Origin of the sequence: Pseudonocardia sp. Ae717_Ps2, assembly GCF_001932475.1 — a bacterium.
Classification (GTDB): Bacteria; Actinomycetota; Actinomycetes; order Mycobacteriales; family Pseudonocardiaceae; genus Pseudonocardia.
Window position 1 is genome coordinate 4366576 of record NZ_MCIS01000001.1, and the last position, 56278, is coordinate 4422853.

Sequence of the window (56278 nt, forward strand, 5' to 3'; positions counted from 1 at the left end):
TAGACCACCTCGTTCCTGTTGTGCAGCTGGTCCAGGAAGATGTACTTCTGCAGATCCGTCTCGTACGCCGTCAGTTGGGAATAGCAGCGAGCGGCCTGCTGATCCAGGGTCTCGACAGCCGAAGGAAGCCTGCCGACAAGGCCGAGACGAACCCGCTCCGCAGGCGTGAACGCGGTACCCCGATCCTTGAGTGGATCGATCAAAGAAATGGGAGTGGACGACATGCAGTCTCCATTGGTGTGTGAACCGAGTGAGATGCCGGTGCGCAGAGAATCCGACACCACCGTGTCCCTCACGGTGTCGGCATGCGAGGCGAGATGGATGGATCCACTCCAGACACCGCCCTGGAAGCCCTGGGTGGCATCTGAGTACTGCCGACCCGAAGGAGAGGCAGGCTGTCGCCGCCCCGCAAACCACCACCACGACGAGGGGCAGGACGAGGAATCCGGGGAGGTGCGGGCCAACCCCTCACAGGGCCTCCTCATGATCGAACACGACGCTTACCTACCCAGAACGACCACCGACGACACCCGCTGACCGCCACCGCGCGGACGCGTCCCCGCTGCTCAGAGACACCGTCCTGCACTCCCCGGACCATCCAGGACTCCCGGCTCGGAACGTCGAGGCCGAAAGCGCCACGCGGATCGCCGCTGTTGTGCGCAGCGAGACTGCCACGAGACCATCCACGCATGACGGTCGCGCTCACTGCCGACCCTGGCTCGTCAGCCCTCGACGGCTGCATCATTGGATTGAAGCTGACAGGCGCCGTGCTGATGTTGGTCGGAGCGCCGACGGCCCCATTCTCCGCTCGTGCCGTCGTTCCCGGCTTGCCCTGCTACGTGCCCTGGGTCGGGTTATGCCTCGCTGTCGCGTGGTCTGCCGACGCAGTCGTCACTGCGCTCGGGGCGGGATCGCAGTGGTGGGATCTCATGGTCACGTTGGTCTACGTCATCGGCACCGTGCCACTCGTGCTCGTCGTCGTACGCGAGATCCGGCGACGGACCCCCGACAGCGGCTCCTGACCGTGTAGCCCGCGGGATCACCCGAAGAAGATCGACCATTGCGTTGATCGTGCGATCGTCAGAACCCATGCCCCATGCACAGCGGGTGTACCTCGACGAGGACCGCCTACCTGGCCGTCGTGACCTGCCATCTGTCCGCAGTGCCCGTCGGCATCACAACGACGAGCGGACCACCTGCGGCGGCGGCCTGGTCGGTGCTCAACGTGCGGCTGGCCGTCACGGTGAACACTCGCGTGCTTCCGTCGGACAAACGCAGCGTCAGTCGAGCGCCGGCCTCCTGGGCGGGGATGGCCTCGAGTGCAAGGCGCACGATCCACCGTCGTGACCCTGCCCATGACCCGGGTTCGGCCGGGAGTCCCGTTGCATCGACCGGGACAGCCGGTGTCGGCAACAGCGAGCCTGCGACGAGCAGCCCCTTCGCCTCGGTTACTGCCCGAGATGCCGGGGGCGCCGGTGATGGCGTGACTGGGGCTGTCGGACTCGGCGATGTCGACGACGGGGGTGACGGGGTCGTCGTCGGCGTCGGAGGCGGCGTCGGTGTAGGTGTGGGTGTGGGGCTGACCGGGGTTGGCCGGGGCGGCGGCGACGTGGGGTCCGGAGCACCCTCGGAGTGCGGTCCGCTGGTCGGAGCTCCCTCTGATCTCGGCTGTGGCATCGCGATGGCCGGGGTGGACGTCGTCGGTCGTGGTGTGACCGGTCCGGCTGAGCGGAGGCTGTCGGCCGCCGTCAGAGATTGCGGTGGCTGCGGCGCCCGCGGATCCGGAACCGCCGGCAGCGGCGGCGCCGGTGGCGCGGGGAACTCTGTGACGTCGGGGATGGTCGGGTCCGGGAGCTCCGGGACGGCAGGATCCGGCACAGCAGGCAGGGCGCCGCTGCCTGTCGCAGCGGGTCGGGTGGCTCCGATGTAGTCGTCGCCGTTGTAGCGGTACCAGGCGGTCTGTACGGGCTTGCCGAAGGTCGGTGCGTTCACCATCCGTCCGGAGCCGATGTACATGCCGACGTGGTGCACCTTCTTGTAGGTGCCGTAGAAGACCAGGTCGCCAGGCTGCAGCGGGGTGTTCTCCGGAACGCGGGGGCCGTGCCGGAACTGGGTGTGGGCGGTGCGCGGCAGATCCACGCCCGCCTTGTCATAGGCGAAGGTCGTCAATCCCGAGCAGTCGAAGCCGCGGTGCCCGTTCTCGGGGCCGTTGCCGCCCCACACATACGGCAGCCCGATCTGCTTCATCGCAACCTCGACCGCGATCCTCGCGCGCTGATCCGGCAGAGCGGTAGTGGCCGCCGCGGGCTCGACGCCGACCGTGACAGCAGCCGGTCCGGACTGCAGCACTGCCGCCGGGGGAGCCGCGACGACCCCGGACGTGGGGAGGGCAGATGAGGAAGCTGGTGCGGATGCTGTCGGCCCGCCTCCGTTCCCGGCACCAGCAGGAAGTGGAGCCAGCCCCGACCCGCTCAGCGAGGTGACGGACCACAGCACCAGCCCGACACAGACGGCCGTCGCGGAGATCCCGATGCCATCTGATCTCTCGGGGCGACGCCGAGGCCCCGGCCCCTGCCCCGTTCGCCCGCCGCCATCGGGGACGGCCACGGGTCCGGCCGCCAGGTGGACAGGTCGCGCCAGCTCGCGTCGCTCACCAGTGGCAGCACGTCGGATCGGTTCTGCTTGCAGAGTCAGTACATCGCAATGCGGGCAGAATTCACCCTGCCCATGGAGCCAGAAGAGCTCACAATCATGTTCCGTGCGTCGTGCCTCAGGCATAGATGTGCCGATCCAGAATGAAGAATTGTCAGGGGTTGCAATTCTGCCCGCATGGGCGCGCGAAGCGCAGCCGGAGCGGCCGCGCCTGCAGAACGATCACATAGACGCCCGAACGGTCCGGGCCCATGACTGTGGCGTGATACACCATGCCTTCTGTGTTATAAACGAGTATCGCGCGGGATTATGTGGTTCCGCACCGCATGAAGACATCCTACGATACCGAGCAGATGCGTCAAGAGGTTCCACGGACTGCAGTCGCACGCATAGTGCGCTCCGAAATTTACTGGATAGGGATCCCTTTTTAACGTGGTGGTCGTGAGATAAACGCCGGGCGACAAGCCCTGCTCGCTGTACTTCCAGCGGCGTTGTCGACGCCGTCGCAGGTGTGTAGCCAGCTCGGTGGTGCTCGGTCTGCCCCATGAGGGCGACCAGCTGATCCGGCCGTCAGGTGACCGCGGGCGGCCAGTCGCTCCCGCCCCGGCGGTCCCGGGCGGCGGTCGCGGCGGCGTAGAGCTGAATGTCACGCAGGCCGACGCCGACGCCGGCCCGGCGGAGGTGGTGCACCAGAGGTGTCACCTCGTCCGCCCACCAGCGCTCGGCGAGTGCCCGGCGGTCCGGCAGGGGCGCCCCGCGCAGGGTCTCGCGGAAGGCCCATGCCTCTGCCGCGTCGGCCAACCGCATCCAGTCGGCGGTGCGGTCGAGCCAGAGCTCGGTCCGGATCGGGTCGGGCAGCGGGATGCGGGTGAGGAACTCACGCTCGGCGGCCTTGCTGGGCAGGTGCATCGCGCGCAGGCAGGCCATCGCATAGGCCACGGTGCAGACCCACCGCACCCGGGCCGGGAGGGCGACGACACCGCGCGCACGGGCGACCGAGACACGGTGGTGCCCGTCGACGACGAAGTACATCTCCCCCAGCCGCATCAGCTCGACCCGCGGGACCATCTGGCCGGGCCGGGCCATCAGCTCGGCGACCGCATCCCATCGCGCACGCAACTGCGGGTTGCGGAGCTGGAACTCGGCGTCGAAGTCGTCGGCCCGCCCGACGGTGCCGACGATCCGTTCGACGCGGACGTCGTCGGGATACTCCATCATGTCGCCGTCGCGACCGAGAGCGCGCACGGCGTCGGCGTACGGAACCAGCCGGGCCTCCGCGGTGCCGGGCCGCGACGGAGGGAGCCGCAGCCGGTCGCGTACGGCGTCGAGGGGGTTCCGTGCCTTCATGTGTGCCGCCCGGGGCGAGGTCGACGGTGGACGTCACAGAAGAGTATTCCGGAGGTCGACATCGGGACGTGTGATCGTTCCGACGGGTGGATCGACCTCTTTCTCGGGGTGCCGCGGCGTCACAGCGCCCGACGCCGCTGACCCGCGCAACCCGGACTCAGGACAGCACGCGCAGCTGGAACGGGTAGTCGTAGGCCCGGTTGTTCGACGCCCGCACCGCGCCCTTGATGTGGCACCACGCGGAGACGACGAACAGCGCGATCATGAGGGGGATCGCCACGAGGATCCCCACCACGGTGAAGATCAGGATCCAGCTGACGATGAACAGCACCCAGAACGACAGGTTGAAGTTGAACGCCCCGGCTGCGGCCCGCCGCGCGAACGGGTCGTCCTTCTTGACCAGCCACACCAGCAGCGGGCCGACCAGGCTCAGCAGCCCGGCGCTCAGGATCGCGGCGATCGGCGCCGAGAGGTGGGCGAGGATCGCGGCGATCCGGCTGGATTCGGCGGGGTACGGCTGCGACATCGAGGTCCTTTCGGGTCCGGCCGGCTCGGTACCGGTGGGCCGACCACCCTGCCAGTCCTGGAGCCGGCCGGCCGGAACCGGGCGACACACCGGTGCCCGACCACCCGGACGGGTGCTCGGGACCCCGATCACGAGCCCGCCGCGCGGGCGGCGCGGACCGGGGCGCGTCGAGACACACACCACTAACAGTCAGCAATGACTGTTAGTGTGCGCCTGTCGACCGAGGAGGGACGTTCCGTGACGATCGCCGAGCAGGGACGGGGCACCGAGACCCAGGTGCCGCGCACGCAGGACCGCATGGCCCACGACGTCTGGCTGCCCGACGAGATCGTCGCGGTCCGCGCGACGGCCCGCGCCGCCGTCGAGAAGCGGCTCGCCCCGCACGCCCGCGACATCGGCACCCGTGAGGAGTCCGCCGACAGCTTCCCGTGGGAGGCGTTCCGCGGCCTCGCCGAGGAGGGCCTGTTCGAGGTGCCGTTCGGCGCCGACTTCGGCGCGGGGCTGGCGCACCCGATGCTCGCCACCTGCACGGTCACCGAGGAGATCGCCTACCACTCGAGCTCGATGGCGGGCGTCTACGACGGCCAGTGCATCCTCGTCCCGCAGACGCTCACCTACGCCTCCGACGAGCTGCGCGCCCGGCTGATCCCCGAGCTGACCAGCGGCCGCGCCGCGTTCTCCTTCGCCACGACCGAGCCGGAGACCAGCTCGGACCTCACCGCGGAGCGGATGCAGACCGTCGCCGAGCCGACCGCCGACGGCGACTACCTGCTCAACGGGCGCAAGCGCTGGATCACCAACAGCGTCGTCGCCGGCTGGGTGTCGGTGCTCGTGCGCGCCGGGGCGGGCAGCGACCGGGCCGCCATGTTCCTCGTCGACCTGTCCACCCCCGGGGTCCGGATCGGTGCCCCCGACCTGAAGATGGGCCACCGGGGCCAGATCACCGCCGACATCGTGTTCGACGACGTCCGGGTCCCCGCCGGGAACCTGCTCGGTCAGTGGGGTGCGGGGCTGGGTGTCGCCCTGTCCGCGCTCGTCCGGGGCCGGATCGGGATCGGCGCGGCGGGCGTCGGCGTCGCCCAGGCCGCACTGGACCTGGCCGTGCAGCGGCTGCGCACGCGGCAGGTCTTCGGCGGACCGCTCGGCGCGATGCAGCACTGGCAGTTCACGATGGCCCAGCGCGCGACCGAGATCGAGTGCGCCCGCACGCTCTACCAGAAGGCCGCGACCCTGCTCGACCGCGGCGACCGGTCGGCCGAGCCCGAGGCCGCCATGGCCAAGGCCTACGGCACCCGGCTGGCCAACGACCTCGTCCGCGAGGCGATCCAGATCCACGGCGCACTCGGCTTCGCCCGCCAGGTGTCGGAGTCCGGCGAGTCGGTCCGCCTGGAGGAGATGTACCGGGACGCGAAGATTCTGGAGATCTTCGAGGGCGCCAACGAGCTCCAGCAGTGGATCGTGGCCCGGCAGCTGATCGGGCGCGACGTCACCGGCTGACCCCGTCGTCGCACGCGGGCCGTGGCGGCCGGTCAGTCCACCGGCCGCCACGGACGCGGCGGCAGCATCGGCAGCCCGCTCGGCGCGCACTGCCCACCGCGCTCGCCGGCCAGCCGGAACACCAGCCAGCCCGACAGCGCCGCCAGCACCGACCCGGTGAGGATCCCGATCTTCGCCTCGGCGATGAGCAGCTCGTCGGTGAGCGCGAGCTCGGTGACGAACAGCGCCACGGTGAACCCGATGCCCGACAGCGCCGAGCCGCCGAGCAGCTGCCCCCAGCGCAGCGTGTCCGGCACCCGTCCCAGCCCGGTGCGCAGCGCGACCCACGTCCCGACGGCGACACCGATCGGCTTGCCCATCACCAGCCCGAGCACGATGCCCCAGGTCAGCAGCGAGGTCGCCGCGGCGGACAGGGTCTCCGACGAGAGCACCACGCCGGCGTTGGCGAGCACGAACAGCGGCACGATGACGTAGCTGCTCCACGGCTGGATCGCCTGCTGCAGCCGCTCGTTCGGCGAGACGGCGGCGACCGCGACCGCACGGGCGGTGCGAGCCCGCTCCGGGGTCGGGTCGAGCAGGAAGTTCTTGCCGATCCGCACCGCCTCGACCATCTCCGTGCGGCGGGGTGCGTAGGCGTTGACCAGCAGCCCGAGCGCGACGCCGACGACGCTCGGGTGCACCCCCGAGCGCAGCACCGCGACCCAGCACAGGATCCCGACGACGGCGTAGAACGGCGTCCGCCAGAACCGCACCCAGCGCAGCGCGAGCAGCCCGGCGAGCAGCACGACGGCGACGAACAGCGCGAGCAGGTCGACCTCGTCGGTGTAGAACAGCGCGATCGCCAGCACCGCGCCGATGTCGTCGACGATGGCCAGCGCCAGCAGGAACACCCGCAGCTGGTCCGGGCAGCGCGGCCCGAGCAGCGCCAATACCCCGAGCATCACCGCGGTGTCGGTGGAGATCGCGATGCCCCAGGCGCCCGCTGCCTCACCACCGGCGTTGAGCGCGAGGAAGAACAACGCGGGGACGACGAGGCCACCCAGCGCGGCCGCGGCCGGTGCGGCCAGGGCGCGGAACCCGCGCAGCTCCCCCAGCGTCGTCTCGCGGGCGATCTCCAGCCCGACCGAGAGGAAGAACAGGACCATCAGGCCGTCGTTGACCCAGTGCCTCAGGTCGAGGTCGAGTGCGGCGTCGCCGAAGGAGACGGCCAGGCCGGTGTGCCAGAACGACTCGTACCCGGCCCCCAGGTTGGCCCACACCAGGGCCACGACGGCCGCCCCGACCAGCAGGACCGCCGATCCGGACTCGGTCCCGAGGAAGCGCCTCGCGGCATCGGAGAGGTCGCCGCGCTCGGCTAGGGTCACCACCGCCATGTGCTGATCCTGCCCTGCGCGGGTCACGACGAGGAGGCCGCCATCAGTCTGGACCCACCCGTCGGACCGTACGACCACGTCCTGGGCCCACCCGAGGCCGAGCTGACGCTGGTGGAGTACGGCGACTTCGAGTGCCCGTACTGCCGGGATGCGGCGCCGGTCCTGGAGCAGGTCCGCGCCCGCTTCGGGGACCGGCTGCGGTTCGTGTTCCGGCACTTCCCGCTGCACGAGGTGCATCCGCACGCCATCGCGGCGGCGCTCGCCGCGGAGATGGCCGGCTTCGAGGGCCGGTTCTGGGAGATGCACGACACGCTGTTCGCCCCCGGCCCGCCCAGGCTGCGCCAGGACGACCTGCGGGAACACGCCGTCGCCGCGGGGGTGCGTCCGGACCGGGTCGTCTGGCCGGCGACGCAGCTGGCGGAGGACCGGGTGGAGGCCGGGTTCAACGCGGCCGTGCGTTCCGGGGTCCGCGGCACGCCGACACTGTTCGTGAACGGGGAGCGCTACCGCGGCCAGGTCGGCGTCGCGGAGCTCTCCGCCGCACTGGACCCCGCGCTCACCTCGTAGCGGACGGAGCGGTCGGCGTCACCGGCCAGCCGGCGCGCCGGGCCGGATCACCTGCGCACGACAGACGCTTGACCTACACGATGTAACCTTGACGAATGGCAGCTGGAGACGATCGGCCGGGCGAGGCTCATCCCCAGGACGTCCAGGGCTTCCGTCACGGCCGGGTCCCTCGGGCGGTACGCGCGCAACAGCTCCTGGACTGCGCGGAGGCGTTGTTCGTCGAGCACGGACTGGACGGTGTGTCGGTCGAGGACATCTGCCGGGCGGCCGAGGTGAGCCGACCGGTCTTCTACGACCACTTCGGCTCGCGGACCGGCGCCTACATCGCCTGCGTACGCCGCATCCGGCAGGAGTTCCAGGAGGGACTGCTCGGACTCATGCGCGCGGCGGAGTCGGCCGACCTGGCGACCGTGTTCCGGGTCGCGGGCGAGGCGTTCTTCACCCTCATCGAGCAGGCCCCGCATCGCTGGGCGATGCTCTACCCGGCCATGGGTCTGTCCCGTGAGTCGGCCGACCAGCTGGAGTCCCTGCGCGAGGAGACCGTGCAGACCCTGGTGGTGCTCATCCGGACACGCCTCCCGGAGTTCAGCACGACCGACGCCATGGTGGCCGCCCAGATGATCTCCGGCGGCGGCGAGCAGCTGGGCCGTTGGTGGCTCCGACACCGTGACGAGGCATCTCGCGACGAGGTCATCGACGCCTACCAGCGCTACGCCACCGCCGCACTGCTCGGGATGTGACGCACCGGCCCCCTTCCGGCCGCACCGACACCGTGTGACCCGCGGGACGCGGACGTGCACGGCGTCCCGCCGCCGGGTGGTGGAACGGTCCCGCTCAGATTCCGAGCGTGTCGTGCAGGTCCGCGGTGACGACCCGGTGCGGGTCGAACGCCGCGAAGGCGTCGCGCGCGGCGGCCCACCCCGGGAAGACCTGCGGCATCGAACCGATCACCTGGGAGTCGGTCCACGGGCCGCTCGCGGTCGTCGCCCACCGCTTGGCCCACTCCGGCCGCACGGTGGCGTACCCGCGGAACGCCGACCGCACGAACGCCTCCATCTCGGCGAAGAACTCGTACTCGTGCGGAGTACCGGGCAGGCCGAGGGCGTCGAGCCAGACGACGGTGTCGCGGTCGGGGTGGCCGGGCACCGGCTGCGATGCCGACAACGCCGGGACCACCGCCCCCGGGACCTCGCAGTCGGCCGGGTCGTCGACACCGGTCACCCGGATCTCCACGCAGGAGTTGAGCGGATAGCGCCCCTGCGCGGCGTACCGGGCCAGGGCCCCGGTGATGAACGAGCTGAACTCGTGCACGACCCGCTGTGCGTCGGCCCGCGCGACGACGACGGCGTGGCTGCCGGCGCTGACCCGCAGCGTCGTCGGCTTCACGAAGTGGATGAAGTCCTTCGCCGGCCCCCACATGTCGCGGGCGCCGACGGCGGTCAGTCCGGCGACGGTGGCGCCGTACACGGTCTTGCCGAACAGCGGCGCCACCTCCGGGTGACCGGACACGATCGCCGACAGCGGCTGCTCGACGACTGCGGGGACGTTGTCGGCGAAGGGGTAGTTGTACGGCCCGAGCGTGGGCCGCGACAGCAGCGGCCGCCGCGGGGTGACCGTCCACTCCTGGATCCACGGGTGGTCGGAGAAGGTGTACCAGATGGCGCCGACCCGCCCGGACCGGTCGAGCATCGACGACATCGACCGGGCGGTGGTGCGCCCCGGGGCCGCGAAGAACTCGGTGGCCGGGATGTCGGTGTGGTTCCGGCAGCGCAGGTCGTAGGCGGGCTGTACCCGCAGCCGGACCTCGGTGAGCACGATGCGCCCCAGCCCGGTGAGCAACGCGGCACACCCGGGGTCCGACCGGTCGAAGGTCCGCTCGGCGAAGCCGCCCCGCGCCGCGTCCCAGACCACGGCGGTCACCGCGGTCACGAGGTTGGACACGGAACCGAAGCTCTGCCCGCGCACCCGTCGCTCACCGGCCGCGGGCACCGAGGACCCGTGTCCCCCGACGGCCAGCACGCCGGCGACCGTCACGTCGCCCGGAGCGGGGGCGTTCGTGATCGACGCACCGTTGCGGTGCAGGAACGAGAGCAACCGGTCCATCCGGGCACCGGCCTGGACCCGCACCTCGCCCGGGGCGGTCATCGTCATACCGGTCAGCCCCTGGGTGAGGTCGGCGACGAGGATCTTCGCCCCCTCGTTCTGCCCCCGTGAGACGGCCAGCGGGGACCAGTTGTGGCGGTAGCCGCGCGGCCGCACCCGGTACCCGGATCGGTGCGCCCAGTCGAGCACCGCGACCACGTCGGCCGGCGTACGCGGAACGCAGGTCCACAACGGATCGGTCGTGATCACCCCGTCCCAGTTCTCGAAGACCTCCCGGTGCACCGGGACGCCGGCGGGGAAGTCGGGCAGGGACGTACCCATCTGGGCGGGCGTCCGGACACCGACGAGGACCGCCGTTCCGGCCAGTGCCGCACCACGCAGGACCGCCCGGCGTGTCAGTTCTCGCATGTTCGCTCTCCTCGATGTCGCGGCCGGCCGACCACCCGGCCCCGCCCGAGGCGGACGGGGCCGAATGACGATCGATCGGGTCAGCTCACTGGCGGGTCGACGCGCACAGCGCGGCCACGTCGCCCACCGTCGCCGGGACGTGGAACAACGTGTCGTTGACGGCGTAGATCGGGTACTGGAGCAGCGAGGTCTCCGCCTGGCCGAGGATCTTCCCGGGGTCGCCGCTCTGCAGGGCGGCGAGGTTCGCCGCGAGCTGGGCCTGGCCGTCGCGACCGTGGTCGGCGAAGTTCTTGTCCAGCCAGTCCAGTGTCGCGAACGGCCCCTGGCACAGGGGCGCACGCTGCAGCGAGGCGTCGTGCGAGGGGCTCCACACGCCGTCGCCCACCGGCTCGTCCGCCATCGCCGTGCCGGTGAACAGCAGACCGGCGACCACCACGCCGCCCATCAGTGCCGCAGTCCTCTTGAACCAGTTCGCATTCATGGCTTTTCCTCTCGTGGACTTCCGTGGAGACTTCACAGTAACCGACGCTACCGATATCTCCTACTGTCACGGACCTCACATGCTCCGGCGACCTCGAACCCCCCGCATCCAGGCCTTTTAGTACGACGGTCGAGCTCGGCGACGCTCAGTAGGCAGCCGGTCACCATTCGACAGGTGATTCCCACCTCGCCGCATCTCCGGTTTCGTATATCAATAGCGCTTGTTACTGTGGGCGTTCCGCTGACACGCGCCCCCGCCCGATCCGAGGAGCCCACGTGAGTTCCCAGCACCCGCTCGTCGTGGCCGCGGCGCCCGACCAGACCGCTCCACCGGTCCCCCGGCCCCGAGAGACCCTTCTCCGTCGGCCCCCCGGTCCCACGCCCCCGGTCACGCCCGTCTCCCGTCCGCACCGCCCGATCCGGCGGGCCTCCAGGGCGTCGCGCACCGCGGCCGCGGACCTGGCGACGATCCTGCTGACGGTGACCGGGGCGGTGGCGTCGGGGATCGGCGGGGCCCAGCCGGCCGACCGGCTCGCCGGCGCCGTCACCACCGCGGTGGCGCTCGTCGGCGCGCTGGCGCTGGTCCGCTCCTGGTCGCCGGAGGTCGTCGGCAGGAGGGCCGAGGAGTTCCGGCGGCTCGGGCAGGCGGTGCTGGTCGCCGGCGGCGTGCTGGCGGCCGGCGGACTCGCCGCGAGCGGGATCGCACCGACCGCGGACCCCGCGCGCACCTGGGCCCTGGTCGTCGTCCCGGTGACGGGGGTCCTGCTGGGGGCCGTCCGGCTGGTGCGCGACCGGTTCCTCCGACGGCGCCGACGCCGGGGAGTCGGCCTCACCCCGGTTCTCGCGGTCGGCCCGGCCGATGCCGTCGCCGACCTCGTCCGACGGGCCCGCACCGACCGCGGTTCCGGATGGGAGGTGACCGGGGTCTGTACGCCCGCCGCCACCCGTACGGGACCTGCCGCGGTCGAGGACGTCCCCGTACTCGGCGACCAGGACGACGCGGCGAGTGTCGCTGCGCCACGGACACCACGTCGTCGTCGTGTGCCGTTCGGCCGGTGCCGGCCCCGCCGAGCTCCGCCGCCTGGCCTGGTCGCTGGAGGACACCCCCGTCGAGCTGGTCGTCGATGCCGGGCTCGTCGACGTGACCGCCCGGCGGGCGTCCCTGACCGACCTCGACGGCCTCCCGCTGCTGCGCCTGCCCCGGCTGCGACTCGACGGGGCCGCGCGGACGCTCAAGCACACGTTCGACCGGGCGGCCGCGCTGGCGATCCTGCTCCTCACCGCCCCGTTGCTGCTGGTCGTCGCGCTGGCCGTGCGCTGCGGCGACGGCGGCCCGGTCTTCTTCCGCCAGGAGCGGATCGGCGTTCGGGGCAGGCCCTTCGAGATGCTGAAGTTCCGGACGATGGTGCCCGACGCCCCGCAGCTGCGCGCCGGGCTGCACGCGGTGGACGAGGGGGCGGGCCCGCTGTTCAAGATGCGGCGCGACCCACGGGTGACCCGGGTCGGGGCGGTCCTGCGTCGGTACTCGCTCGACGAGCTGCCGCAGCTGTTCAACGTCGTCGGCGGATCGATGAGCCTGGTCGGCCCGCGTCCGCCGCTGCCGGGCGAGGTGGCGACCTACTGCGACCGTGCCCGACGCCGGCTGCTCGTGCGGCCAGGGATGACCGGGCTCTGGCAGGTCAGCGGCCGCAGCACCCTGAGCTGGGAGGAGTCGCTGACACTCGATCTGCGCTACGTGGAGACCTGGTCGCTGTGGCTGGACCTGATCATCCTGGTGCGCACCGTGCGCGCGGTGCTGCGAGGGGACGGGGCGTGGTGAGCCGCACCCACCGGCTCGCGGACGTGCTGCGCGCCGAGCGACGACGGCTGGCGGACGACCTGCACCGGTCGCGGAGCGGGCTCGGGGAGAGCGGCGCACCGCGTGCGGTCGCCGGGTTCGTCGTGGCCAAGACCGTGGCACTCGGACACCGGTGCCTGCGCCGCGCCGCGGAGACCGCGGTCGACCGTCGCTACGGCATCCGGACCGCCGGAATGCTCCGGCCGGACTCCCCGGGCGACACCCCCGACCCGCACGCCGCCTACGCCTACCAGCCGGTGGGGCTGCGGCGCTTCCGCGCCGTGGTGGCGGCCTGTGCGACGACACCGTCGGTCACCACCTTCCTGGACCTGGGATGCGGACGGGGGCGGGCCCTGGCGCTCGCCCGAGCGCACGGCTTCGCCCGGGTCGTCGGGGTGGAGCTCGATGCGGAGCTGGCCCGCACCGCGCGTGCCAACCTGGCCGCGGGCGGATCCACCGCGGTGGTGGTCCACACCGGCGACGCCGCGACGACGACGGTCCCGGCGGGACCGCTGCTGGTGTTCCTGTTCAACCCCTTCGGCCCCGCCGTGCTGCGACGCGTGCTGGACCGTGTGGCCGAGCAGGCGAGCGGCCCGGTGACCGTCGGCTACGTCAACCCGGTGCACCGCGCCGTGCTCGACGACGACCCGCGCTGGGAGCGCACGGCCACCGCGCGCTGGTGGTCGGTGCACCGGCTGCGCCGACCGCCCGGGCCCCACCCGGACGACACCGGGTCGTCCTGAGCTCCGGGGTACTTCCTGAGATCCGGGGTCATCCCGAACGCAGCATCCGCAGCCCGGGCAGGGCCCGCTCCGCCACGGTGACCGGGTGCGACGTGCCGCCGAACTGCCGTTTGAAGCGGTCGATGCCCTCGTCCGGCACGCCCAGCAGGTCCAGCGTGTGCGCGCCCCGCCCGCACGCCCAGGCGATCGCGTCCCAGTACAGGAGCACCCCGGCCGGTGAGTCGCGGTGCTCGGGCAGGACCCCGCCCGCCCAGGTCACCGCGTACCCGTCGAGGCAGACGGTGGCCAGCACGGCGTGCACCCGGCCGTCGACGTCGCGGGCCTCGGCCAGGTGCACCGCCGCCGGACCCGCCGTCAGGTCGTCGTAGCGGGGTGGGAAGACGCCACGCAGCCCGTCGCGACGACCGCGGGAGGCGAACGCCGCCCGCACGGCACGTCCCAGCGAGCCGGTGTCGCGGACCGGGTGTACCTCGATGCCCCGTGCCCGCGCCCTGCGGACCTTCTTGCGGCACTGCGTACTCGTCCCCGCCCAGAGCGCGTCGACCCCGACACCGAGGTCCAGCAGGTAGGTGCGCTCGTGGGACACGGTGTACCCGCACGCACGGAGCACCTCCTCAGACGGGCTCTCCACCGGGGAGAACCCGTAGCGCTGCACCCCGACCCCGTGCCGGAACGACCAGCGGGTGGCGAGCTCCAGACCCTCCGCGAGGTCCGCGGCCGCGAGCACCGGTCCGACGTAGGGCGTCGGGGACCAGCTGACCAGGCCCAGCGGGCCGATCCGCCGGCACAGCAGGGGCAGGATGCCGATGGGCTCGCCGGACCGCTCGACGACCATCGGGTGCAGCATGGTCGCCGTCATCGCCGCGGCCGACCGGAGCCAGGTCAGGTCGTGGAAGGGGATCGGGGCGCGCCCCGAGGCGGCCCGTGCGGCATCCCACCGGGCGGGATCGGTGCACGGCCGCAGACGCGTGGTCACCCCGCTACCCGGCGGAAGGTCAGGTCGGCCTGGAGCTGCTCGCCGTCCACCCCGGTGCTGATGCCCGCGACATGGACCAGCCGGAACCCCCGGCCCGCCAGATGGGCGACGACGTCGCCCGCGAGCGGCTGACCCACGTAGAGCTCGACGAACGAGCACTCGCAGAGGATCTCCTGCACCGAGTCGAGCACCCGGGTGGCGCCGCGCAGCACCTCCAGCTCGTAGCCCTGCACGTCGATCTTCAGCAGGGCGGGCTGCGCGATGTCGGCGTCGAGGTGCTCGTCGAGGGTGGTGACCGGTACCTCGCGCACCCCGGCCTCCGCGGTGCCGTGGAACTCGTGGGCCTGCCGGCCGATCGGCAGCAACGAGGAGGAGTCGTCGGCGGCCGAGACGTGCAGCGTGCACCGGCCGGGCCGGGCTCCCACGGCGGCGACGTGCACCTCCACGGGGCCGTCCACCACTGCGCGGATCCGCCCCGCCGCCTCGGCGAGGGGCTCGAAGCACACGATCCGGGCGTCGGGGTGGCGGTCGCGGATCCAGGAGGCGAACTGTCCCCGCGAGGCCCCGACGTCGACGACGGTCGCGAACGGGCCGCCGAGACCGGAGTCCTGGTGGTCGGTGGCGGCCAGCACACCCTGGCGCAACGCGGCGCGCAGCCGGGGACGCCGGGCCACCCGGACGAGCTTGCGCACCCGCAGGCGGGTCCTGTCCAGCGTCGTGTGGAGGCGGGTGCGTCGGGTTCCCGGCGTGCGCGGGGGTGTGGTCACGTGCAGGGTCATTCCGGGTGCTCCCCGAGGGCGTCGACGGTTCCGGCGAGGACGGCACGGCGGACCCGGGCGTCGCGCCGGGCGACACGGTCGGGCAGGTAGCGGGCAGCGGCGGGGCCGGCGGCCGCGGCCAGCGCGGCCCGCCGGGCGGGATCGGCCAGCAACGCGGCGATCTCGCAGGACAGCGCCGCGCTGTCACCGGCCGGCACCACCACGGCGACCCCGGCGGCGGCGAGGTCGTCGCCGACGTAGACCTCGTCGGAGACGAGCACGGGCAGCCCGGCCTGCACCGCCTCCACCGGGGCGATGCCGAAGTTCTCGTTGTCGGAGTGCAGGACGAACAGGTCCGCCGCGGCCAGGGCGTCACGTTTGCGCTGCCCCCCGAGGTACCCGACCAGGTGCACCGCCGACGGGTGGTCCAGGCCGGCGACCCGCGACCGCAGCTCCGTGGCGAACGCCGGGTCCCCGGATCCGGCCACGACCAGCACCGCGTGCGGGTCCTCGGCCCGGTCCCTGTCCACGGCCTCGACCAGCCGGATCAGTCCCTTCTTGCGGTCGAGCCGGCCGAGGAAGAGCACGATCCGTGCCTGTGCGGTCAGCCCTAGCGAGGCCCGGAACCCGGCTCCGTCTCCGGGGCTCGACGGGGCGTCCACCGGCAGTGCGGTCACCACGGTGCAGGGCGCGGCGCCCAGGCCCGCCAGATTGGCCGACTCGCGCTGCGCGGTCAGCCAGACCGCCGCGCAGTCCTCCAGCAGCCGGCGCAGCGCGGGACGCAGCATCCGCTTGAGCCACGGGTGGTTGTGGGCCATGTCGTAGGGCTCCAACGAGCCGTGCGGCCGGATCACCAGGGGCACACCGGACCGGCGAGCGGCCCACCAGCAGGCGAGCGCGGGGATCGAGAACACCTCGTGCACCTCGAGCAGGTCGTAACGGTGCGCGTGCCGGCGCAGCCACCCCACCAACGACCAGGACAGCGCCCAGCAGCCGGGCCACGATCGCCGGCACGCCACCAGGTCCACGTCGCCCAGCTCCTCGGCGCCGGGCAGCTCGTCGGGCGAGCCGACCGTGGTCAGCAGGGTCGCCCGGTCGCCGACGGCCCGGGTGGTGCGGGCCACCGCCACCGCCGCGGCCGCCGACCCGCCCTGCTCGGCGCCGATGCGACCCAGCACGTGCAGCACCCGCAACGGCCCCCTCGGCCCCGGAGTGGTCCCTGCGGACCCGACTGCCGGCTCGGGACGCACCCGGACCCGGTGGAGGCGGAACCCCACCATCCGCTGGAAGTGACGCAGCCCGTTCGGGAGCCCGACCGGCGACCGGTTGTCGACCAGGTAGCGGACACCACGTGCCACCAGCTCGCACTGCAGACGGTGGACGGCGAGGTAGCGGGCACCCGACCGGTCCGGGCCCGGGGCCAGGGTGCGGAAGTAGCGCACGCACCCCCACCCACCGTCCACCGGAGCGACGGACAGCAGCAACGGCAGGCCCTCCGCGGAGTAGACCGCCAGCCACAGGTCGAAGCGCACGAGGTCCCCGTTGTCCGCGTCGGGATTGCGGTAGGCCCCGGGCTGGGAGCGCTCCCACTCGTCGGCCAGGGCCACCAGCCGGCGTCGCTCGTCGGGATCGTCGACGGTCTCGCACCGCAGTCCGGCGGCGGTCGCGTGGCGTACCTGGCGGCGCAGGGTGCGGTTGGGCCGTCCGGACCCGACGTCCTCGACCCGGTCGGGCAGGACGACGACCGAACGATGCTCCCAACGCCCGAACCGGACACGTCCCTCGCGGAAGACCGCACGCAGTGCCCGGCCGTCCGGGCCCGCGGAGAAGCGGGCTTCCAGCACGGGCAACGCCGCGATCGCGCGCACGGCCCGCAGGACGTCCCCGGGGTTGTGCAGCAGATGCCCCAGTGGCGACCCCCCGGACGCCACGTGCTCCTGCAGCCGACCGTAGATCTCGGAGAGCTCCGACTCGGACACCCCGCTCATCGGGCGATCTCCTCGTCGGCCACGAGGAACCCCGTGTCCGGGGCGAGGGTGCCCAGCGCCCTCGCGGGGACACCGCCGTAGAGGTGGTGGCTCCCGTGCAGCGGGCGGACCACGACCGCACCGGCCGCGACGAGACTGTGCCCCGCGACCTCCGCCCCCGGCAACACCGTGACCCGTGCCGCGAGGACGGTGCGCTCCCCCACCACGATCGGCTGCGCGGTCTGGCTGTGGGTCGCCGGGTCGAACGAGTGGGTCATCAGCAGCGACTGGTAGCCGGCGACCGTCGCCCGCTCCCGGAGCTCGATCCGGGCCGTGCAGTCCAGCAGGTGCAGCACCATGATGCGGGCGCACGGGCCGAGGACCAGCTCCGGTGACCGGTCGACCCCCTGGAGGAAACCGCGGTCCCGCCGGACGGCGTTGACCCAGTTCAGGTGGGCCAGGACCGCCGACCTTCCGAGGGTGACCCGGTCCAGCCCCCGGACGACGTTCAGATGACCGATCTCGGCCCCGGGCCCGAGTTCCAGGTGACCGACGTCCACCAGGGAGAAGCCGACCCTGGCCGTGGGATGGATGCTGTGGCCCAGTACGTGCACCAGGATCGGACGACGCACCGCCCACGGCAGGGCGGCCGCGAGCAGCGCGCACGCGGTACGCAGGCGCCGGGACCGGACTCCGAACGGCATCGTGACTCCCTGTTCGAGCAACGAGACTATCAGTAACAGTCGTTACTGCTTATAAAGATAATGCCCGTTCTCGACCACATCAGCAAGCATGAGCGACAACCCGGACCCTTCCGGAGACACCCGGAAAGGAAACGTAAACATCGCGGAGCAACTGTGTCGACCGCCACTTCACTGTTAACGTAGCGACAGTTACCGTCGACAAGGACATCAAGGGATCAGTCCTCCTCGCAGGGCAAACGCCCCCACCCCACCCGAACGACCCGTAAGCAGGAGGCCCATATGAAGCGCCTTGACATCCTGATAGTGGGCCTCAACTACTCTCCGGAGCCGACCGGAATCGCTCCGTACACGACAGGTATGGCGCACGCCTTCGCAGAAGCCGGACACCAGATAACTGTCGTTACTGGGTTTCCACACTACCCCCGGTGGCGAAGCGAGGACGGCTGCCGGGTCCGCCGTCAGGAGTGGGACGGGCCGGTGCGGATCACCCGGGTGCCCCACCCCGTCCCCCGCGACGGCGGCCCGATGGGCCGCATCGCGATGGAAGCCGTGTTCGCCACGGCCGCGGCGAGGGTCGTTCCCGATCCGCCCGACGTCGTGGTCGCGGTGAGCCCCGCCCTGCTCGGCGTGGCCGCCGCGCAGGTGCAGCGCCGCCGCGGCCGCCGGGCCGGACGGACGACGGCGCTCGGGGTCGTCGTCCAGGACCTCTACGGCGCGGGTGCCCACGAGCTCGGCGGGGCGCGCGGCCCCCTGAGCAGCGTCGGCCCGCGGGCCCGACACGTGCTGGCCGACCTGGTCACCCGCACCGAGACCGCGCTGCTGCGTCGCGCCGACGGGATCCTCACGGTGCACGAGGTGCTGCGCGACCGGCTCGTCGCCCAGGGGATCCCCGGTGCGGACGTCGACGTGGTGCACAACTGGACCCACGTCGCGGGCCCGGTCCGCGACCGCGACACCGTCCGCTCCCGGCTGGGGCTGCGGCCCGACCGGCACGTCGTGATGCACGCCGGGAACATGGGGGCCAAGCAAGGGCTCGACGGGGTCGTCGAGGCGGCCCGGCTCGCCGAGGGCTGGGACGTGCCGGTCGAGTTCGTCCTGGTCGGCGACGGCAACCAGCGGGCCCGCATCGCCCGGGCCGCCGAGGGATGCTCACGGATCCGGCTGCTGCCGCCGGTCCCCGAGGACGACTTCCCCGACGTGCTCGCCGCCGCCGACGTGCTGCTGCTCCACGAGCGCCCCGGTCTGCGCGAGACCTGCGCACCCAGCAAGCTGACCTCCTACTTCGCCGCCGGCCGGCCGATCGTGGCCGCCACCGACGCGCGCAGCCCCGCCGCGGCCGATCTGCGTACCGCGGAGGCCGGCGTCGTCGTCGGGCCGGGTGACCCCGGCGCGCTGCTCAGCGCGATCGAACGGCTGATCGGCCAGGACACCACCGAGCTGGGCCACCGCGGCCGGGACCACGCCCGCGAACGCTGCTCGGCCGCGCAGGCCCACGCGGGATACCTCGGCTGGCTCGACCGCCTGTGCCGGAGCGGGGTCGCATGATGCCCGAGACCCTGCGCACGGCCCGGCCCGTCGGACTCGGGCACCATCTCCCCACCGTCCTGGGCATCAGCTCCCAGCTCGTCAACGCCGGGACCAACGTCGCCACCGTCTACCTGGCATCGCTGTTCCTCGCCCCCGACGCCTTCGGCACCTTCGCCGTCGGGTTCGCCGGGGTGACCGTCGTGCTCGCCTGTGCCCGCGGGCTCATCGGCTCCTCCCTGCTCGTCCACCTGCCCGCCGTCGAACCGCACCGCAGGGCGCCACTGGCCCGCTCCGCCCTGGGGCTGGCGTGGTGGGGCACCCTTCCCGCGGTGGCGGCCCTGCTCGTGCTGGCCGCGGTGATCGACGGCACGCTGGTGTGGCTGCTGCCCGGTGTGGTGTTCAGCCTCGTCCAGGACGTCGGCCGCTCCACCTTCCTGGCCGGGGGACGACCCGGCGCCGCGCTGACACTCGACTCGGTGTGGGCCGTGGTCCAGGGTGCCACCCTGGTGCTGGGGCACTGGGCGCTCGGACAGGTCTCGGCCGGACCGGTCGGCCTCCCGCTGCTGGCGCTCTCCTGGGGTGCGGGCGCGCTGGCCGGGGTGCTGGCGCTGCTCTGCCTGGCCGGGGTCGACGGCCTGCCGTCGCCCCCGGGCCCCTGGATGCGGGCCAGTGGGGACATCGCCGGCTGGTTCACCGCCGTGGCGGTCGTCGCCCAGGTCGAGCTGTTCCTGGTGCTCGCGACGGTGGGGCTGGTCCTCGGTCCCGCCGACGCGGGCGGGCTGCGTGCCGTGCAGCTGCTCGTCTCCCAGCCCGCCACCGTCGTGCTCGGGGCCATGCTGGTCCTGGCGACCCCGACGGTGGCCACGGCCGCACAGGGCCCCGGCGGTACGTCCCTGCGCACGGTCCACCGACAGGTGGTCCGCCAGGTGGCCCCGGTCGTCGTCGGCGTCGCCGTGGTCGCGGCGCTGGCCGGCCCGTTGATGCAGCTGCTGTTCCCGCGGTGGTCCGGCTACGCGCCGCTCGCGCTGCCGGTGGCTCTGCAGACCGGACTGCTCGCGTGGTGCATGCCCGCGATGGCCCTGCTGAACGGCACGCGGCGCGGTCGGGTCTCGCTCGCGCTGCACCTGTGCCGCAGCACCGTCGTGGTGGCCGGGACCGCGCTCGGCGGTGTGCTCGGCGGCGCCGCGGGGGCCGCGTGGGCGCTGGCCGTCGTCGCCGCGGTCGTCCTGCTCGGGACCGCCGCGGTCGTCCGCCGGGAGCTGCGCAGGACACCGGGCGGTGCCCGATGACCGGCCCGAGGCTCTCCTTCGTCGGCCGGTCCAGGGTCCGTGCCCGCCGGCTGCTCGCCCGGCTGCTCCGTGCGGTGCCCGGCCGCACCGTCGACTGGGCGCACCGACACTGGATCACCGACGACGGCAGGACCGACCCCCGTTGGGCGCCGGTGGCGCGGCTGCTGTTCCACCGGCCGCTGCACCAGACCGTCGTCACGGTCCCCGGCAGCGGCGGCATCCGCCTGCACGTCGTGGGGGCACGGCTCGAACGGACGCTGTACTGGTTCGGGGAGCAGGGCTACGAGCCCGGGGAGGCCGCCTGGTGGCGGCTGCTGTGCAGCCGGGCGACCGCGGTCCTCGAGATCGGCTCCAACATCGGCTGGTACACCACGGTCGGCGCCGCGGCGGCCCCGGTGGGGGGCTATCTCGCGGTCGAGGCCAACCCCGAGGCCGCCCGCGCCACCCGTCGCAACCTCGAGCTCAACGGGCTCGGCCACGGTGCGGTGCTGACCGCGGCCGCGGTGGGACAGGGTGCTCCCTCGTCGCTGTACCTGGCGCTGCCCGACCAGGAGTCGTTCTCCGCGGCACCGACCGGGTCCTACCTGCGCGGGCACACCGAAGGGACCGCCGACCGCGCCGCACGGCGCTCGCTCACCGTCCCGACCCTGTCCGCCCGGCATCTCATCACCGGCCGTGACCTGGTCAAGCTCGACGTGGAGGGGGCGGAGGCCGGGATCCTGGAGTCGGCCCTGGACATCATCCTGCGCGACCGGCCGATCCTGCTGGTGGAACGGATGCCCGACACACCGCGGCTGGACCGGGTGCTCGAACAGCTCGTGGGCGGCGGGTACCTCGTGCTGCGGCTCGGGACGCAGCTGCAGCCCGCCGGCCCGCGCCCGCCGGTCGACGAGCACTACGACGTGCTGCTCGTCCCCGCCGAGCGCGGTGCGGTCCCGGTACACCTGGGGGACCTCCGATGACCGGCCCGGACCCGCGGGCGGGTACCGCCGCCGCACGCATCGGAGAGCTGCTGCTGGCCGCCGCGGTGCTCAGCGCACCGTGGAACGCCCTGGGCTGGAGCCCGTTCAAGCCGGCCCCGCTCCTGCTGGCCGCGGCCTGCCTGGCGCTGGCCGTCGACGCGTGCCTGCGATGCCGGCCACTGGTGGTACCGGCCTGGGTGTGGCCGTTGAGCGCCGCGATCGCGCTCGCGACGGTCACCTCGGTCCTGTTCCACCCCACCGGGGCCTACCTGGCCGGACGCTATCTCCCCGACCACGTGCCCTCCGCCGACGAGATCGGTGCCGCGCCGGTGCTGGGCCTGGTCGCGGGCCTGCAGTGGCTGGTCGCCGCGTTCGCGCTGCCCCTGGCCGTCTGCGTGGCGGCACCGGGGCGACCGCAGCTGATCGGGCGCCTGTGCGCGGCCTGGCTGCTCGGGGCCGCGGTGAACGCGCTGGTCGCGGTCGGCGACGCCACCGGGCTGACCTCGATCTCGGCGAACCTGATCGACGCCGTCGACGTCGGGGGCAGGCAGACCGGGCTCTCGGTCCAGCCCAACCACCTGGCCATCGCCTCGGCCCTCGCCCTGCCCCTGGCGGTGCACCGGACACTGCACGGTCGGCACCGCGGCGCCGCGCTGCTGTGCATCGCCGCCCTCGTCGGCGGTCTGGTCGTCGCGCAGTCCCGCGGCGGGACCGTGCTGGCGGTCCTGGGGGCGCTGGGGGTCCTGGTCACCGACCGGTGGGCACGCGTGCGTCTGCTCGGACCGGGGCTCCTGGTCGTCGCGGCCGGACTCGTCACCGTGCTCGTCGCGGGCGACCGGCTGCCCACGGTGGCGTCGCAGCTGCGCATCACCGGTTCGGCCTCGGCGCAGGCCAGCGACACGATCCGGGCCTCGATCCTGCAGCAGGCCGTCGACGACGCCCGGCACAGCCCGGTCACCGGGGTCGGGCTGGCCGTCCTGCCCCAGGGCCACTCCATCTGGGTGCAGCTCGTCGCCGCCGGAGGGGTGCTGCTGCTGGTCGGTTTCGTCCTGTCCGCCGCCGGGATGCTCGCCGACGCCCACGCCCTGCGCGGCCGGTACGAGGGTCTGTCCCTCGCCCTCGGGGTGAGCGTCGCGGCCTGGCTCGTCGGAGGCCTGGTCGAGAACCAGCTCGCCGACCTCTACCTCTACACCGCCCCCGCCCTCCTGGCGGGGCTCCACGCGTCCTCCGCGACGCCCGTCCCCTCCGGGAAGGCCCTCGTATGACCTCCGCGACCCTGCTGCACGTCCTGTCCGCCCACCGCCGTCTGCTGCTCGCCGGAGCGCTCCTCGGCGTCCTGCTGGCGGCGCTGGCGGCCCTGTTCGTCCCGCCCACCTACGACGCGACGACCAGCATCTACGTCACCGCCCGCGCCTCCGGCGACGATCCGACGTCGGCCTACCAGGGCACGCTGCTCTCCCAGGACCGCATCGCCTCCTACCGCGCGCTCGCGACCTCCCACCGGGTGCTCGTGCCGGTGGTCGAGCAGCAGGGCCGGGCCGAACCGGCCGAGGACCTGGCGGGCCGGATCTCCGTCACCGCGGCGCCGGAGTCGACCGTGCTGTCGCTGACCGTGTCCGGCCCGGATCCGGTACAGGACGCGGAGACGGCGAACGCCGTCGCCGGCCGGTTGGTCGCCGTCGTCGGGGAGCTGGAACGGTCCGCCCGCTCCGGCGTGCAGCTGGAGACCGTCGACCCGGCGCGCCCGGCCGTCCGGCCCTCGTCACCGGGGCTCGCGACGACGGCGCCGGTCGCCGCCGTCGCGGGGCTGATCGTCGCGGCGGGGGTGGCCCTGGTCCGGCACACGACCGACCGCAGGGTCGGCCACCGGTTGCCCGCCCTCAGCGGGGCACCGTTGCTCGGCAGGCTGCCGGTGCACCCCCGGCGGGCACGCGACGGGAGCCGGCTCGGCTCCCCCGAGGTCACCGACGGTGCCCGCCGCCTGCGCACCGCGGTGACCGCCCGTGGCGGCAACCGGGCGGTGCTGGCCGTGGCGAGCGCCGTGCGCGGAGAGGGCCGCACGACCACCGCGCTGGCCCTGGCCGCGGCGTTCGCCGGCACCGAGCGGGTGGCCGTGGTCGAGGCGGACCTGCGGAACCCCGGGATCGCCGGGCTCCTCGGTCTGCCCCCCGACCGGGGTCTGGCCGAGGTCCTCGCGGGCCGGGCGACGCTCGGGGACGCGATGCTGCGGTGGGACGCGGCCGGGGTCGACGTACTGGTGGCCGGCGGCCCCGGTGCCGGGCTCGGGGCCGATCTTCAGGGCCCGGCCATGGCCGGGGTGCTGGCGCTGCTGCGTGAGCGCTACGACGTGGTGCTCGTCGACGGCCCCGCGGTCCGGGAGTCCTCCGAGGCGGTCGAGCTGGCCCGCCTCGCCGACGGTGTCCTGCTGGTGTGCCGCACCGACTCCACCGGCGCCGACGAGCTGACCGCGGCGGTCGACGAGCTGGGCGCCGTGCACGTGACGCCGATGGGGTCGGTCGACACCGGAGGGCACGCCTCCGACCGGGACACGGAACCGACCGCCGCCCCGACACGGGACCCGGACGTGCTGGAGCCGGACCCGGACCGTCCCGGGGACACCGGCCGCTACCGGCACCGCGCCCGTCGTGCCCTGCCCGGGAGGTCCCGATGAGGGCCCCGCAGGAGGCGACCGGACGGCTGGAACGCCACCGACACCGCACGCTGCCCGAGCTCGGTGCCGGCGGGTTCTCCCGGCTCGACGGGGCGGTGGAGTTCTACCAGCGGGTCCGGGCCCTCGTCGGGCCGGACGACGTGGTCCTGGACCTCGGTGCGGGCCGTGGCTGCTTCGTCGAGGACCCCGTCGAGCACCGCCGGGAGCTGCGACGACTGCGCGGCAGGGTCGGGGCGCTGGTCGGCGCCGACGTCGACCCGGTCGTCACCACCAACCCGACGCTGGACCGCGCCCACGTGATCGGGCCCGACGGGTTCCTGCCGCTGCCGGACGCCTCGGTCGACGCGGTGGTGGCCGACTTCGTCCTCGAGCACGTCCGGTACCCGGCCCGGACCGCCGCCGAGCTCACCCGGGTGCTGCGGGTCGGGGGCTGGATCTGTGCCCGCACCCCCAACCGCTGGGGGTCGATCGCCCTGCCGGCCCGGCTGGTCCCCGACCGGCTGCACCGCAGGGTCCTGGCCCGGGTGCAGCCGGGCAAACAGGAACGCGACACCTTCCCGACGGCGTACCGGATGAACACCGCGGCCGACCTGCGCCGCTGGTTCCCCGAGACGTCCTTCCGCCACTGCTCCTACACCCACGACAGCGAACCGGCCTACGTCGGCCGGTCGGTGCTGGCCTGGTCGGCGTTCCGCGCCGTCGCGGCGATCACCCCTCCGCCCCTGCGGTCCATGTGGATGGTCTTCATCCAGCGGACCGCCTGACCCCTTCAGGAGTCCCGATGTCCCACACCCCGCCCCGCGCGCTGATCACCGGCATCACCGGCCAGGACGGCTCGTACCTGGCAGAGCTGCTCCTCGCCAAGGGCTACGAGGTGCACGGCCTCATCCGCCGCGCCTCCACCTTCAACACCAGCCGCATCGACCACCTCTACCAGGACCCGCACGAGCCCGATGCCCGGCTGTTCCTGCACTACGGCGACCTGACCGACGCCTCCCGGCTCGTCACGCTGATCGAGAAGATCCACCCCCGCGAGATCTACCACCTCGCCGCCCAGTCCCACGTGCGCGTCTCCTTCGACGAACCCGAGTTCACCGGCAACACCACCGGCATGGGCACCACCCGCCTGCTCGAGGCCATCCGCATGGTCGGGCTCGACTGCCGCTTCTACCAGGCCAGCAGCTCGGAGATGTTCGGTGCCAGTCCGCCGCCGCAGAACGAGTACACGCCCTTCCACCCCCGCTCCCCCTACGGTGCGGCCAAGGTCTACAGCTACTGGATCACCCGCAACTACCGCGAGGCGCACGGCATCTACGCCGTCAACGGCATCCTGTTCAACCACGAGTCCCCCCGACGCGGGCCGACCTTCGTGACCCGCAAGATCGCCCGCGCCGCCGCCCGCATCTCCGCGGGCCTGCAGGAACACCTCCACCTCGGCAACCTCGACGCCGTCCGGGACTGGGGCTACGCACCCGAGTACGTCGAGGGCATGTGGCGGATGCTCCAGGCCGACCAGCCCGGCGACTACGTCCTCGCCACCGGCACCGCCTACACCGTCCGCGACTTCGCCCGGTTCTGCTTCGACCACGTGAACCTGGACTGGCGCCAGCACGTCCGGTTCGACCGGTCCTACCTCCGCCCCTCCGAGGTCGACGCGCTCGTCGGGGATCCGGGCAAGGCCCACGACGAGCTCGGGTGGACGCCCCGGGTCACCGCCCCGGAACTCGCCCGCATCATGGTCGACGCCGAGCAGCCCGCTCCGCGTGCGACCCGCCTGGTCGTGGAGGGTCTCGATGCTGCCTCGTGACGCACGCCTGTACGTGGCCGGGCGACGCGGTCTGGCCGGCTCCGCGGTCGTCCGGGCCGCGCAGGCGGCCGGGTTCACCGACGTCGTGGGTGCCACCAGCGACGAGCTCGACCTGCGCGACCGGGCGGCGGTGTTCGAGCATCTGCTCGACCTGCGTCCCACGGCGCTGGTGCTGGCCGCGGCGAAGGTCGGCGGCATCCTGGCGAACAGCTCCCGGCCCGCGGACTTCATCTCCGAGAACCTGCAGATCCAGGTCAACGTGATGGACGCGGCGGCCAGGGCCGGGGTCCGACGGCTGCTGTTCCTCGGCTCGTCGTGCGCCTACCCGAAGTTCGCCGGGCAGCCGATCCGGGAGTCCAGCCTGCTGCAGGGCTCGGTCGAGCCCACCAACGAGGCCTACGCCGTCGCCAAGATCGCCGGGTTGATGCAGGTCAGGGCGGTCCGCAACCAGCTGGGGCTGCCGTGGATCTCGGCGATGCCGACGAACCTCTACGGGCCGGGGGACAACTTCGACCCGCACGACTCACACGTGGTCCCCGGGCTGATCCGGCGGCTGCACGACGCCGAGCGCCACGGTGCGGGCACCGTCGAGCTGTGGGGTTCGGGCACGCCGCGCCGCGAGCTGCTGCACGCCGACGACCTGGGGAGCGCGGTGATCCACCTGCTCGACCACTACGACGATCCCGAACCGATCAATGTCGGGAGCGGGTTCGACGTGGCGATCAGCGACCTGGCCGCGATGATCGCGGGCGTGGTCGGCTTCCGGGGGCTGATCGTGCCCGACCGACGGCGTCCGGACGGGACGCCCCGCAAGCTGCTGGAGACCACCCGGATCCGGGGACTCGGCTGGCAGCCGACGGTCGAGCTGCGCGACGGGCTCGCCGACACCTACGCCTGGTTCCTCGAGCATGCGTGCTGAGGTGCGCGTCCGACCGACCGCGGCCTCACCCGGTCGGCGGGGGCAGCAGACGGGCGAGCCAGGGTGTCCAGCGGTTGGCGCAGCCGTCGAAGGACGGGTTCGGGGCGTCGAGGATGTCGACCGCGAGCTGACGCAACGCGTAGACGACCACGAGGAACACCTCGGACTCCAGATCGTCCTCGACACCGCCCGCCCACTCCCGGCGGCGCACCTCCAGCAGCGCCGCGATGCCCTGCATCGCGAGCCGGTTCCGGTGCCGGGCCTCCCGGCCCAGCGGTTCGAGCTCCACGAGGAAGGCACGGGCCACGACGATGTCGCGGCCCAGCAGGTCCAGGTAGACGAGCGTGAAGTGCCGGATGATCGAGGTCCAGTCGTCGGAGCGGTAGTGGACCTCGGCGAAGCCGCCGACGATCACGTTCACGAACCGGTCGAAGGCCGCGAACATGCACTCGTCCTTGTCCGAGAAGACCTCGTAGAAGGCCGTCAGGGACACCCCGGCACGGGCGCAGATCTCGCGGACGCCGATGTTGCGGTAGCCGTCGCCGGCCAGCAGCTCGGTCGCGGCGATCATCATCCGCTCCCGGCGCTTGGTGTAGACCTCCTCGCGGCTGAGCCGGTGTCGACCTCGGGGCAGGGCGGGTGGGGTCGTGAAGAACACACCCTCCGCAATCGTCGTCGGTGTGCGCTCCGCGCCCACCGCGTCCGACACCGACTCTGCCACCGCGACCGTCACCTCTTCCGCTCGACCTCGCCACCCTACTGGGTGGTCCATGTACGGCAGGCCACACTCGACCGTATAAGTAACGTTGGCTATCTTTGCTTATCACGGTCGCGCCCGGCATCACCCGACGGAGGAACAAGCGTGCGTGTCACTCCCCTGCTCACCGCGGTGCTGTGCGTCGGCGCCCTGCTCGGCCCGGTCGCGGCCGCACAGCCCGCGACCGCCGCGACCGGTCGGATCGCACACACCGCGACCACGACCACGACCGCTCCGATCGACCGTTGGAGCGCGCCGGGTCCGGAGGAGGTCACCGAGGAGATCGGGGCGACCCACACCGTGTTCCGGCCCGCCGACCTCGGTCCACCCGGCACCCGGCACCCGGTCGTGACCTGGGGCAACGGCACCGGCGGCATCCCCGCCGTCTACCGGGGCCTGCTGATCCACCTCGCCTCGCACGGCTACCTCGTCACCGCCGCCAACACCCCGCTGGCCAACAGCGGGCAGGAGATGCTCGCGGGCGCGCGCACGCTCGTGCGGGCCGACGCCGACCCCGGCAGCCCCTACTACCAGCGGGTCGACACCTCGGCGATCGCCGCCACCGGGCACTCGCAAGGGGGCGCCGGTGCGATGGTCGCCGCGGCCGACCCGCTGATCACGACCACCGTCGCCGTGCAGCCGGGGCCGCTGGCGGTGCCGCAGCGCATCCGGGGCCCGATCCTGTACCTGGCGGGCGAGCGGGACACGACGGTGCAGCCGGAGCTGATCGTGGAGCCGTTCTACGAGAACACCCCCCAGGTCGAGGCGGCCTACGCCGAGTTCGCCGGGGTCGGCCACTTCGAGCCGCTCCCCGACGGAGGCCGGTTCCGCGGTCTGCTGACCGCCTGGCTGGACTACCAGCTGCGCGGAGACACGGCCGCCGCCGCACAGTTCGTCGGCGCCGACTGCGGAGCGTGCACCGACCGGGCGATCGTCGACTACCGCCACCACGGCTGAGGAGAGCACCCGACGTGGGGCGCCGCGCTCACGTCGCGGCGGCCGGACCGACCAGCATCACCGGGCAGTCCGCACGCTGGACCAGGGCCAGACCGGTCGACCCCAGCAGCAGCCCGGTGAACCCGCCACGACCCCGGGTGGCGACGACGACCAGCCGCGCCGCACCACTGCGCCGGGCCAGCGCCCGCCCCGGCTCCTCGCGCTCGATCACCCGCTCCACGGCGACGTCGGGATAGCGCTCCGACCAGCCCGCGAGCCGCTCGGCGAGCGCGCGCTCCTCGGCGTCGCGCAGCCGGTCGAAGACCCCGGCGGCACGCAGTGCCGGGGAGCGGCCGTCGTGCCAGGCGTACAGGGCGACCAGGCCGGTGCCGTGCTCGGAGGCCGCGGCGAAGGCGTGCTCCAGGGCCGCGTCGGACAGCGGACCACCGTCGACGCCGACCAGCACCGGTCCCTCCGACGAGGTGCCGCGCACGACGACGACCGGACACTGGGCGTGCGAGGCCACCGCCAGGGTCACCGATCCCAGCGCGGTGCCCATCGCACCGCGCCCGGCGGACCCGAGCACCAGCAGCTCGGCCGTGGCGGACCGTTCGACCAGCGCCGTCGACGGCGCCCGCCGGTCCTCCGCGAGGTCGACCGCGACCTCGGGTGCGGCCTGCGCGGCGGTGTGCCGGGCCGCGTCGAGGGTCGCGCGGGACTCCTCGCGGATCGAGGTCTCGACGTCGTCGAGCAGGGGTGCGACGGCGGCGTCGGCGTAGAGACGGGCCACGTCGAAGGCCTGTACGAGCAGCAGGTCGGCGTGCCGGGTGGCGGCCTCGCGAGCCGCCCGGGCGACGGCGTCCAGGGCCGCGTCCGATCCGTCCACGCCGACGACGACGGTGCTCATCACTGTGCTCCGTTCCCGGCCGGCCCGGTGTCGGCCTCTCACCCTCCACTGTGCTCCGATCCGCGCCGCCCCGCACGTGTCCGGAATGTGAGGTGGCAGACGGCCCGCGCGGGCCGGGACGGGCCCCCGGGGCCCCGCGGGCGATCGTTACCGTGACCGGCGGCGACAGGGAGGTCCCATGCACGCACCGAGCGTTCTCATCGTCGGCGCCGGATTCGGTGGCATCGCTGCCGCGATCGAGCTGCGCGCCCACGACATCCGCGACGTAACGATCGTCGACGCCGCCGACGGCATCGGCGGCACGTGGCTGCACAACACCTATCCGGGCGCGGCCTGCGACGTCCCGAGCCACCTGTACTCGTACTCGTTCGCCCAGCGCACCGACTGGTCGCGGCTCTGCTCACCGCAGCCGGAGATCCTGGCCTACCTGCGCGGCGTCGCCGCCGAGTTCGGGATCGACGAGCTGGTGCAGACCGGTGTGCGGATCGTCGACGCCCGCCGCGACGAGGCCGACGGACCGTGGACGGTCACCGCGGACGACGGCCGCACCTGGACCTGCGACGTGCTGATCGTCGCGACCGGGCAACTCAACCGGCCGGTCTCCCCCGACCTGCCCGGAGTCGACTCCTTCACCGGGACGATGTTCCACTCCGCGCGCTGGGACCACGACCACGACCTGCGCGGACGCCGCGTCGCCGTGATCGGGACCGGCGCCAGCGCCGTGCAGTTCGTGCCGGCGATCGCCCCCGAGGTGGGGCACATGACGGTGTTCCAGCGATCCGGGAACTGGTTCCTGCCGCGGCGGAACCGGAGGTTCCCGGCGTGGTGGCGGGCCGCGATCGCCCGGGTGCCCGGCCTGCAGGCCGCGCGCCGTCGGTTCATCACCGAGTACTGCGAGACGCTGACGCTGATGATCCGCCACCCCGCCACCTGGGGACGGCTGGGGCGGCTCTGGTCGACGCTGTTCATGCGGGCCCAGCTGCGCGACCCGGAGGTCCGCCGCAAGGTCTGGCCGGACTACACCTTCGGCTGCAAGCGCATCCTGTTCAGCTCACACTGGCTGCCCGCGCTGCAGCGGCCCAACGTCGAGGTCGAGACGTCGCGGATCGCCGCGATCGAGCCGACCGGGGTGCGCACCGAGGACGGCACGCTGCACGAGGTCGACACCATCATCTGGGGCACCGGCTTCGCGGCGACCGACTTCATGTTCCCGATGGAGATCAGTGGTCCGGGTGGGCGGTCGCTGCGCACCGAGTGGTCCGACGGCGCGCACGCCTACCTGGGGATGACCGTGCCCGGGTTCCCGTCGCTGTTCGTGCTCTACGGCCCCAACACCAACACCTCGGGCGGCTCGATCATCCGGTACCTGGAGCACCAGGTCCGCTACGTCCGCGAGGCCCTGCAGGAGGCGGCCCGGCGCGGCGCGTCCGGCATGGAGGTCCGCCCCGAGGTCGAGCGGGCCTACGACGAGGAGATCCAGGCCCGGTTCCCCGGCACCGCGTGGACCCGGTGCGACTCCTGGTACCGCGACGACACCGGGCGGATCGTCACCAACTGGCCCGGCTACATGCGCGAGTACGACGAGCGCACCCGCCGTGTCGAGCCGTCGGACTACGTCTTCCACTGATCCCACCCCGGCACGGAACCGCCCCCTGCACCCCGTGGCGGGGTGCAGGGGGCGGAGGCGTGTGCGGGTCAGTCACACTTCGTGGGGTTGTCCCGGGTCTGGGCCGCGCCGCCACCGAGGATCCCGAGGACGTTGCCCAGGGTCGCGTTGATGCCCGGGCAGATGTTCGCGTTGTTGAGGACGTTGACGTCGTCCAGGTTCACCAGGCCGAACTGGTCGCCCCTGGTGTTGCCGACGTCCTGGACGAAGGAGTCACCGTCGTCGTCCTTCGGCGCGGGCGCAGCCGACGCCAGCGGGCTGAAGGCCACCATGGTGGCGATGACGGCGACGCCGGTGACCGCGAGCTTCCTGCGCATGTCGTTCTCCCCGATCGTGTCCGGTGGGACGGACGTGCCTCACGATTCCCGTGAGCACCACCGGGACGCCTGTGCGTCACGGCAAGCGGACAGTAGGCAGGTGCTCACCGGCGGGGATACGCGAACGACACCACCGGGTGACACGGTCACCACGGGTACCGAACGTGTGGTGTGAACCGGACGGAACGGGTTCGTCCTGGACGCCGGACACCCTCCGTCCCCACGGACGGGGCGACGGACGCGAAGCGTGACGGGATGCCCGACCCGTGGACGGGGCCCGACCACCCGCGGGGGTGAATTCGTGACCGGCGTGTCGCCAAGTCCGGCGTGTCGCGGCAGAACGGTGCCGGTCGGGGCTTGCACCTCACGCGACGTGAGGCGGCACCGTCCATCATGCCGCCACGACGTGGCGGTGCGACGGGGAGGGGCACGGGGTGAAGGTCGGCGAGCTGGCCCGGGCGACCGGGCTGACGGTGCGCACCCTGCACCACTGGGAGGAGCGGGGACTGGTCGTGCCGTCGGCACGGACGTCCTCGGGTCACCGGGTCTACGACGACCAGGATGTCCGCAGCGTCTACCAGGTGGTCGCTCTGCGGGAGCTGGGGCTGCCGCTGGACGCCATCGGCGGGCTGCTGTCGTCGGGGTCCTTTGCCGAGGTCCTCACCGCGCACCTGAACCAGGTCGACGCAAGACTGGCCGCGCTGCACGCCCTGCGGGGCACGCTCGCGGCGGTCGTCGACCGGCTCCGGGAGGCTCCGGACCCCGACCCGTCGGACGTGTTGATGATGATCGACGAGGTGAGCAGGGTGAACGACACCTTCGCGCAGTACTTCACTCCCGAGCAGGTCGCCGCGCTCCGGGCGCGACGTGCCGAGGGCGAGACGACCGCGGCCGCGTGGCCGGGGCTGATCGCCGCCGTCCGGGCCGAGATGGACGCCGGCACCGACCCGTCGGAGCCGCGCGTGCAGGCGCTCGCGGCGCGGTGGTCGGAGCTGCTGGCGGCCTTCCACCACGGCGACGAGTCGTTGCGCCGGCAGCTGTACCGGCTGCGGGACGAGAACCCCGGCGAGGTGGCCGCGGCGGGAGGCCCGGACCAGGCGATGATCGACTACATGGCCCGGGCCGGCGTCGGCGGCTGAGCAGGCAGAACGGCCGTGCGGGGTGTCAGCCCGACCCGACACCCCGCACGGCCGCCCCACCCACACCGGCCGCCTGCAGCAACGCCGCCAGCACCGGGTTCACCGTGCCCGCCTTCCACGCCAGCGCCAGCGGCACCTCCGGCGGGTCGGTCAGCGGCACCAGTACCACCCCCGGCGTGCGCAGCTCGGCCGTCGCCTCCAGCGCCAGCCCCACCCCGACACCGGCACCCACCAGCGACAGCAGGGTGTGGGTCTCGGGGGCCTCCTGCTCGATGCGCGGCAGGAACCCCGCGTGCAGGCACGCGGCGTCGACCGAGGTCCGCATGACGGCCATCCGACGTGCCGGATAAGCGACGAACGGGTCGTGGGCCAGCTCGGCGAGGCCGATCACCTCCCGCCCGGCGAGCGGGTGCTCCTCGGGCAGCGCGGCGACGAGCCGGTGCCGGTCGATCTCGTGCACGACCAGGCCGTCGGCGTCGACCGGGGTGCGGATCAGTGCGGCGTCGACCCGGTCGGCGCGCAGGTCCTCGGCCAGCTCACCGGAGAACCGGCCGGTCACCAGCACCAGCCGGGCACGGGGACGGTGCGCGCGGAACCGGCGGGCGGTCCGGTACAGCCAGGCGTTCGAGCTGGGCCCGGCGAACCCGAGCCGGACCGACCCGGTCCCGCCGGCGGCCGCCTCGCGGGCGGCTTCCTTCGCCTCGTCCGCGGCGGCGAGGGCGCGACGGGCCCGGGGCAGGAACGCCGTGCCCGCCGGGGTGAGCGCGACGGCACGGGTGTGCCGGTCGAACAGCGTCGTGCCGACCTCCCGTTCGAGCCGGCGGATCTGCTGGGACAGCGGCGGTCCCGAGACCTGCAACCGGGCCGCGGCCCGCCCGAAGTGCAGCTCCTCGGCGACGAGGACGAACGACTCCAGCTGCCGTAGCTCCACCGCGCCATCATGTCGACCGCCCGACAGGAACGGAAGCCAGAGCGTCCCGATGACGTCGCAATGCTGTTCTACCGTTGCGTGGCGGCGGTCACGACGGCGTGGGCGCGCGACGAGTGCAAGGGGGCACCGGGTTGAGCACGAGCACACCGTCGATGCGCCGCAAGGCGGGTATCGCCTCGTTCGTCGGCACCACCATCGAGTGGTACGACTTCTACATCTACGGCACCGCCGCGGCACTGGTGCTGGGGCCGCTGTTCTTCCCGAACGCCTCCCCCGCCGCGGGGGTGCTGGCCTCGTTCGCGACGTTCTGGGTCGGGTTCCTCGCCCGGCCCGTCGGCGGGATCGTCTTCGGCCACCTCGGTGACCGGCTCGGCCGCAAGACCGCCCTGGTCGCGACGCTGCTGCTGATGGGGGTCTCCACGCTCGCGATCGGGTTGCTCCCGGTCTACGACGACATCGGCGTCCTCGCACCGGTCCTGCTCGTCGTGGCCCGGCTGGTGCAGGGTCTCGCGGTCGGCGGCGAGTGGGGCGGCGCGGTGCTGATCGCCTCGGAGCACGCGTCGAAGAACCGCCGGATCCTCTACGGCGCCTTCGCCCAGCAGGGCAGCCCCGCCGGGCAGATGCTCGCCACCGGCTCGTTCGCGCTCGTCGCGATGCTGCCGGAGGACTCCTTCCTCTCCTGGGGGTGGCGGGTGCCGTTCCTCGTGTCCGCGGCGCTGGTCGTCGTCGGGCTGGTGATCCGGCTGCGGATCGAGGAGAGCCCCGCGCTGGTCGCGATGCGGGCACGGGGCACGACGGCACGGTTCCCGCTCGCGGAGCTGCTCCGGGAACGGACCACGCTGGTGGTCGTCTCGGTCGGTGCGTGCGCGCTGGTGGCCGCGGCGGCGTACTTCAAGAACACGTTCGCCCTGTCCTGGGCGGTCAACGACCTCGGATTCGACCGGCAGGTGTTCCTCAACGTCGTGCTGATCAGCTCCACCGTGCAGTTCTTCACGCAGCCGATCGGGGCGTTCATGGCGACCTGGTGGAACCCGCGGACGGTCGTCACCGCGCTGCTGCTGATCGAGCTCCCGCTGTTCCCGGTGATGTTCTGGCTGATCTCCACCGGGAGCTTCGGGCTGGCCGCGCTGGGCATGGCGCTCGCGACGCTGCCGCACACGATGTACTACGCGATCCTGGCCGGGATGCTGGCCGAGGCGTTCCCCGCCCGGATGCGCTACACCGCGATCTCGCTGTCCTACGCGCTGGCCGGCACGTTGTTCGGTGGCACCGCTCCGCTGGTGGGGCAGTCGCTGCTGGCCGCGACCGGGTCGATCGCGCCCGTCGTCGGGTACTCGCTGGTGATCGTGCTCGTCTCGCTCGCGGCGGCCCGGTACGTGCTCGCCCGCGGTCCGGTCCCCGACGACGAGCGGCTCGACCCCGCCGTCACCGGAACGACCGGGAGGACCGCATGACCGCACCTGCCCCCGTACCTCGCTTCCCCGAGCCCGAGGTGCCCGCGGGCGCGACCGCGCTCGCCGCCCGGCTGCGCGCGCTCGTCGCCGCCGACCCGGACCGCCCCATGGTCACCGAGGACAGCCCCGACGGTACCGGCGTGGTGCGCTCCCGCGCGGAGTTCGACGCCCGTACCAACCTCCTGGCCAGGGCGTTCGCCGACCGCGGGGTCCGGCGCGGGGACCTGGTGTCGATCGCGCTGCCGAACACCGCCGCGCACCTCGAGTGCTCGGTCGCGGCGTGGAAGATCGGTGCGGTGCCCCAGCCGCTGTCGGCCCGGCTGCCCGCCGCCGAGCGCGACGCGGTGCTCGCGGTCGCCGCGCCGGCGCTCGTCGTCGACACCCCGGTCGACGCCGACGGGTACCCCGACGGCCCGCTCCCCGACGTGATCGGGCCGAGCTGGAAGGCACCCACCTCGGGCGGGTCGACCGGCACGCCGAAGGTGATCGTCGCCGGTCAGGCCGCCTGCGTCGAACAGGTCCTGGCCCGCGCCGACGGGCTGCGCATCGACCGCGACGGCGTGTTCGGCTGCACCGCACCGCTGCACCACAACGCCCCGTTCATGTTCACGCTGATGGCGTTGCTGCAGGGCCACCACGTCGTGCTCATGGGCCGGTTCGACGCCGCCCGGGCACTGTCGATGATCCCCGCGTACGGCGTGACCTGGCTCTACGCGGTGCCGACCATGATGAGCCGGATGCTGCGCCTGCCCGACGCGGACTGGGCCGCCTGCGACCTCAGCACCCTGCGGACCGTGCTGCACGTCGGCGCGCCCTGCCCGCCGGAGGTCAAGCGCGGCTGGATCGACCGGGTCGGCGCGGAGACGGTGCTCGAGATCTACTCCGGCACCGAGTCCCAGGCCGGTACCGCGATCGACGGCCGCGACTGGCTGGCCCACCCGGGTTCGGTCGGACGGGTCACCCGCGGCGAGATCACGGTCCGCGACGACGACGGCCGCGAGCTCGGCCCCGGCGTCACCGGCGAGATCTGGATGCGGTCCGGCGGGGCGCCGACGTACCACTACCTGGGTGCCTCCGCGCGCGAGCGGGACGGCTGGGAGTCACTCGGCGACATGGGCTCGCTGGACGCCGACGGCTACCTGTACCTGGCCGACCGACGTTCGGACATGATCCTCGTCGGCGGCGCGAACGTGTACCCGGCCGAGGTCGAGGCCGCGCTGACCGCGCACCCCGGGGTGCGCGACGCCGTCGTCGTCGGGCTGCCCGACGCCGACTACGGGCACGTCGTGCACGCCGTGGTGCAGGCCGAACCGGGCATCGAGAACGATCTCCGCGAGTTCCTCGACGGACGCCTGAGCAGGGCGAAACAGCCACGGAGCATCGACGTCGTCGACCACCCGCTGCGCGACGACGCCGGGAAGGTGCGCCGCTCGGAGATCGCCGCGCGCGCCGCCGACGCTCGACGACGCGCAACGGCGGGAGGTGCGACAGGATGACGTCCATGCCCGATCTCCTCGACCGTCTGCGCGAGCTGCAGGTGTCCTCCCTGTGCGACGCCGACAAGTCGCTGCCCGTGGTGGACCCGGCGATCCGGGCCCTGGTCCCGGACGTGTCGATGGCTGGCCCCGCGGTGACGGTCTCGTGCGTGGACGACCACCTGCCGATGTTCGCGGCGCTGTCCGCGGCCCGCCCCGGCTCGGTGCTCGTCGTCGCCGGGGCCGGTGGTCACCGCGCCGTGTCCGGTGAGCTGTTCGCGACGGAGGCGAAGCGGCGCGGGCTGGCCGGGATCGTCGTCGACGGGCTGGTCCGCGACATCCGTGGGCTGCGCGGGATCGGGCTGCCGGTGTTCGCCCGCGGGACCTGCCCGGCGTCGGGCAGCACGAGCGACCCCGGCACCGTCGACGAGATGGTGTCGTTCGGCGGGCTCGTCGTGAGCCCGGGCGACCTGGTGTGCGGCGACGACGACGGGCTGCTCATCGCCGCGCCGGACCGGCTCGCCGAGGTCGTCGAGACCGCCGAGGGCATCGAGGCCGCCGAGCGCGCGTTGGTCTCGGCCATGCGCAACGGCCACGACCTGCACTCGCTGACCACGGTCGTCGAGCACGTCGCGGCGCTGCGCCGGGGCGAGCCCAGCGCGCTGGGGTTCAAGATCTGAGCGGGTCGCTCAGGCCGCGACCGCGTCCCAGCTGAACTCCTCGGTCATCGAGCCGGGACAGTCCGGGCACGGGACGGCGACGCCCGCCGTCTCGTCACCGGGGAGCTCGGCCTCCGCGCCGCAGGCGGCGCACCGCTGCCAGGACACCAGTTCTCCGTACATGCGTTCGAGGGTGAACCACATCGGTGTAGTTCGCAACCCCGCAGGTCAGACGTCGTCGATCAGGTCCGCGACCGAGGAGACGACCCGGTTCGGGCGGAACGGGAACCGGTCGATCTCGTGCTCCTTGGTGATCCCCGAGAGCACCAGCACCGTGCGCATCCCGGCCTCCAGCCCGGCGAGGATGTCGGTGTCCATCCGGTCGCCGATCATGACCGTGGACTCCGAGTGCGCACCGAGCCGGTTGAGCGCGGCCCGCATCATCAGCGGGTTCGGCTTGCCGACGAAGTAGGGGTCGACCCCGGTCGCCTTGGAGATCATCGCGGCGACCGAGCCGGTCGCGGGGAGGATGCCCTCGGGCGACGGGCCGGTCGCGTCGGGGTTGGTGGCGACGAACCGGGAGCCCTGCTCCACCAGGCGCATCGCGGTGGCGATCGAGGAGAAGCTGTAGGTGCGGGTCTCGCCGAGCACCACGTAGTCGGGGTTGCGGTCGGTGATGACGTAGCCGATGTCGTGCAGCGCGGTGGTCAGGCCGGCCTCGCCGATCACGTAGGCGCTGCCCTGTGGGCGCTGCTCCCCGAGGAACGCGGCCGTGGCGAGCGCGGAGGTCCAGATCGACTCCTCCGGCACGTCGAGGCCGGTGGCCTGCAGCCGGTAGCGCAGGTCGCGGGGGGTGTGGATGCTGTTGTTGGTCAGGACCAGGAACGGGACGCCCTTGTCGCGCAGCCGCGACAACAGGGTGTCCGCCCCCGGGACGATGGTGCCCTCGCGGACGAGGACGCCGTCCATGTCGGTCATCCAGCACTCGATCGGCTTCTGCTCCACCACGGCCGCCACCCTAGGCCGCCTCCCTAGACGGCTGCCGGTTGGCAGCGCGGGCACCAGAACAGGTTGCGGTTCTGGTGCTCGGCGTGCCGCACCGGCGTCCCGCAGACGAGGCAGTCCATCCCGGCGCGGCGGTAGACGTAGACCTCCCCGCCGTGCCGGTCCGTGCGCCCGGGCTCTCCGCGGCGGCGCGGGTCGTGCTCGGGGCGGACGGTGTCGATGCGGCCGGTCCGCACGCCGTCACGCATGAGCACGACCAGGTCGGCCCACATCGCGTCCCACGTCCCCCGGTCCAGCGCCCGGCCCGGGAGCTGCGGGTCCAGGCCGTGCCGGAACAGGACCTCGGCGCGGTAGACGTTCCCGACGCCGGCGAGCACCTTCTGGTCCATCAGCAACGTCGCGAGCGGGCTGCGCGAGGCCGAGATCCGGGCCCAGACCGTGTCCGGGTCGGCGTCGGGACGCAGCGGGTCCGCACCCAGCCGGGCCCGCAGCGCGCGGGCCTCGGCCGAGGTGAGGAGCTCGCAGGCGGTCGGGCCGCGCAGGTCGGCGTAGTGGGTCTGCCCCACCAGCCGCATCCGCAGCTGCCCGACCGGTTCCGGCGCGGGCAGCGGCTGTTCGACGAACGTGCCGTACAGCCCGAGGTGGACGTGCACGACGCGGTCGCGGCCGTAGCGGTGGAACAGGTGCTTGCCGTGCGCCTCGGCGCCGGTCATCACCTCGCCGTCGAGCAGTGCCGCGGAGGCGGCGAAGCGGCCCTGCGGGCTGGAGACGCCGACCGGCCGGCGGACGAACAGCTTCCGGTGCAGCCGGGCCAGCCGATGCAGCGTGTGTCCCTCGGGCATCTCGGCTCCGGGTCAGGACTCGGGATCAGGACGCGGGGAGCTCGATCTTCCCGGTCCGCTCGTAGTCGAGGACCTGGTCGATGCGGCGCTGGTGGCGCGCGTCGCCGGAGAACGGGGTGGCGATGAAGGCGTCGACGATCGCGACGACCTCGGTGAACGAGTGCTGCCGCGCGCCGATGCCGATGATCTGGGCGTCGTTGTGCTCGCGGGCGAGGGTGGCGGTGGCCTCGTTCCACGCCAGCGCGGCGCGGATGCCCTGCACCTTGTTGGCGGCGATCTGCTCGCCGTTGCCGGATCCGCCGAGCACGATGCCGAGGGACGTCGGGTCCTCGACCACGCGCCGCGCGGTCTCGATGCACCACGCGGGGTAGTCGTCGAGGGCGTCGTAGGTCGGCGCCCCGACGTCGATCGCCTCGATCCCCTTCTCGGTCAGGTACTCGACGAGCTTGCCCTTGACCTCGAAACCGGCGTGGTCACTGCCCAGGTAGACGCGCACGGGGCACGATCCTCCCCCATGCGGATCGGCGGCGTGGACGGGGTCCCGGGTGGCTGGGTGGTGTGCGTGCTCTCCGGCAGCGGAGCAGCACGTGAGGTGAGGTGGACGGTGGTCCCCGACGCGGCGTCGGTGCTGGCCGCGACGGCCGGGTGCGACGCCGTGGGGGTCGACATCCCGTTGTCGGTCCCGGCCGGTGCGCAGCGGCGCGAGGCCGAGGTCCTCGCGTCGGCGCGGCTGGGCCGGGCGCGGTCCTCGCTGTTCCCCACCCCGCCCGCTCCGGTGCTCGACGCGCAGACCTACGAGGAGGCCTGTGCCGCCGCCCAGGCCGTCACGGGGAAGAAGATCAGCCTCCAGACCTGGCACATCGTCGACAAGATCCGGGAGTTCCAGCGGGTGCGGCTGCCGTCGTCGGTGGTCGAGACGCACCCGGAGCTGTCGTTCCGCACGATGGCACCGGCGGTGGCGTTCGCGTCGAAGAAGACCGCGCGCGGGGCGGGCCAGCGGGTCGCGGCGCTGTCGGGGTGGGTCCCCTCCGCCGCGTCGCTCGGTGACCTGCCCACCGCCGCCCGGCTCGACGACGTCCTCGACGCCCTGGCCTGTGCCTGGACGGCCGAGCGGGTGGCCCGTGGGACCGCTGAGGTGCTCGGCCCGGGAACCGACGCCCTGGGCCGGTCCGCCGCGATCGCGGTCTGAGCGCGAGGATCACCGGATGGACGGGCAGCGGGCGGACGGGCAGCGGGCGGACGGGCGCTGGGTGGAGCTCGCCGACGGTGTGCTCGCTCGCCGGCACGACGAGCTGGACCTGACCACCGGCCTCGTGCTCGGCACCTCCGCGGCGCTGGTGATCGACACCCGCGGCGACACTGCCCAGGGCGCCGAGCTCGCCGCCGCGGTGCGTGCGGTGACCGCACTGCCGGTCGTCGTGGCCCTCACCCACGCACACTTCGACCACTGCTTCGGCACCGCCGCGTTCCCCGGCGCCCCGGTGTACGCCCAGGCCGGCTGCGCCGGCGCGCTCCTGGCGACGGCCGCCGCGCAGCGCGCCCACTGGGTCCGGCACTACCGCGACTCCGGAGACACCGGGGGCACAGGCGGCTCGACCGCCGCCGCGACGGCCGACGCGCTCGCCGCCACTGTCCCGGTGCTCCCCGACCGCCCCGTCTGTCCCCGCGCCGGCTCGGTGCACCCGGTCGACCTGGGCGGACGCGTCGTGCAGCTCGTGCATCCCGGCCCCGCCCACACCGGACACGACCTGGCGGTGCACGTCCCCGACGCGGGCGTGCTCTTCGCCGGGGACCTGCTGGAGAACGGAGCGCCGCCGTCGTTCGGGCCGGACGCCTACCCCCGGGACTGGGCGGCCGCCGTGGGGCTGCTGCTCGACGTCGGCACGGCACCCTCGGCCGTCGCCACCCGGGTGTTCGTGCCCGGGCACGGCGACCCGATGACGCCCGACGAGGCGGCAGCGCAGCACACGGACCTGCGGCGGATCGCCCGGGCGGCCGGGGGTTCCGGTGCCGCGGTTCCGGATGTCCCCTCTGCGAATTCGCTTACCGGGTAAGCGAATTCGCAGAACAAGGGTCTGCCGATCACGCCGCGGGAGCCGGGCGGTGCCGAGAGCCGGGCGGTGCCGGGAGCCGGGAGCCGGGAGCCGGGAGCCGGGAGCCGGGAGCCGGGAGCCGGGAGCCGGGAGCCGGGAGCCGGGAGCCGGGAGCCGGGAGCCGGGAGCCGGGAGCCGGGAGCCGGGAGCCGGGAGCCGGGAGCCGGGAGCCGGGAGCCGGGAGCCGGGAGCCGGGAGCCGGGAGCGATGGTGCAGGTCGTCACCGCTCGGGGTCGCCGACCTCGGGTGACGGCGCCCCTCGAGTGGATTCGCTTACCGGGTAAGCGAATCCCTGCACGACCGGCCGGGTGCGGTCCGTTGCGGGCTCCGCCCCGGCGCCGCGATCCCGGTGGCCGCCGCGGCCTGCCTGCCGATGCTCCGGGGTCACTCGCCCGGTCGGTCCCGCCGTCGCGGAGCCGCACTGGTGCCCCACCCCGATCGGCGGGCGGCCGACGGGGCCGTGTCGGGCGGGACGCCGTCGAGCCGGGGAGCGACCGGCTGGGCTGCGTTCGGCTGGGCTGCGTTCGGCTGGGGAGCGACCGGCTGGACAGCAGCCGGTGGGGCGGCGCCCCGGGACCGGTCGGACAGCACGCGCGCGACTCGGCCGGCGACACCGGACGGGTCGGGTTCCACGCCCGCCGCCCGGCGCAGGCGGTACAGCTCCACGGTCGGCGGCCCGGCCACCACCCGGGGCAGCGGCGCGGTCGGGTGGTCGTCCGTCGCGATCCGGGGGAGCTCGACCGTCGGCAGGCCCATCGGAAGGCCCGCGGCGGGGCCGGCCGAGGGGGTGACCGAAGGAGCCGGCGCGGCGGGCAGGTGCCGGCGCAGTCCGAGCACCGCGGGCAGTCCCAGCGCCGGGCCGACGGCGAGCACCACGAGCGCCGCCTGCCATCCGACCGCGGCCGCGACCACCGGGACCGTCGCGATCCCGGCGACGGTGAGCAGGAACCCCAGCGCGGTCTGCACGGTCAGGGCGGTGCCGGTGTAGCGGGGGTCGGCGATCTCGATCGTCGCCGTCGTCAGGACCGCGGAGTCGGCGACGGCGGCCGTGCCCCACAGCACACAGAACGCACTCACCAGCAGGGGCGCCGCGCCGATCACGAGGGGGGACACCAGGCAGCAGACGCCGCTGACCAGCAGCGCCGTCGCGATCACCGGGACGCGTCCGTAGCGGTCCGCGGCGCGGCCGCCCAGCACGCAGCCGGCGGCGCCGCCCAGACCGGCCGCCACGAACACCAGCAGGTGCTCCGACGGGCCGGGGTCGCCACCGGCGAGTGCGGCGCCCAGCCAGGTCCAGAGCGCGTACAGCTCCCACATGTGCCCGAGGTAGCCGAGCACGACCAGCCGCGGGCCGAGCTCCCGGAGCAGCCGCAGCGCGTAGCCGGTGTCCGGGGGCGGGGCCGGGGCGAGCGCCGGTCCGGGACGCAGGCACCAGTGGGCCAGCGCGGCCGCCGCGAGCCCGCACAGCGCGGCGCCGGCGAGCACCCCGCGCCACGGCAGCCCGGGCAGCCCACCGATCAGGTGCGGCAGCGCCGACCCGACGGTCAGCGCGCCGACCAGCACGCCGAGGTCGCGGGCCCGGCGCGACCGATCCGACCAGGACGTCATGATCTTCATGCCGACCGGGTAGACGAGCGCGAGACACACCCCGGTCAGCGTCCGCAGCACCAGCGCCGCCACCGGCCCGTCGACGACGGCGGCGAGCAGCAGCGTGCACGCCGCGGCCGCGGCCGCGCCGGCCGCGAGCAACCGCTGCGGCGGGACCCGGTCGGCGAGGGTCAGCACCGCCGAGACCACCGCGCCGGCGGCGAACCCGAGCTGCACCGACGTCGTCAGCCAGACCCCGGCCGTCGCGGACAGGTTCCACTCGGCGCGCAGCTCGGGCAGCACCGCGGACGCGGAGAACCACACGGCGAGCCCGAGCACCTGGACCAGGGCGACCAGGGCCCGCGCGCGGCGGCCGGCGGTCATGGCGGCTCCGTGGGGTCGGCGGATCCGGACACGCTAGCGAAAACACCCAGTGGAAACTGGTCCGGACAGACGATTCGGTACCGCCGTCCGGCCCAGCGGCCGACGCAGTGTCGGGCGTGATCGCCGCGGGACACACGGACGTAACAGGAGCCACCTAGCGTCACCGGCCGTGGGGAACGTGCCGCTGGTGGGGGTCGAGGAGGAGTTCCACGTGGTCGGCCTGGCCGACCGCCGGGCCGCGCCCGACGCGGAACGGTTGCTGGAGCACCTGGACGGGGCGGAGTTCTTCCCCGAGCTGCAACGGTCGCTGGTCGAGACCAACTCGCCCGCGACCCCGTCGCTGGACGAGCTGCGCGCCCACGTGCGACGCCTGCGCAACCGGCTGCGCGAGGCCGCCGAGCCGCTGGGGCTGGGTGTCGTCGCGGCCGGGACGGTGCCGCTGGTCGACCTGTCCGGCGACGACATCTCGGCCGGCGCCCGCTACGAGCGGATGCAGCACGAGTACCAGATGCTGGTGCGCGAGCAGCACATCTGCGGGGTGCAGGTGCACGTCGACGTCCCCGACCGCGACACCGCCGTGCAGGTCTCGCGCCGGGTCGCGCCCGCGCTGCCGACCCTGCTCGCGATCACCGCCAGCTCGCCGTACTGGCGCGGCCACGACACCGGCTACGCCAGCTACCGCAGCATGATCTGGCAGCGCTGGCCCACCGCGGGACCACCCGGTGACGTCACCACCGCCGCCGAGTACGACGCGATGATCGACGAGCTCATCGCGTCCGGGACGATCAGCGACGCCGGGATGCTCTACTTCGACGTCCGCCCCAGCGCGCACCTGCCGACCGTCGAGCTGCGACTGTGCGACGCCTGCCCCGACGTCGACGACGTCGTGCTGGTCGCGGGACTGTTCCGTGCCCTGGTCGCCCGCGCCCGCGCCGACACCGAGGCGGGCAGGCCGCTGCCCCGCGCCCGGTACGAACTGCTGCGCGCGGCCGGGTGGCGGGCCGCACGGTCCGGGCTGGAGGGCGACCTCGTCGACATCGGCCGGGCCCCCGGCGGTCCCCCGACGCTGAGCTCCCCGTCGATGCAGCTGCGCGGGCTGGTCGAGGAGCTGCGGCCGTGGCTGGAGGAGGTCGGCGACCACGACCAGGTCGCCGAGCTCGCCGAGGGCGTCCTGGCCCGCGGGTCGGGCGCGGCGGCGCAGCGGCGGGCCTTCGGGCGTCGCGGCTCGCTGGCCGACGTCGTCGACGACCTGCTGGCACGCACGCACGGCGAGCGGCCGCCGTCGGCCCCCGCGGAGACCGTGCCGTCCGCGCCGGAGCTGCTGCACGGCTACGTCCCGCCCCGCTACGACGAGGCCGTCGACGCGACCGGCGCCGTCCGGCCCGGCTACGGCTGGCTGTTCCGGTCCCTGGAGCGGCTCGGCCCGCGCGGCCTGGCCGCGGCGGAAGCCGCCCTGCGCACCGAGCAGCGCGCCCGCGGGGTGACCTTCCCGGTGCCCGGCGTCGAGCCCGGCGACGACGGCGAGCGGCTGTTCCCGCTGGACCTGGTGCCACGGATCATCGAGGCCCAGGACTGGGCGCACCTGGCGTCCGGGCTGGAGCAGCGGATCCGGGCGCTCGAGTGCTTCGTCCGCGACGTCTACGGCCGCCGCGAGATCGTGCGGGACCGGGTCGTCCCGGGGTCGGTGGTCGAGCAGGCCCCCGGTCGCACCCGCTCCGGCGCGCTGGTGCCCCCGGACGCCGTCCGGATCGCCGTCGGCGGCATCGACCTGGTCCGCGACGACGCCGACGGCTGGGTCGTGCTGGAGGACAACCTGCGGGTCCCGTCGGGCATCGGGTTCTCGATGATGAGCCGGCGGCTGATCCGCAGCGTGCTGCCCGACCTCGAGTCGCCGTCGGAGGTCCGCCACCTCGACGACGTGCCGGAACGGCTGCGCGCCGCGCTCGCGGCGGGCGACCCCGACGGGCCCGACGGGGAGGCCGCGCTGCTGACCGCGGGCGAGGTGGACCCGGCGTTCTTCGAGCACCAGCTGCTCGCCGAGGCGATGGACGTCCCGCTGGTGACCCCGGCGCGGCTGCAGGTCACCGACGGCGCGGTGTTCCTCGTCGGCGGCGGGCGGCGGCGCCGGATCACCACCCTCTACCGTCGGATGGACGAGAACGAGCTCGCCACCGCCCGCGGCGCCGACCACCGGCCGCTCGGTCGTGCGCTGTGGGCGGCGATGGCCCGTGGACGGGTCGCGCTGCGCAACGCGCCCGGCAACGGCGTCGCCGACGACAAGCTGGTCTACGCCTACGTGCCGGAGATGATCCGCTACTACCTCGGCGAGAAGCCCGTGCTGGCCTCGGTGCCGACGCTGCCCTGCGTCGACCCGGCGGCCCGTGAGCAGGTCCTGGACCGGCTCGACCAGCTGGTGCTCAAACCCGTCGACGGCTACGGCGGCGCCGGGATCGTGATCGGCCCGTACGCCGATCGGGCCGAGCTGGACCGGGTGGCCGAGGCGATCCGGGCCACCCCGGCCGGCTGGGTCGCCCAGGACCTCGTCGGGATCTCCACCCACCCCACGTTCACCGACGGTGCCCTGCAGCCCCAGTCCGTCGACCTGCGGGTCTTCGCGGTGCAGTCCCCCGGTGCCGGCGGAGTGCCCGAGGTCGACGTGCTGCCCGCGGCGCTGTCGCGGGTCGCCCCGCCCGGCGGGATGATCGTGAACTCCTCGCGCGGCGGCGGGGCGAAGGACACCTGGGTGCTGGCCTGAGGCCGGCTCAGCCGGCGAGCAGCAGGTCCGGCTCGCCCAGCACCCGGTCGGCGACGGCGCGGGCGGTACCGGTGACGGTGGCCGCGCGGCCGTGCGGGGACACGACCACCGCGACGTCCGGCCCGGTCGCGACACCGCGCCGCACCAGCTCCGCCCGCACCGCGGGGGCCAGCCAGGTGCCCAGCTCCGCGTAGCTGCCGCCGAGGACGACGGTGCCGACGTCGACGACGTGGAGCACCGACGTCAGCGCCGTCCCGAGCGCGGTGCCGGCCCGGGCCAGCGCCTCCGTCGCGGCCGGGTCCCCCGCGCGGGCGGCGGTCCGCAGCGCGGCGACGTCGGCGACGCCCGCGTCGCCGAGCAGGGCGGGCAGGCCCGCGTAGACCTCGACGCAGCCGGTGCCGCCGCAGCCGCAGCGCCGCCCGTCGCGCTCGATCACGACGTGCCCGATCTCCCCGGCGACGCCGCGGGCACCGGGCAGCACCCGCCCGTCGACGACGATCCCGCCGCCGATCCCGACGTCGGCGGAGACGTAGACGAAGTCGTCGGCCTGGCCCAGGTGCGCGAGCGCGCCGAGCGAGGCCTCGTTGCCGACGAGCAGCGGCACCCCGCCGAGCGCGTCGGTGTGCTCGGCGGGGCGGCAGCCGTCGAGCAGGGGCAGGTTCGGGGCCCGCAGCAGCACCGCCGCGCCGTCGGAGCCGTGCACCGGTCCGGGGACGGCGATCCCGGCCCCGGCCACCGGGCGTCCGGTGCGCGCGGCCAGGGTCGCCACGGTCCGAGCGGCCCGCCCGAACACCGCGTCCGGATCGAGGCCGCGGTGGTCCCGGCGCCGGCGCGACCGACGCACCACCTGCCCGTCCAGGCCGGTGACCAGCGCGTCGACGCCGTCGACCTCGACCGACACGGCCAGCACGACGGGCCCGGTGCCGGCGAACGCCAGCGGCGTCCCGGGCCGCCCGACCCCGCTCCGGTCCGGCTCCCCCTCCGCGAGCACCCCCGCGGCGACCAGCGGGTCCAGCAGCCCCGCGACGGTCCCGCGGGTCAGCCCGGTCGCCGCGGCGAGCGAGGCCCGCGACGACGGGGCCGTCCGCAGGACTCCCAGCAGCAGCCCGAGGTTGTGCCGGCGCACCGTCGGGGGACGCGCGGGCAGGGACTGGGCACGGGGAGCCGGTCGGTCGGGCACGGAGGTCATCGTGCTCCGGCGAGGTGCTCCACCACGAGCTGGTGCAGCCGGACGAAGCCGTACCCGCGACGGCCGAGCGCGTCCGGGTCGACGGTGTCCAGCGCCGGGTCGGCGAGCAGGTCGGCCGCGGTCTCCCCGGCCCCCAGCGTCGGCTCGGACAGCGCGGGCACCCCGGCCTCGGCGAGCGCGGCGACGACCTCGGGGTCGGCCCGGAACGCGGCCGCCCGCTCACGCAGCAGCAGGTAGGTCCGCATGTTCGCCTCGGCGGAGTCCCACACGCCACGGCGGTCCTCGGTGCGCGAGGGCTTGTAGTCGAAGTGGCGGGGGCCGTCGTAGCCCGCGGTCTCGAGCAGGTCGACCAGCGCGAAGGCGTTGAGCAGGTCACCGTGGCCGAACACCAGGTCCTGGTCGTACTTGATGCCGCGCTGGCCGTTCAGGTCGATGTGGAACAGCTTCCCGGCCCATAACGCCTGGGCGACGCCGTGGGCCATGTTGAGCCCGGCCATCTGCTCGTGCCCGACCTCGGGGTTGACCCCGACGAGCTCGGGGTGGGCGAGCCGCTCGACGAAGGCCAGGGCGTGCCCGACGGTGGGCAGCAGGATGTCGCCGCGGGGCTCGTTCGGCTTGGGCTCGATCGCGAACCGGATGTCGTGGCCCTGCTCCAGGACGTACCCGCAGAGCAGGTCCATGGCCTCTCGGTAGCGGTCCAGGGCGGCGCGGACGTCCTTCGCGGAGTCGTACTCCGAGCCCTCCCGTCCACCCCAGAGGACGAAGGTGCGGGCACCGAGCTCGGCGGCCAGCTCGACGTTGTGCAGCACCTTGCGCAGCGCGAGCCGCCGCACGGTGCGGTCGTTGGAGGTGAACCCGCCGTCCTTGAACACCGGGTGCGAGAACAGGTTGGTGGTGATCATCGGGACGGTCATGCCCGTCGCCTCGCACGCCTTCCGCAGGCGTGCGATCTGCCGGTCCCGGTGGGCCGGGTCCGGCGCGAAGCCGAACAGGTCGTCGTCGTGGAACGTGAGGCCCCACGCGCCGCGCGCGGCGAGCTCCTCGACGGCCTCGACCACGTCGAGCTCGGGGCGGGTGGGCGAGCCGAACGGGTCGGCTGCGGTCCAGCCGACGGTCCACAGTCCGAAGGAGAACTTGTCGGCGGGGGTCGGGGCGGGGACGGCCATCGTCTGCTCCTGGAGGTGGGGGTCCGGCTCCGGCGAGCATGCTCCCGGGGCCCGTCCCGGTCCAGAGTTTGTTCGTTTTACCTACGAACGAATCCCTCGTTCGCCGTAGTGGTCGTCATCACCCCGAAACGCTGTGGGTCTTGCACGAGCGGCCCGGCGCACGTGAGGTGGAACCCGGCGCGGACCCACCGGGTAGTTTCGACGTCCGGCCAGGCGGAACCGCAGGACACGAGGGCAGAACCGAGGGGTGTGATCGGTGGAGGCCGGGCAGACCGGGCAGATCACCCAGACCGTCCCCGACCGTGACGGCGCCGGGGCCGCACCCGGACACCACTCCTCCGCGGTGTCCCCGGACGGCACCCGCATCGCCTGGATCTCCGACCGCACCGGGCGCCCACGGGTGCACGTCGCGACGCTGCCGCCGGACGGGCCCATCGACCCGGACGAGGCACGGGTGCTGTCGGCGCCCGGCCCGTACGCCGACGTGACGGCGCTGTCCTGGTCCCCCGACGGCAGCCGGATCGCGGTGCAGGTCGCCCCGTGCGGCGGCGACCGCACCCGGGTGGCGCTGCTCGACCCCGACGGCGGTCCGGCCGTCGGGATCGCGACGCACGCCACCGCCGTCGTGCTGGGGGCCTGGGCCCCGACCGGACGGTCGCTCGGCGTCACCGTGCTGTCCGACGCGACACCGCGCGGCAGCGAGCCGGGCGACGGCACCGCCTGCCTGGTCGACGTGCGTGACGGCTCCTCCACCGTCCTCGGGTCCGGGCAGGCGGCCGTCGTCCAGGCGGTGTCGGCGGACGGCCGCCGGGTCGTGCTGCGCACCGGGCGTCGTGGGGAGCGCGCCCTGGAGCTGGTCGACCTGCACCGCGGCACCCGGGACCGGGTGATCGGCGGGCCCGGCGGTGCGCTGACCGCCGCCGCCCGCTTCGGCTCCGCCCCCGGCACGCTGTGGGTGCACACCGACGCCGACCGCGAGCACGCCGCGCTGCTCGCCGTCGCACTCGGCCCCACGGCCGAGCACCGCCTGTCCCCCGCGCGCCCGGTCGCCGTCCGGCCCGGCGCCGACCTGGAGGTCGTGGCACTGGACCCGGGCGGCCCGCGGGCCGCGCTGGTGTGGAACGTCGGCGGGCGCAGCCAGGTCGAGATCGCCGACCTGCGCGGCGGGAGACCGGAGCGACTGCCCGCGCCGTGCGACGTCGTCACCGGGGTGACCTTCGCCCGCGACGGCGTGTCGCTGCTGGTCGCGGGCCACTCCCCGGGGGTGCCGCCGTACGTGGTGCGGCTGCCGCTCGACGCCCGCCCGGCCACACCGCTGCTCGGCGGGACCCCGGTGACGCCCCGGCCCCCGCGCCCGGAGGCGGTCGGCTTCCCCGCCGAGGACGGGCTGCGGCTGGCCGGGTGGCTGCACCGGCCGTCGTCGCCGACGGGGGTGGGGTTCGTCTGGCTGCACGGCGGCCCCGAGTCCGAGGAGCGGCCCGGCTGGGCGCCCCTGCTGCACGCGCTGGTCGCCGCCGGGGTCACCGTGCTCACGCCGAACGTGCGCGGCTCCTCCGGGCGGGGGCGGGCCTTCGCCCGGCTCGACGACGGCCCGCTGCGGCCGGAGTCGATCGCCGACGTGCGGGCCGCGACCCGGCTCCTGGCCGGGGTGCCCGACGTCGACCCGCGCCGGATCGTCGTCGGCGGCCGGTCCTACGGCGGGTTCCTCACCCTCGCCGCGCTGACCCGGTTCCCGGAGCTGTTCGCGGCCGGCGTCGACGTGTGCGGCATGTCCGACATGGCCGCCTTCTTCGCCGACTCCGAGCCCTGGATCAGCGGTCCCGCGACGACCGAGTACGGGAACCCGGACCGGGACCGCGCGTTGCTGGAGGAGCTGTCCCCGCTGCGGACGGCGGACCGGATCGCCGTGCCGCTGCTGGTCGTGCACGGCGAGCACGACACGAACGTCCCGCTCTCGCAGGCGCTCGCGATCCACGCGGCGCTGGCCGGGCGCGGCGCCCCGGTGGAGTTGCTGCGCATCCCGGACGAGGGCCACGAGGTGCACGACCGGCACACCCGGGCCGCGGCGAACGCCCGGATCGTGGACTTCGTGACCGCGACGACGGCCCGTGGCTGAACGGGCGCCCCGGCCCGGCCGAGCGGGTCAGGCCGTGCTGAACGACTGCAGGATCTCCTGGCCCTCGCTGTTGGTGCCGACGACGAACCGGTAGTTCTCCCGGGTCGTCGTGCCGTCGTTGCGCATGAACACGACGGTCGCGGTGACCGTGTTCGGGCCGGCGTTGCGCAGGTTCTCGGCGTAGACGTTGCGCACGGTGCTGTAGAAGGACCGGAAGCCCTGGATGCCCTGGCTCTGGGCCTGTGCCTGCGGGCTGAGCATCGCGAACGCGCCGTCGATGTCGTCGGGCAGCATCCGGTAGTAGTTCTGCACGAACGAGACCGGGTCCTGCACCTGCCCGGTGCCGGTGGTCGGCGTGGGCGTCGGCGTCGCGGAGGTGGTCGGCGCGGGCGTGGTCGTCGGGGTCGCGCTCGGCGACGGCGACCCGCTCGTCGGCGGGGCGGCGATCACCGGCGGGGTGCCCTGCTGCTGGTTGGTCGAGTAGATGCCGAACGCGACACCGCCGCCGACGACGAGCAGCACGGCCAGCGCACCCAGCACGACCGGGGTGCGACGGCCCCGCCCGTCCCGGGAACGGGGGGCACCCTTCCGGCGGGCACCGCGCCCCCCGGGACCGGGGATGACCTGCGGCGCGGGGACGGCCGGGGCGTCGACGACCGTCCCGCCGCCCTGCGCGGCGAGCCCGTGCGGCGCGGCCACGGCGTCACCGGTGTCCATCACCGCGGACGCCGTCGACGGCGTCGCGAGACCGGCGACGGACTGGCCCGCGGCGATCCGGGCGAGCGCGTCGCGGGCCTGGGCGGCGCTGGGCCGCTCGGCGGGGTCGTTGGCGAGCAGGCGCATCAGCAGCGCGGTCAGCGGGCCCGCCTCCCGCGGCGGGGTGATCGCGCCGGTGGCGACCTTGTGGAGCAGGGCGTAGGCGTTGTCGTCGAGGCCGAACGGCGGCTCGCCCTCGACCGAGGCGTAGAGCATCGCGCCGAGCGCGAAGATGTCCGAGGCGGCCGTCGGCTCCTGGCCGCGGGCGACCTCGGGGGCGAGGAACGCCGGCGTGCCGGCGATGACGCCGGTGCGGGTGAGCTGCACGTCGTCGACGGCGCGGGACACACCGAAGTCGGTGATCTTGGCCCGGCCGTCCTCGGCGATCAGGACGTTGCCCGGCTTGATGTCACGGTGCACGACACCGGCGGTGTGCGCGGCGGCCAGCCCGTCGGCGACCTGACGGCCGATCGCGGCGGCCTCCCGCGGCGGGATCGGGCCCTTCTCGGCGAGGACCGCGGCCAGCGAGCGCGACGGCAGGTACTCCATGACCAGCCACGGACGGTCGTCGTGGACGACGACGTCGAACATACTGATCACGTGCGCGTGCTGCAGGCGGGCACCGATCCGGCCCTCACGCAGGATCCGCTGGCGGGACTCCTCCAGCTGCTCGTCGGACGGCAGCGCCGCCGCGAGCAGCTCCTTGACCGCCACCGTCCGGTTCAGCAGCTCGTCCGTCCCCCGCCACACGGCACCCATCGCACCGGCACCGATCCGCTCGTCGAGCCGGTAGCGGTTCCCGATCCGGGGCGTGTCGGGGGTGGGCGAACTCATGAGGTCCAAGGGTAGGGAATCGAGGCCGGGCCGCCGGCGGCAGGGCAGGTGCTGCGGACGACCGGGAGAGGGACCACGGACCCTACGCGTCCACCGGTCCCGCAGCCAGTAACCGTACGCCACACCACAGGACGCCCGATCACCTCGGAAGGCCCAGTTTGTTGGCACACGCCGGCCACGATCCGTAACCACCGCGGGCGTCGCGGACCTTGGTCGCGATCTCGATCTGCTGCTCCTTGGTCGCACCGTCGGCGGTGGGGGCGTACTTCGTGCCGCCGAAGTCGCTCCAGGTGCCCTTGTCGAACTGGAGACCACCGTGGTAGCCGTTCCCGGTCGAGATGGCCCAGTCGCCGGAGGACTCGCACTGCGCCAACCGGTCCCAGGTGCCGTCGGCCGCCTTCGCCGACGACGACGGCGTCGGTTCCTTCTTCTCCTCCCGCTCCGGGGCCGGGGCCCGGGGTGCCGGGGCTCGGGGTGCCGGGGTCCCGCTGTCGCCTCCACCGCCCTCGGCCCCGCTGTCCTCGGTCCCGCTGTCCTCGGTCCCGCTGTCCTCGGTCCCGCTGTCCTTCGCTCCGCTGGCCTCATTCCCGCCGGAGCCGTCGCCGCCGGACTTCTCGCCGCCGGACTTGTCGTCGCCGCCGGTCTTGTCGCCGCCGGGCTTGTCTCCACTGGGCTTGTCTCCACCGGAGTCGTCGCGACCGGACCCGGAGCCGTCGGTTCCGGACCCGCCCTCGGACGAGCCATCGTCGTCGCGGGAGCGGCCGGAGTCTCCGGAGCCGCCGAAGTCGCGGTCCTCCGGCTCGGAGCCCGAGGCCGGGCCGTCACCGGCGCTACCGCCGGATCGCTGGCCGGAACCGCCGGGGTCCGCCACACCGCCGTCCGAACCGGAGCCGCCCGGGCCAGATCCGTTCGAGCCGGAGCCGCGCGAGGCAGAGTCGTCCGAGCCGGAGCGGCCCGAGCGGGAACCACTCGGATCAGGCCCGTCGGAGCCGCCGCCGTCCGGGCCGTCGCCGGAGCCGCTGTCGGAGCCGCTGTCCGAGCCGCCCCCGGAGCCGGCGCGGTCCGGATCCGCACCGGACCCCGCCTCCGCCACCGCGGCGCGCACCCGCTCCCCCACCGCCCGCGCGATGGCGTCGGCGTCGGGGGCGCCGTACCCGGCGGCGACGTCGTCGACCACCAGCACCCAGTCGGCGCTCCCGCCCGTGCCCTGCGGCACCGGGAACCGGGCGATCCCCGAGCTCGACAGCTGGGCCAGCTCCAGGGTCGTCCCGGTCGCGGGCTGCACCCACCACGGGCGCGCGGTGTCGCCGGAGAGCAGGTCGAGGTCGAGGACGACGTCGCTGCCCGCCGGGGTGTGGCCGAGCACGTAGGAGCCGTCCTCGGCCCCGGCGATGTCGACCCGGCTGTCCACCGCCGCCGCCCGCACGGTGAACGCGCCGTCGGAATACGGGCTCAGCGACGTGCGGGGCACCGCGTCGGCGAGTGCCCCACGCTCCAGCACCGCACCGACGGCGATCTGCCCGCCCGCGAGCGTCCCGGCGACCAGCGCCACCGCCCCGAGCACCGACGTCGTCCGCCGCGAGAACCAGGTGTCCACGGCCGAGCACTGTGCGCCCCCGCGGGGCCCGCCACGGCCGAACGGGCCATCCCGTTCGCGATCGCGAGCAGCCGTCGTCGGAGATCACCGGCGGTGAGCGGATCGGTGCCGGATCCGGCACCGGTCCCCTCGGCCGCGGCGATCACCCGCCGGAGCCGGTCAGTAGTCGAAGGACGGGTCCTCGGTGCGGGTGCGCTTGAGCTCGAAGAAGTGCGGGTTCTCGGCCAGCAGCCGGGCGCCGTCGAACAGGCGGCCGGCGTCCTCCCCCTTCGGGACCCGGGAGATGACCGGCCCGAAGAACGCCACGCCGTCGACGTGGATCGTCGGGGTGCCGACGTCGAGACCCACCGGGTCCATGCCCTCGTGGTGGCTGGCGCGCAGCTTCTCGTCCCACTCGGTGGAGTGCGCGGCCTCGGCCAGCGACTCCGGCAGGCCGACCTCCTTGAGCGCGCCGGCGACGACGTCGTCGAAGTCCTTGTTCTGCTGGTTGTGGATCCGCTCACCGAGGGCGGTGTAGAGCGGCGCGAGCACCTCGGTGCCGTGCTGCTCGGCGGCGGCGATGCACACCCGCACCGGGCCCCACGCCTTCTTCATCATCTCCACGTACTGCTCGGGCAGGTCACGGCCCTCGTTCAGCACGGCCAGGCTCATCACGTGCCAGGTGACGTCGACGTCACGGACCTTCTCCACCTCCAGCACCCAGCGGGAGGTCAGCCACGCCCAGGGACACAGCGGGTCGAACCAGATGTCGATGCGGGCCTTGCCGTCAGCAGCAGCAGTCGTCATGTACGGCACAACGCACGCCACGCGCCCCCGATTCCTCGGACCGCGCCGCGCCCACCGTGATTGGATGCCGGACGACACCACTCCCCGGAGAGGACCTACGTGACCCCGCCCAACCTCACCCGTACCCAGGCCGAGGAGCGCGCCGCGCTGCTCGACGTGTCGACCTACGACGTCACGATCGACCTGACCGACGGCGCCGGAGCCCCCTCCGAGCGGACGTTCGCGGTGACCACGACGGTGCGCTTCACCGCCACCGAGCCCGGCGGGAGCACCTGGATCGAGTGGGTCGGCGACGGCATCACCTCGGCCACCCTGAACGGCGCCGACCTCGACGTCTCGGGCTGGACCGAGGAGGACGGCCTCGCGCTGCCCGATCTGGCCGCCGACAACGAGCTGACGATCGTCGCGACCGGCCTCTACACCAACACCGGCGAGGGCCTGCACCGCTTCGTCGACCCGGTCGACCAGGCCGTCTACCTGTACTCGCAGTTCGAGACGGCCGACTGCAAGCGGCTGTTCCCCTGCTTCGAGCAGCCCGACCTCAAGGCCCGCTACACCCTCACCGTGACCGCGCCGGAGGACTGGAAGGTCATCTCCAACGCGCCGGCGACCGTCGAGGGCGGGGTCCACCGCTTCGAACGGACCGAGATCCTCTCCACCTACCTGGTGGCGCTGATCGCGGGTCCGTACGCGAGCTGGCACGACACCTACCGCGACGAGCACGCCGAGATCCCGCTGGGCATCTACTGCCGTGCCTCGCTGGCCCCGCACATGGACCACGAGCGGATCTTCACCGAGACCCGCCAGGGCTTCGACTTCTACCACCGCAACTTCCGCGTGACCTACCCGTTCGGCAAGTACGACCAGCTGTTCGTCCCCGAGTTCAACGCGGGCGCGATGGAGAACGCCGGTGCGATCACGTTCCTGGAGGACTACGTCTTCCGGTCGCGGGTGACCCGCACGCTCTACGAGCGCCGCGCCGAGACGATCCTGCACGAGATGGCGCACATGTGGTTCGGCGACCTCGTGACCATGCGCTGGTGGGACGACCTGTGGCTCAACGAGTCCTTCGCGACCTGGGCGAGCGTGCTGTGCCAGGCCGAGGCGACCGAGTACACCGGCGCCTGGACGACGTTCGCGAACCTCGAGAAGTCGTGGGCCTACCGGCAGGACCAGCTGCCTTCGACGCACCCGATCGCCGCGGACATCCCGGACCTGCAGGCCGTCGAGGTGAACTTCGACGGCATCACCTACGCCAAGGGCGCGTCGGTCCTCAAGCAGCTCGTCGCCTACGTCGGGCTGGAACCGTTCCTCGCCGGGCTGCGCGACTACTTCGCCGCCCACGCCTGGGGCAACGCCACCTTCGACGACCTGCTGGGCTCGCTGGAGAAGGCGTCGGGTCGGGACCTGTCGGACTGGGGCGCGCAGTGGCTGCGCACCACTGGCCTGAACCTGCTGCGCCCGTCGTTCCAGATCGACGACGCCGGCAGGTTCACCTCCTTCGACGTCGTGCAGGGCGGGGCCCGGCCGGGCGCCGGCGAGCTGCGCACGCACCGGATCGCCGTCGGCGTCTACGACGACGACCCGGAGACCGGCAAGCTCGTCCGCACCCACCGCGTCGAGCTCGACGTCTCCGGCGAGCGCACGCCCGTCCCGGACCTGGTCGGGGTGCCCCGCGGCAAGCTCGTCCTGGTCAACGACGACGACCTCACCTACTGCGCGCTGCGCCTGGACCCGGGCTCGCTCGCGACCCTGGTGGACCGCATCGGCGACATCGCCGACTCGCTGCCGCGCACGCTGTGCTGGTCCTCCGC

50 protein-coding genes and 1 pseudogene (2 of these 51 running past the window's edge) are annotated in these 56278 nt (G+C 73.7%); 26 read left to right on the top strand and 25 right to left on the bottom strand.

Annotated features, from left to right (window positions below):
• Nucleotides 1-224: the 5' end (the start) of an NAD-dependent malic enzyme gene (locus tag Ae717Ps2_RS20090; RefSeq protein WP_075333759.1), read on the bottom strand. It extends 1456 nt beyond the left edge of the window; 224 of the gene's 1680 nt are visible here — the first part of the coding sequence; it begins with the start codon at nucleotides 222-224; the stop codon falls past the left edge of the window.
• A 465-nt stretch (nucleotides 225-689) separates the two neighbouring features.
• Between Ae717Ps2_RS20090 and Ae717Ps2_RS20095 the strand changes: the two genes are divergently transcribed.
• Nucleotides 690-1022 carry a hypothetical protein gene (locus Ae717Ps2_RS20095; protein ID WP_075333760.1) on the top strand — a complete coding sequence of 111 codons (333 nt, stop codon included), beginning with the start codon at nucleotides 690-692 and terminating at the stop codon, nucleotides 1020-1022.
• A gap of 106 nt (nucleotides 1023-1128) precedes the next feature.
• On the opposite strand, the gene Ae717Ps2_RS40470 is transcribed toward Ae717Ps2_RS20095, so the two are convergent.
• From Ae717Ps2_RS40470 to Ae717Ps2_RS20110, 3 genes are all read right to left on the bottom strand, one after another.
• Entirely contained in the window at nucleotides 1129-2349 is a 1221-nt protein-coding gene (locus Ae717Ps2_RS40470) for an NlpC/P60 family protein (RefSeq protein WP_075333761.1), read from the bottom strand.
• Between the two features lie 873 nt (nucleotides 2350-3222).
• Complete coding sequence (locus Ae717Ps2_RS20105; protein ID WP_075310816.1) at nucleotides 3223-3999, bottom strand: hypothetical protein; 777 nt, start codon at nucleotides 3997-3999, stop codon at nucleotides 3223-3225.
• A gap of 157 nt (nucleotides 4000-4156) precedes the next feature.
• Nucleotides 4157-4525 (bottom strand): DUF4870 domain-containing protein, encoded by a 369-nt coding sequence (locus Ae717Ps2_RS20110; protein WP_020627182.1) that lies wholly within the window; start codon nucleotides 4523-4525, stop codon nucleotides 4157-4159.
• Nucleotides 4526-4762: 237 nt separating this feature from the next.
• On the opposite strand from Ae717Ps2_RS20110, the gene Ae717Ps2_RS20115 reads away from it, so the two are divergent.
• A complete protein-coding gene (locus Ae717Ps2_RS20115) occupies nucleotides 4763-6022 on the top strand; it encodes an acyl-CoA dehydrogenase family protein (RefSeq protein WP_212567596.1) in 1260 nt (419 codons plus the stop codon).
• A gap of 32 nt (nucleotides 6023-6054) precedes the next feature.
• Here Ae717Ps2_RS20115 and nhaA read toward each other — a convergent pair whose 3' ends face one another.
• Nucleotides 6055-7395, bottom strand: a complete 1341-nt coding sequence (gene nhaA, locus Ae717Ps2_RS20120) for a Na+/H+ antiporter NhaA (protein ID WP_075310814.1) — start codon at nucleotides 7393-7395, stop codon at nucleotides 6055-6057.
• Between nhaA and Ae717Ps2_RS20125 the strand changes: the two genes are divergently transcribed.
• A complete protein-coding gene (locus Ae717Ps2_RS20125) occupies nucleotides 7396-7962 on the top strand; it encodes a DsbA family protein (RefSeq protein WP_020627179.1) in 567 nt (188 codons plus the stop codon).
• A 95-nt stretch (nucleotides 7963-8057) separates the two neighbouring features.
• Nucleotides 8058-8702 (top strand): TetR/AcrR family transcriptional regulator, encoded by a 645-nt coding sequence (locus Ae717Ps2_RS20130; RefSeq protein ID WP_075333762.1) that lies wholly within the window; start codon nucleotides 8058-8060, stop codon nucleotides 8700-8702.
• A 94-nt stretch (nucleotides 8703-8796) separates the two neighbouring features.
• Here the strand turns inward: Ae717Ps2_RS20130 and Ae717Ps2_RS20135 are convergent, their stop codons facing one another.
• Nucleotides 8797-10473, bottom strand: coding sequence for a cholesterol oxidase substrate-binding domain-containing protein (locus tag Ae717Ps2_RS20135; protein ID WP_083702447.1), 1677 nt, complete (start codon nucleotides 10471-10473; stop codon nucleotides 8797-8799).
• 85 nt (nucleotides 10474-10558) lie between these two features.
• The gene (locus Ae717Ps2_RS35345) at nucleotides 10559-10954 is read right to left on the bottom strand and encodes a hypothetical protein (RefSeq protein WP_139318957.1); all 396 of its coding nucleotides are present in this window, start codon (nucleotides 10952-10954) and stop codon (nucleotides 10559-10561) included.
• Between the two features lie 665 nt (nucleotides 10955-11619).
• Between Ae717Ps2_RS35345 and Ae717Ps2_RS40475 the strand changes: the two are divergent.
• The 3 genes and pseudogenes from Ae717Ps2_RS40475 to Ae717Ps2_RS20150 form a co-directional block, all read left to right on the top strand.
• Nucleotides 11620-11907: pseudogene (locus tag Ae717Ps2_RS40475) on the top strand (sugar transferase); the annotation flags it as partial.
• A 52-nt stretch (nucleotides 11908-11959) separates the two neighbouring features.
• The gene (locus Ae717Ps2_RS20145; protein WP_075333764.1) at nucleotides 11960-12772 is read left to right on the top strand and encodes an exopolysaccharide biosynthesis polyprenyl glycosylphosphotransferase; all 813 of its coding nucleotides are present in this window, start codon (nucleotides 11960-11962) and stop codon (nucleotides 12770-12772) included.
• A complete protein-coding gene (locus Ae717Ps2_RS20150) occupies nucleotides 12769-13533 on the top strand; it encodes a class I SAM-dependent methyltransferase (protein WP_139318956.1) in 765 nt (254 codons plus the stop codon). The genes Ae717Ps2_RS20145 and Ae717Ps2_RS20150 overlap by 4 nt, the downstream gene beginning before the upstream one ends.
• Nucleotides 13534-13561: 28 nt before the next feature.
• Here Ae717Ps2_RS20150 and Ae717Ps2_RS20155 read toward each other — a convergent pair whose 3' ends face one another.
• Genes Ae717Ps2_RS20155 through Ae717Ps2_RS36255 form a run of 4 tightly spaced genes read right to left on the bottom strand, consistent with a single transcriptional unit; the run spans nucleotide 13562 to nucleotide 17938 of the window.
• Nucleotides 13562-14509 carry a GNAT family N-acetyltransferase gene (locus tag Ae717Ps2_RS20155; protein ID WP_075333765.1) on the bottom strand — a complete coding sequence of 316 codons (948 nt, stop codon included), beginning with the start codon at nucleotides 14507-14509 and terminating at the stop codon, nucleotides 13562-13564.
• Nucleotides 14506-15288: an FkbM family methyltransferase gene (locus Ae717Ps2_RS20160; protein ID WP_020627172.1), complete on the bottom strand. Its 783-nt coding sequence runs from the start codon at nucleotides 15286-15288 to the stop codon at nucleotides 14506-14508. Before Ae717Ps2_RS20160 ends, Ae717Ps2_RS20155 begins: the two co-directional genes overlap by 4 nt.
• A complete protein-coding gene (locus Ae717Ps2_RS20165; protein WP_075333766.1) occupies nucleotides 15285-17255 on the bottom strand; it encodes a glycosyltransferase in 1971 nt (656 codons plus the stop codon). The genes Ae717Ps2_RS20160 and Ae717Ps2_RS20165 overlap by 4 nt, the downstream gene beginning before the upstream one ends.
• Nucleotides 17252-17938: a hypothetical protein gene (locus Ae717Ps2_RS36255; RefSeq protein ID WP_075310802.1), complete on the bottom strand. Its 687-nt coding sequence runs from the start codon at nucleotides 17936-17938 to the stop codon at nucleotides 17252-17254. Before Ae717Ps2_RS36255 ends, Ae717Ps2_RS20165 begins: the two co-directional genes overlap by 4 nt.
• 279 nt (nucleotides 17939-18217) lie before the next feature.
• On the opposite strand from Ae717Ps2_RS36255, the gene Ae717Ps2_RS20175 reads away from it, so the two are divergent.
• The 8 genes from Ae717Ps2_RS20175 to Ae717Ps2_RS20210 are packed head-to-tail and all read left to right on the top strand — an operon-like array spanning nucleotide 18218 to nucleotide 27113.
• The gene (locus Ae717Ps2_RS20175; RefSeq protein ID WP_043281494.1) at nucleotides 18218-19483 is read left to right on the top strand and encodes a glycosyltransferase family 4 protein; all 1266 of its coding nucleotides are present in this window, start codon (nucleotides 18218-18220) and stop codon (nucleotides 19481-19483) included.
• Entirely contained in the window at nucleotides 19480-20754 is a 1275-nt protein-coding gene (locus tag Ae717Ps2_RS20180) for a hypothetical protein (RefSeq protein ID WP_139318955.1), read from the top strand. Before Ae717Ps2_RS20175 ends, Ae717Ps2_RS20180 begins: the two co-directional genes overlap by 4 nt.
• Complete coding sequence (locus Ae717Ps2_RS20185) at nucleotides 20751-21716, top strand: FkbM family methyltransferase (protein ID WP_043281493.1); 966 nt, start codon at nucleotides 20751-20753, stop codon at nucleotides 21714-21716. Before Ae717Ps2_RS20180 ends, Ae717Ps2_RS20185 begins: the two co-directional genes overlap by 4 nt.
• A complete protein-coding gene (locus Ae717Ps2_RS20190; RefSeq protein WP_075310800.1) occupies nucleotides 21713-22981 on the top strand; it encodes an O-antigen ligase in 1269 nt (422 codons plus the stop codon). Before Ae717Ps2_RS20185 ends, Ae717Ps2_RS20190 begins: the two co-directional genes overlap by 4 nt.
• Nucleotides 22978-24387: a polysaccharide biosynthesis tyrosine autokinase gene (locus Ae717Ps2_RS20195; protein WP_075310798.1), complete on the top strand. Its 1410-nt coding sequence runs from the start codon at nucleotides 22978-22980 to the stop codon at nucleotides 24385-24387. The genes Ae717Ps2_RS20190 and Ae717Ps2_RS20195 overlap by 4 nt, the downstream gene beginning before the upstream one ends.
• Nucleotides 24384-25151, top strand: a complete 768-nt coding sequence (locus Ae717Ps2_RS20200; protein WP_020627165.1) for a class I SAM-dependent methyltransferase — start codon at nucleotides 24384-24386, stop codon at nucleotides 25149-25151. The genes Ae717Ps2_RS20195 and Ae717Ps2_RS20200 overlap by 4 nt, the downstream gene beginning before the upstream one ends.
• A 17-nt stretch (nucleotides 25152-25168) precedes the next feature.
• Complete coding sequence (gene gmd, locus Ae717Ps2_RS20205; RefSeq protein ID WP_075310796.1) at nucleotides 25169-26194, top strand: GDP-mannose 4,6-dehydratase; 1026 nt, start codon at nucleotides 25169-25171, stop codon at nucleotides 26192-26194.
• Nucleotides 26181-27113, top strand: coding sequence for a GDP-L-fucose synthase (locus Ae717Ps2_RS20210; RefSeq protein ID WP_075333767.1), 933 nt, complete (start codon nucleotides 26181-26183; stop codon nucleotides 27111-27113). Before gmd ends, Ae717Ps2_RS20210 begins: the two co-directional genes overlap by 14 nt.
• Before the next feature lie 25 nt (nucleotides 27114-27138).
• On the opposite strand, the gene Ae717Ps2_RS20215 is transcribed toward Ae717Ps2_RS20210, so the two are convergent.
• A complete protein-coding gene (locus tag Ae717Ps2_RS20215) occupies nucleotides 27139-27834 on the bottom strand; it encodes a TetR/AcrR family transcriptional regulator (RefSeq protein WP_158071522.1) in 696 nt (231 codons plus the stop codon).
• Between the two features lie 141 nt (nucleotides 27835-27975).
• Here Ae717Ps2_RS20215 and Ae717Ps2_RS20220 point away from each other — a divergent pair, with 141 nt between their 5' ends.
• Entirely contained in the window at nucleotides 27976-28827 is an 852-nt protein-coding gene (locus Ae717Ps2_RS20220) for a hypothetical protein (RefSeq protein WP_083695190.1), read from the top strand.
• 28 nt (nucleotides 28828-28855) lie between these two features.
• On the opposite strand, the gene Ae717Ps2_RS20225 is transcribed toward Ae717Ps2_RS20220, so the two are convergent.
• A complete protein-coding gene (locus Ae717Ps2_RS20225; RefSeq protein WP_075333768.1) occupies nucleotides 28856-29713 on the bottom strand; it encodes a universal stress protein in 858 nt (285 codons plus the stop codon).
• Nucleotides 29714-29891: 178 nt separating this feature from the next.
• On the opposite strand from Ae717Ps2_RS20225, the gene Ae717Ps2_RS20230 reads away from it, so the two are divergent.
• Nucleotides 29892-31340, top strand: a complete 1449-nt coding sequence (locus Ae717Ps2_RS20230) for an NAD(P)/FAD-dependent oxidoreductase (protein ID WP_075310792.1) — start codon at nucleotides 29892-29894, stop codon at nucleotides 31338-31340.
• Nucleotides 31341-31408: 68 nt separating this feature from the next.
• Here the strand turns inward: Ae717Ps2_RS20230 and Ae717Ps2_RS20235 are convergent, their stop codons facing one another.
• Complete coding sequence (locus Ae717Ps2_RS20235; RefSeq protein ID WP_020627158.1) at nucleotides 31409-31696, bottom strand: hypothetical protein; 288 nt, start codon at nucleotides 31694-31696, stop codon at nucleotides 31409-31411.
• Nucleotides 31697-32130: 434 nt separating this feature from the next.
• Here Ae717Ps2_RS20235 and Ae717Ps2_RS20240 point away from each other — a divergent pair, with 434 nt between their 5' ends.
• Complete coding sequence (locus Ae717Ps2_RS20240; protein WP_075310790.1) at nucleotides 32131-32835, top strand: MerR family transcriptional regulator; 705 nt, start codon at nucleotides 32131-32133, stop codon at nucleotides 32833-32835.
• Between the two features lie 25 nt (nucleotides 32836-32860).
• Here Ae717Ps2_RS20240 and Ae717Ps2_RS20245 read toward each other — a convergent pair whose 3' ends face one another.
• Entirely contained in the window at nucleotides 32861-33766 is a 906-nt protein-coding gene (locus tag Ae717Ps2_RS20245) for a LysR family transcriptional regulator (protein WP_075333769.1), read from the bottom strand.
• A 131-nt stretch (nucleotides 33767-33897) separates the two neighbouring features.
• On the opposite strand from Ae717Ps2_RS20245, the gene Ae717Ps2_RS20250 reads away from it, so the two are divergent.
• From Ae717Ps2_RS20250 to Ae717Ps2_RS20260, 3 genes are read left to right on the top strand one after another with little or no spacing between them, the layout of a single operon-like run.
• Nucleotides 33898-35220 carry an MFS transporter gene (locus tag Ae717Ps2_RS20250; protein WP_083695191.1) on the top strand — a complete coding sequence of 441 codons (1323 nt, stop codon included), beginning with the start codon at nucleotides 33898-33900 and terminating at the stop codon, nucleotides 35218-35220.
• Complete coding sequence (locus tag Ae717Ps2_RS20255) at nucleotides 35217-36716, top strand: AMP-binding protein (protein ID WP_083695193.1); 1500 nt, start codon at nucleotides 35217-35219, stop codon at nucleotides 36714-36716. Before Ae717Ps2_RS20250 ends, Ae717Ps2_RS20255 begins: the two co-directional genes overlap by 4 nt.
• Nucleotides 36717-36721: 5 nt before the next feature.
• Nucleotides 36722-37375, top strand: coding sequence for an RraA family protein (locus tag Ae717Ps2_RS20260; RefSeq protein WP_020626095.1), 654 nt, complete (start codon nucleotides 36722-36724; stop codon nucleotides 37373-37375).
• A gap of 9 nt (nucleotides 37376-37384) precedes the next feature.
• Here the strand turns inward: Ae717Ps2_RS20260 and Ae717Ps2_RS37405 are convergent, their stop codons facing one another.
• The 4 genes from Ae717Ps2_RS37405 to Ae717Ps2_RS20275 all read right to left on the bottom strand — a co-directional run bounded on the left by Ae717Ps2_RS37405 (nucleotide 37385) and on the right by Ae717Ps2_RS20275 (nucleotide 39697).
• Nucleotides 37385-37537, bottom strand: a complete 153-nt coding sequence (locus Ae717Ps2_RS37405) for a hypothetical protein (RefSeq protein WP_158071523.1) — start codon at nucleotides 37535-37537, stop codon at nucleotides 37385-37387.
• Nucleotides 37538-37582: 45 nt separating this feature from the next.
• A complete protein-coding gene (locus Ae717Ps2_RS20265; RefSeq protein ID WP_198932332.1) occupies nucleotides 37583-38323 on the bottom strand; it encodes an HAD-IIA family hydrolase in 741 nt (246 codons plus the stop codon).
• Between the two features lie 62 nt (nucleotides 38324-38385).
• A complete protein-coding gene (locus tag Ae717Ps2_RS20270) occupies nucleotides 38386-39201 on the bottom strand; it encodes an Fpg/Nei family DNA glycosylase (RefSeq protein ID WP_020626092.1) in 816 nt (271 codons plus the stop codon).
• Between the two features lie 25 nt (nucleotides 39202-39226).
• Nucleotides 39227-39697 (bottom strand): ribose-5-phosphate isomerase, encoded by a 471-nt coding sequence (locus tag Ae717Ps2_RS20275; RefSeq protein WP_020626091.1) that lies wholly within the window; start codon nucleotides 39695-39697, stop codon nucleotides 39227-39229.
• A gap of 18 nt (nucleotides 39698-39715) precedes the next feature.
• Between Ae717Ps2_RS20275 and Ae717Ps2_RS20280 the strand changes: the two genes are divergently transcribed.
• Together Ae717Ps2_RS20280 and Ae717Ps2_RS20285 are read left to right on the top strand one after the other, a co-directional pair.
• Nucleotides 39716-40390: a DUF429 domain-containing protein gene (locus Ae717Ps2_RS20280; RefSeq protein WP_075310780.1), complete on the top strand. Its 675-nt coding sequence runs from the start codon at nucleotides 39716-39718 to the stop codon at nucleotides 40388-40390.
• 16 nt (nucleotides 40391-40406) lie between these two features.
• Nucleotides 40407-41255 carry an MBL fold metallo-hydrolase gene (locus Ae717Ps2_RS20285; protein WP_075310778.1) on the top strand — a complete coding sequence of 283 codons (849 nt, stop codon included), beginning with the start codon at nucleotides 40407-40409 and terminating at the stop codon, nucleotides 41253-41255.
• A 423-nt stretch (nucleotides 41256-41678) separates the two neighbouring features.
• Here Ae717Ps2_RS20285 and Ae717Ps2_RS20295 read toward each other — a convergent pair whose 3' ends face one another.
• Nucleotides 41679-43265 (bottom strand): MFS transporter, encoded by a 1587-nt coding sequence (locus Ae717Ps2_RS20295; protein WP_075333770.1) that lies wholly within the window; start codon nucleotides 43263-43265, stop codon nucleotides 41679-41681.
• A 169-nt stretch (nucleotides 43266-43434) separates the two neighbouring features.
• On the opposite strand from Ae717Ps2_RS20295, the gene Ae717Ps2_RS20300 reads away from it, so the two are divergent.
• Entirely contained in the window at nucleotides 43435-46020 is a 2586-nt protein-coding gene (locus Ae717Ps2_RS20300; protein WP_075310774.1) for a carboxylate--amine ligase/circularly permuted type 2 ATP-grasp protein, read from the top strand.
• 7 nt (nucleotides 46021-46027) lie between these two features.
• Here Ae717Ps2_RS20300 and Ae717Ps2_RS20305 read toward each other — a convergent pair whose 3' ends face one another.
• Together Ae717Ps2_RS20305 and xylA are read right to left on the bottom strand one after the other, a co-directional pair.
• Nucleotides 46028-47200, bottom strand: coding sequence for an ROK family protein (locus tag Ae717Ps2_RS20305; protein ID WP_158071524.1), 1173 nt, complete (start codon nucleotides 47198-47200; stop codon nucleotides 46028-46030).
• A gap of 5 nt (nucleotides 47201-47205) precedes the next feature.
• On the bottom strand, nucleotides 47206-48375 hold the full coding sequence (gene xylA, locus Ae717Ps2_RS20310) for a xylose isomerase (protein WP_075310770.1): 1170 nt from the start codon (nucleotides 48373-48375) through the stop codon (nucleotides 47206-47208).
• Between the two features lie 256 nt (nucleotides 48376-48631).
• On the opposite strand from xylA, the gene Ae717Ps2_RS20315 reads away from it, so the two are divergent.
• Nucleotides 48632-50491: a prolyl oligopeptidase family serine peptidase gene (locus tag Ae717Ps2_RS20315; RefSeq protein WP_075333771.1), complete on the top strand. Its 1860-nt coding sequence runs from the start codon at nucleotides 48632-48634 to the stop codon at nucleotides 50489-50491.
• 27 nt (nucleotides 50492-50518) lie between these two features.
• Here Ae717Ps2_RS20315 and Ae717Ps2_RS20320 read toward each other — a convergent pair whose 3' ends face one another.
• The 3 genes from Ae717Ps2_RS20320 to Ae717Ps2_RS20330 all read right to left on the bottom strand — a co-directional run bounded on the left by Ae717Ps2_RS20320 (nucleotide 50519) and on the right by Ae717Ps2_RS20330 (nucleotide 54464).
• A complete protein-coding gene (locus Ae717Ps2_RS20320; protein WP_075310766.1) occupies nucleotides 50519-52081 on the bottom strand; it encodes a serine/threonine-protein kinase in 1563 nt (520 codons plus the stop codon).
• A 139-nt stretch (nucleotides 52082-52220) separates the two neighbouring features.
• Nucleotides 52221-53678, bottom strand: a complete 1458-nt coding sequence (locus Ae717Ps2_RS20325) for a transglycosylase family protein (RefSeq protein ID WP_075333772.1) — start codon at nucleotides 53676-53678, stop codon at nucleotides 52221-52223.
• Nucleotides 53679-53837: 159 nt separating this feature from the next.
• Nucleotides 53838-54464 (bottom strand): DsbA family protein, encoded by a 627-nt coding sequence (locus Ae717Ps2_RS20330; protein WP_043281316.1) that lies wholly within the window; start codon nucleotides 54462-54464, stop codon nucleotides 53838-53840.
• 99 nt (nucleotides 54465-54563) lie between these two features.
• Between Ae717Ps2_RS20330 and pepN the strand changes: the two genes are divergently transcribed.
• Nucleotides 54564-56278 carry the 5' portion of an aminopeptidase N gene (gene pepN, locus Ae717Ps2_RS20335; protein ID WP_075333773.1) on the top strand. Its footprint extends 892 nt past the window's final position, so 1715 of the gene's 2607 nt are visible here — the first part of the coding sequence; it begins with the start codon at nucleotides 54564-54566; its stop codon lies off the right edge, out of view.

Excerpts from the sequence above, each read along its gene's own strand:
- Ae717Ps2_RS20230 (WP_075310792.1), top strand. The coding sequence starts at position 29,892 with ATGCACGCACCGAGCGTTCTCATCGTCGGCGCCGGATTCGGTGGCATC.
- Ae717Ps2_RS20185 (WP_043281493.1), top strand. The coding sequence starts at position 20,751 with ATGACCGGCCCGAGGCTCTCCTTCGTCGGCCGGTCCAGGGTCCGTGCC.
- Ae717Ps2_RS35345 (WP_139318957.1), bottom strand. The coding sequence starts at position 10,954 with ATGAATGCGAACTGGTTCAAGAGGACTGCGGCACTGATGGGCGGCGTG.
- nhaA (WP_075310814.1), bottom strand. The coding sequence starts at position 7,395 with ATGGCGGTGGTGACCCTAGCCGAGCGCGGCGACCTCTCCGATGCCGCG.
- Ae717Ps2_RS20210 (WP_075333767.1), top strand. The coding sequence starts at position 26,181 with ATGCTGCCTCGTGACGCACGCCTGTACGTGGCCGGGCGACGCGGTCTG.
- Ae717Ps2_RS20095 (WP_075333760.1), top strand. The coding sequence starts at position 690 with ATGACGGTCGCGCTCACTGCCGACCCTGGCTCGTCAGCCCTCGACGGC.
- Ae717Ps2_RS20110 (WP_020627182.1), bottom strand. The coding sequence starts at position 4,525 with ATGTCGCAGCCGTACCCCGCCGAATCCAGCCGGATCGCCGCGATCCTC.
- gmd (WP_075310796.1), top strand. The coding sequence starts at position 25,169 with ATGTCCCACACCCCGCCCCGCGCGCTGATCACCGGCATCACCGGCCAG.
- Ae717Ps2_RS20165 (WP_075333766.1), bottom strand. The coding sequence starts at position 17,255 with ATGAGCGGGGTGTCCGAGTCGGAGCTCTCCGAGATCTACGGTCGGCTG.
- Ae717Ps2_RS37405 (WP_158071523.1), bottom strand. The coding sequence starts at position 37,537 with ATGTACGGAGAACTGGTGTCCTGGCAGCGGTGCGCCGCCTGCGGCGCG.
- Ae717Ps2_RS20180 (WP_139318955.1), top strand. The coding sequence starts at position 19,480 with ATGATGCCCGAGACCCTGCGCACGGCCCGGCCCGTCGGACTCGGGCAC.
- Ae717Ps2_RS20160 (WP_020627172.1), bottom strand. The coding sequence starts at position 15,288 with ATGACCCTGCACGTGACCACACCCCCGCGCACGCCGGGAACCCGACGC.
- Ae717Ps2_RS20235 (WP_020627158.1), bottom strand. The coding sequence starts at position 31,696 with ATGCGCAGGAAGCTCGCGGTCACCGGCGTCGCCGTCATCGCCACCATG.
- Ae717Ps2_RS20260 (WP_020626095.1), top strand. The coding sequence starts at position 36,722 with ATGCCCGATCTCCTCGACCGTCTGCGCGAGCTGCAGGTGTCCTCCCTG.
- Ae717Ps2_RS20320 (WP_075310766.1), bottom strand. The coding sequence starts at position 52,081 with ATGAGTTCGCCCACCCCCGACACGCCCCGGATCGGGAACCGCTACCGG.
- Ae717Ps2_RS20265 (WP_198932332.1), bottom strand. The coding sequence starts at position 38,323 with ATGGACGGCGTCCTCGTCCGCGAGGGCACCATCGTCCCGGGGGCGGAC.
- Ae717Ps2_RS20225 (WP_075333768.1), bottom strand. The coding sequence starts at position 29,713 with ATGAGCACCGTCGTCGTCGGCGTGGACGGATCGGACGCGGCCCTGGAC.
- Ae717Ps2_RS20190 (WP_075310800.1), top strand. The coding sequence starts at position 21,713 with ATGACCGGCCCGGACCCGCGGGCGGGTACCGCCGCCGCACGCATCGGA.
- Ae717Ps2_RS20270 (WP_020626092.1), bottom strand. The coding sequence starts at position 39,201 with ATGCCCGAGGGACACACGCTGCATCGGCTGGCCCGGCTGCACCGGAAG.
- Ae717Ps2_RS20195 (WP_075310798.1), top strand. The coding sequence starts at position 22,978 with ATGACCTCCGCGACCCTGCTGCACGTCCTGTCCGCCCACCGCCGTCTG.
- Ae717Ps2_RS20200 (WP_020627165.1), top strand. The coding sequence starts at position 24,384 with ATGAGGGCCCCGCAGGAGGCGACCGGACGGCTGGAACGCCACCGACAC.
- Ae717Ps2_RS20280 (WP_075310780.1), top strand. The coding sequence starts at position 39,716 with ATGCGGATCGGCGGCGTGGACGGGGTCCCGGGTGGCTGGGTGGTGTGC.
- Ae717Ps2_RS20135 (WP_083702447.1), bottom strand. The coding sequence starts at position 10,473 with ATGCGAGAACTGACACGCCGGGCGGTCCTGCGTGGTGCGGCACTGGCC.
- Ae717Ps2_RS20130 (WP_075333762.1), top strand. The coding sequence starts at position 8,058 with ATGGCAGCTGGAGACGATCGGCCGGGCGAGGCTCATCCCCAGGACGTC.
- Ae717Ps2_RS20105 (WP_075310816.1), bottom strand. The coding sequence starts at position 3,999 with ATGAAGGCACGGAACCCCCTCGACGCCGTACGCGACCGGCTGCGGCTC.
- xylA (WP_075310770.1), bottom strand. The coding sequence starts at position 48,375 with ATGGCCGTCCCCGCCCCGACCCCCGCCGACAAGTTCTCCTTCGGACTG.
- Ae717Ps2_RS20330 (WP_043281316.1), bottom strand. The coding sequence starts at position 54,464 with ATGACGACTGCTGCTGCTGACGGCAAGGCCCGCATCGACATCTGGTTC.
- Ae717Ps2_RS20285 (WP_075310778.1), top strand. The coding sequence starts at position 40,407 with ATGGACGGGCAGCGGGCGGACGGGCAGCGGGCGGACGGGCGCTGGGTG.
- Ae717Ps2_RS36255 (WP_075310802.1), bottom strand. The coding sequence starts at position 17,938 with ATGCCGTTCGGAGTCCGGTCCCGGCGCCTGCGTACCGCGTGCGCGCTG.
- Ae717Ps2_RS20175 (WP_043281494.1), top strand. The coding sequence starts at position 18,218 with ATGAAGCGCCTTGACATCCTGATAGTGGGCCTCAACTACTCTCCGGAG.
- Ae717Ps2_RS20255 (WP_083695193.1), top strand. The coding sequence starts at position 35,217 with ATGACCGCACCTGCCCCCGTACCTCGCTTCCCCGAGCCCGAGGTGCCC.
- Ae717Ps2_RS20295 (WP_075333770.1), bottom strand. The coding sequence starts at position 43,265 with ATGACCGCCGGCCGCCGCGCGCGGGCCCTGGTCGCCCTGGTCCAGGTG.